This window comes from Nocardioides sp. (genome assembly GCF_035429765.1).
GTDB lineage: Bacteria > Actinomycetota > Actinomycetes > Propionibacteriales > Nocardioidaceae > Nocardioides.
Genome location: NZ_DAOMFK010000007.1, coordinates 1 through 45386, shown reverse-complemented (window position 1 = coordinate 45386; position 45386 = coordinate 1). Strand labels below are relative to the sequence as shown.

Sequence of the window (45386 nt, the reverse complement as noted above, 5' to 3'; positions counted from 1 at the left end):
TGTTCGTCGGCACCAAGAAGCAGGCCCAGGAGGCGATCGCCGAGCAGGCGACCCGCGTCGGCATGCCCTACGTCAACCAGCGCTGGCTCGGTGGCATGCTCACCAACTTCCAGACCGTGCACCAGCGGATCAACCGGCTCAAGGAGCTCGACGAGCTGGACTTCGAGAACGTGGCCGGTTCGGGCCGCACCAAGAAGGAGCTGCTCCACCTCAAGCGCGAGCGGGACAAGCTGGACAAGACCCTGGGCGGAATCCGCGAGATGACCCGCACGCCCGCGGCGGTCTGGGTCGTCGACACCAAGAAGGAGCACCTGGCCGTCGAGGAGGCGCGCAAGCTCCGGATCCCCATCATCGGCATCCTGGACACCAACTGCGACCCCGACGAGGTCGACTTCCCGATCCCGGGCAACGACGACGCCATCCGGGCCGTCGGGCTGCTCACCCGGGTGGTGGCCGACGCCGTGGCGGAGGGTCTGATCGCCCGGTCCGGCGCCCGCGGCGACGGTGCCGGCGCCGTCGAGGAGCCGCTTGCCGAGTGGGAGCGCGAGCTGCTGGAGCAGTCCACCGCGGAGGTCCCCGTTGCGGAGGCTCCGGCCGCGGAGGCCCCGGTCGTCGAGGCTCCGGTCGCGGAGGCTTCGGTCGTCGAGGCTCCGGTCGTCGAGGCCCCGGCCGCGGAGGCTCCGGTCGTCGAGGCCCCGGTCGCGGAGGCCCCGGTCGTCGAGGCCCCGGCCGAGACCGAGCAGGCCGACTGAGCCCTGCCCACGGTCCCCTTCCCACCCCGACTCGAGAGAGATGAACATGGCTGACTTCTCCGCCGCCGACGTCAAGAAGCTCCGGGACATGACCGGCGCCGGCATGATGGACTGCAAGAAGGCGCTCGAGGAGGCCGCCGGCGACTTCGAGGCCGCCGTCGACATCCTGCGCACCAAGGGTGCGGCCAAGGCCGCCAAGCGAGGCGCCGAGCGCGAGGCCACCGCCGGCCTGGTGGCCACCTCCGGCGGCGCCCTGGTCGAGCTCAAGTGCGAGACCGACTTCGTCGCCAAGGGCGAGGACTTCGTGGCCGTCGCCCAGCAGATCGCCGAGGCTGCCGACCAGGCCGGGGCCACCGACGCCGACGCGCTCCGGTCGGTGCCCTTGGGCGAGCGCACCGTCGGCGAGGTCGTCCAGAACCTGGCGATCACCATCGGCGAGAAGATCGAGCTCGGCCGGGTGGCCTACTTCGACGCCCCCGTCGTGGCGTACATGCACAAGCGGGCCCAGGACCTGCCGCCGGCGGTCGGCGTGCTGGTCCAGTACGCCGGCGCGGACGCCGACGCCGCCCGTGGGGTCGCGATGCAGATCGCCGCGATGCGTCCGCAGTACCTCACCCGCGACGACGTCCCGGCGGACCTGGTCGCCCACGAGCGCCAGATCGCCGAGGCCACCGCGCGGGAGGAGGGCAAGCCCGAGCAGGCCATCGCCAAGATCACCGAGGGGCGGCTCAACGGCTTCTTCAAGGAGGTCGTGCTGCTCGACCAGCCGTCGGTCACCGAGCACAAGAAGTCGGTCAAGGCGGTCCTGGGCGAGGCGGGAGTCAGCGTCACGCGGTTCGCCCGGTTCGAGGTCGGCGCCTGATCCCGTAGGGTTCGGTCTCGGACGGAGAACCACCCTCGTCTGCCCGGCCCGCCGAACGAAGGGACCAGCCGTGCCCGGTTACCACCGAGTCCTGCTCAAGCTCTCCGGCGAGGTGTTCGGCGGGGGAAAGGTCGGGGTGGACCCCGACGTGGTCTCGAAGATCGCTCGAGAGATCGCGGCGGTGGCACGGGCCGGGGTGCAGGTCGCCGTGGTGACCGGGGGCGGCAACTTCTTCCGCGGCGCCGAGCTCCAGCAACGGGGCATGGACCGGGCCCGTGCCGACTACATGGGCATGCTCGGCATCGTGATGAACTGCCTGGCCCTCCAGGACTTCCTGGAGAAGCTCGGCGTGGAGACCCGCGTCCAGACCGCGATCGCCATGGGCCAGGTCGCCGAGCCCTACGTGCCGCGACGCGCCATCCGGCACATGGAGAAGGGCCGGGTGGTCATCTTCGGCGCCGGCATGGGGATGCCCTTCTTCTCCACCGACACCGTCGCCGTCCAGCGCGCCCTCGAGTCCAAGTGCGATGCCGTCCTGGTCGCCAAGAGCGGCGTGGACGGCGTCTACACCGCCGACCCGCGTCTGGACCCCACCGCGACGAAGTTCGACACGCTCACCTACGCCGAGGCGATGGCCCGCGGCCTGCGCATCATGGACCAGACGGCGTTCGCCCTGTGCGGGGAGAACAAGCTGCCCATGGTGGTCTTCGGCATGGAGCCGGAGGGGAACATCCTGCGCGTCGTGCAGGGTGAGAAGATTGGCACGCTCGTCAGCGCCGGCTGAACCCGCCGACAGCCTGACCAGCGACGCAGCGACGACGAGGAGCAAGGCGTGATCAACGAGATCCTGAACGAGGCCGACCAGAAGATGGACAAGTCGGTCGAGGCGACGCGCGAGGAGTTCGCCGCCGTGCGTGCGGGCCGGCCGAGCCCGAGCATGTTCAACAAGATCACCGTGGAGTACTACGGCACGCCCACCCCGCTGCAGCAGCTGGCCTCCTTCACCACCCCGGAGGCGCGGATCATCCTGGTGTCGCCGTACGACATGTCGGCGATGGCCGCCATCGAGAAGGCGATCCGCGAGTCCGACCTCGGCGTCAACCCCGCGAACGACGGCAAGCTGCTGCGTTGCGTGTTCCCCGACCTGACCGAGGAGCGGCGCAAGGAGTACATCAAGGTCGTCCGGCACAAGGCGGAGGAGGGCCGGGTCTCGGTGCGCAACATCCGCCGGCACGCCAAGCAGCACCTGGAGCGGCTGGACAAGGACGGAGAGGCCGGCGCCGACGAGGTGGCGGGGGCGGAGAAGCGTCTCGAGGCGATGACCAAGACGCACACCGACACGATCGACGACCTGCTCAAGCACAAGGAAGCCGAGCTGCTCGAGGTCTGAGCCGCCGATGACCACCTCACCCCCCTCGGTCCCGGCCAAGGACTACGGACGCGCCGGGAGGAACCTGCCCGCAGCCGTCGGATCGGCTGTGGTCCTGCTCGCGGTGATCGGCGCGTCGCTGTTCTTGTGGAAGAGCGCCTTCATGCTCATCGTGGCGGTCGCCGTCGTGGTTGCGGTCTGGGAGCTCGCCCAGGCCGTGCGCACCCAGGGCATCGACCTCCCCGAGCAGCCGGTGATCGTCGGCGGCGTGGCCATGGTGCTCCTCGCCTACTTCTGGGGCACCTCCGCGCTGGTGACCGCAACCGGCGTCACCGCGCTGGTGATCATGCTCTGGACCCTGCGACGCGGGGTGGACGGCTACGTCAAGAACGCCACCGCCGGAGTGTTCACCGTGGTCTACGTGCCGTTCCTCGGCTCTTTCGTCGGGCTGCTGCTCGCCGAGGGCGGTGCCTGGGACTTCGAGCCCTGGGACGACGGGGTGCGGGCGATCCTCACCTTCATCCTGGTGACGATCTCCTCCGACATCGGCGGGTACGCCGCCGGCGTCCTGTTCGGCAAGCACCCGATGGCTCCGGTGATCTCGCCGAAGAAGTCGTGGGAGGGCTTCGCCGGGTCCACGCTGGCCTGTGTCCTCGTCGGGTGGGCGCTGACCGTCTACCTGCTCGACGGCGACTGGTGGGTGGGCGTGCTGCTTGGCCTGGTCACCGTGGTGATGGCCACGCTGGGCGACTTGTGCGAGTCGGTGATCAAGCGCGACCTGGGCATCAAGGACATGAGCCACATCATCCCCGGCCACGGGGGCCTGATGGACCGGATCGACTCGCTCCTCGCGACCGCGGCACCGATCTGGATCGTGCTCCACTACCTGGTCTTCTGACCCGGGTCCGTCCGCGGGCGGCCGTCCCGGTACCGGGGATTCGTGGCCGCCACCGGGACGGCACCTACCATGGACGCCATGGGAGCACGTGATGAGTGAGGGGTCTGCGGCGCCGGCCGGCTACGGGAGCACGGGCGACCTCGGGGGCAGCGACGACATCCTGCCCGGGTCCGGTCAGACCGGTACCGCCCGCGAGCTCGACTGGTGGCACCGTGACCACCCCACCTTCACCGCCCTCACCGGGTTCTTCTCCGGCCTGCTGCTGGTGACCCTGCTCCCAGGGATCTTCGTGGCACTCATGAGCGGGATCTTCGACGAGCGCACCGCCGAGGAGGCCTTCCCGTTCGTGCTGCTCGCGTTCGCCGTGCCGCTAGGGCTGCTCGCCTTCCCCCGGACCCGCCGGTTCGGCAAGTACCTGCTGCTGGGGATGGTGGTGACCCTGCTGATCGTCTTCGGGGTCGGGACCATCGTGTTCTGGCTGATGCTCCGCTTCTCGGCATGACCTCGCTGCCGCTGGTCTTCGAGGAGCCGCGTGGCCGGGCGAAGCCTCCGCGCCACCTGGCCGACCTCACGCCCGACGAGCGGCGCGCAGCGGCGGTCGAGCTCGGTATGCCGGCGTTCCGGGCCGACCAGCTCTCGCGCCACTACTTCACCCGGCTCACCGACGACCCTGCCCTCATGACGGACCTGCCCGCGCACCAGCGGGAGGAGATCGTCGCGACCCTGCTGCCGCGCCTGATGACCCCGGTGCGGACGTTGGAGGCGGACCGCGGCACCACCCGTAAGACGCTCTGGCGGCTGGGGGACGGAGCGCTGGTGGAGTCGGTGCTGATGCGGTACCCGGACCGGGTCACGCTCTGCGTGTCCTCCCAGGCCGGGTGCGGGATGGCGTGTCCCTTCTGCGCCACCGGCCAGGCCGGCCTGCAGCGCAACCTGTCGACTGCGGAGATCGTCGAGCAGGTGGTCGCCGCGGCCCGCTCGCTGGCCCGCGACGAGGTTCCCGGCGGTCCCGCACGGGTGTCCAACGTCGTGTTCATGGGCATGGGCGAGCCGTTGGCCAACTACCGGGCCGTCCTGGGCGCGGTACGCCGCCTGACCGACCCGGCTCCGGGCGGGTACGGCATGTCCGCCCGGGGCGTCACCGTCTCCACCGTGGGTCTCGTGCCCCGCATCCGACAGCTGGCCGAGGAGGGGATCCCGGTCACCCTGGCGCTCTCCCTGCACGCGCCCGACGACGACCTCCGCAACGAGCTGGTGCCGATCAACACGCGGTGGAGCGTGGCCGAGGCGGTCGACGCGGCCGCCGGCTACCACGAGCGCACGGGTCGCCGCGTGTCGGTCGAGTACGCCCTGATCCGCGACGTCAACGACCAGGGCTGGAGGGCCGACCTGCTCGGCGACGTCCTCAACCGGCACGGCCGGCGCGGCTGGGTCCACGTGAACCTCATCCCGCTCAACCCCACCCCGGGCTCGAGGTGGACCGCCTCGGACCCCCGGGACGAGCGCGAGTTCGTCCGCCGCCTCGAGGCCAGGGGGATCCCCACCACGGTGCGCGACACGCGGGGACGCGAGATCGACGGGGCCTGCGGCCAGCTCGCCGCGACGGAGTAGCTGCGGGGACCGGGCCTCAGAAGGCGTGCGTGACCACGTCGCCGAACAGCTCGTGCTCGTCGACGTCCAGACCGCGGGACCGGAACCACGTGCACACGTTCTGGCAGTCGCGCATGAGAAAGTCCATCCCGGCCGGGTTCGCCACCAGGTCCACCATCTGGGGGAGGTCGATGACGACCAGCCGCGGTCCGGCGGCGAGCAGGTTGTAGGCGGACAGGTCGCCGTGGACCAGTCCCAGCTGGGCCAGCGTGCCGATCACCTCGCGCAGCTGGTCGAAGTACGACGCCAGCAGGGCGCGGTCCGGACGCGTCTGCGCCAGCCGGGGCGCGGTCTCTCCGTCGATCTGGATCCACTCCATGAGGATCTCGGTGCCGTCGACCTGGACCGGGTAGGGCACGGGAAGGCCCTGCGTCCAGAGCCGGGTGAGCGAGTCCCACTCGGCCGCCGCCCACTGGCCCGCCGCGACCGCGCGACCGTAGGAGCTCTTGCGCTGCACCGCCCGGTTGTCGCGGGTGTTCCGGCCCCGGCGCCCCTCGGTGTAGGACGCCGAGCGGTGGAAGCTGCGGTGGTCCTCGTCGCGGTAGCGTTTGGCGGCCATCACCACGGACGGGCCGGCGGGGACCCCGCGCTCGAGCAGGAACACGTCGGCCTCCTTCCCCGTCTTGAGCACGCCGAGCTCGGTGTCGATCGCAGCCTGTGAGGTCACGACCCAGTCAGGTCGCGGCTGAGGGCCGCGGCACAGCGGCTCGACGCTGAGCCAGGTGGACCAGCGCTGGTCCTCCTCGAGATCGTCGAGCGCGTGGAAGTCGAAGACGAACCGAGGGTCGACGTCGTCGGCCCGGTCGGGTGGGGCGAGCGCCGCCTCGGGCTCAGCGGGGAGGGGACGCGAGCGGGTGGAGAGAGCCGGGAACGGACCGGCGAGGGGATGTGTCATCGGGATGGGTGCTCCAGAAGGTCGAGAGGGTGACGGTGGGCAGGCCACTGACAGGGACGGTCATGTCTGCCTCCTCTCGACCCGGCCCCCTCGACGGGCGCCGCTAGGGCGATCACCGCTTTCCGCGGACATCGGAAGCCATGCTCCCCGGCCGGGGCGGCACCGGGCAACCGGTTTTCCGCCGTATGCTTCATGATGAGTCGTCCGCAAGGGGGTTCCGTGCTCCGCCGCCGTGCCACGGCCACCCTCCTGGTGGCCCTGCTTGCCCTACCTGGATCCGCACAGGCTGGATCCGCGCAGGCAGGAGGCGCCACGCGTGCCGAGGGGCCCGCGCCGGCCGGTGCCGTCCCGCGAGCGGTGGCGGGGCCGGGCGCCGCCGGCATCGGCGACGACTACTTCCCCCTGGACGGCAACGGGGGCTACGACGTGAAGCGGTACGACGTGCACGTCGCCTACGACTTCCGGACCGCTCACCTCTCCGGCTGGACCCGCCTGACGCTGCGCACGACCGAGGACCTGTCCCGGTTCAACCTGGACTTCCTGCTCCCCGTCACCGCGGTCCGGGTGGCCGGTCGGCCGGCCGGCTACACCCGGCCGGTGCGCCACGAGCTCCAGATCACGCCGTCGAGCCCGCTGAGGCGGGGGACCCGGGCCCGGGTGCTGGTGCGCTACGCCGGCTACCCGCGGCGCTACACCTACGCCGGGGAGAGCAACTGGCTCGCCGGTGCCGGGGAGGTGGTCGCGATGAACCAGCCGCACATGGCGCCCTGGTGGTTCCCGGGCAACGACCACCCCCTCGACCGGGCCCGCATGGACGTGCACGTCACCGTCCCCGCCGGGCGGCAGGTGGTCTCCAACGGGGTCCTGGCCGGCTGCCGCCGGCACGGCGACCGCACCACCTGGCACTGGCGGGCGCGCGAGCCGATGGTGCCCTACCTGGCCTTCTTCGCGGCAGGCCGGTTCGAGATCGAGCAGGGCCGGGTCCGGCACGGCCGGCTGCGGGGCCTGCCCTGGCTGGTGGCCGTGTCCCGCGACGTGCCGGCCCCGCTGCGCCCCGGGCTGATGCGGCTGATGCGCCGCTCACCGGCGGTGGTCGGCTGGCTCTCCGCCGAGCTGGGCCGCTACCCGTTCAGCAGCACCGGTGGGCTGGTCACCGGTCTCGACCCGGGCTTCGCGCTCGAGAACCAGACCCGGCCCACCTACCCGGCGGTCGCTCCCGGCTCGGTGGGCCTGGTCGTGCACGAGCTGGCGCACCAGTGGTTCGGCGACGACGTGGCGGTACGCCACTGGAAGGACATCTGGCTCAACGAGGGCTTCGCGACCTACATGGAGCACCGGTACGCCGAGACCCACGGGGGGCGGTCGACGGCCTCCTGGCTCCGCGCGCGTTACGACAGCCTGCCGCCCAGTAACCGCTTCTGGGCGCTGTCGCTGGCCGACCCCGGGCCCGGCCACCTGTTCGACTCACCGGTCTACCTGCGCGGCGCCATGGCGCTGGCGGCCCTGCGCGACCGGATCGGCGAGCCCGACTTCCGGGTCCTGCTGCGTACCTGGGTACGCCGGCACGGGGGGAGGACCGGGTCGACGGACCAGTTCCGCGCGCTGGCGTCCGCGGTCAGCGGCGAGGAGCTTGCCGGGTTCTTCGACGCGTGGCTGGTGGCCAGGGCCAAGCCGGCCGACACCGCCGCGAACGGGCTCGGGTAGGCCCCGGGCCCGTCAGTCGGCCATCGGGTGCCGCAGCCGCACGGACAGGCAGGTGACGCAGCCCTCCAGCTTCTCGAACTCGCTGATGTCCACCGCGACCACCCGCAGCCCGCGGGCCTCGAACATCTCCCGGGTCCGCGGCGCACCGCTCGACATCAGGACCGTGCCGCCGTCGAGGAGCACCACGTGGGAGCCAGGCTCCTCGGGCACAGCGGCGAACGTCGACCAGGTGGCGGGCTCGTCGACCAGCGGCGGGTAGCCCACGACGGTCCCGTCGGGCAGCGCGGTCACGGCCGACTTCAGGTGCAGCACCCGGGTGACCGGGACCGCCGTGACCACGGCGCCGAGCGGAGCCAGCAGCCGGCCGAGCTGGGCGGCCCCCTGCTCGTTGGTGCGTCCGCCGAGCCCCACCCACACCCGGGCCCCGTGCTTGAGCACGTCGCCCCCGTCGAGGGTTCCGGGCGCCTCGATCCGCTCGACGCGGTACCCCATCGCGGTCAGCGTCTGCTCCGTCCCGGCGGTCTCGGGGCGCCGGCTCTCCGCGCCCGGTCGGGCGAGGACCGCCAGGTCGGCGTAGACCACGACGGTGTCCTCCACGAACACCGCGTCCGGGCAGTCGTCGGCAGGCGGCACCTCGACGGTCTCCCAGCCCTCGCGGTGCAGCGCGGCGACGTACCCCTCCCACTGCGCGCGGGCGAGGTCGACGTCCACGGGGACGCGCTCGAGGTGGGTCAGCAGGCCCTCGGCGAGCCGGGGGCCCGGTCGGCGGACCAGGGCGCGTCGCGCGTGCATGGGTGCTCCTCTCGTGTGCGTGGCTCAGCCACCCAGGAGGGGCGACATCAGCCGGGCGGTGAGGCTCTGCCGTCCGGTGCGCCGCTCCTCGGCGTCAGCGAAGGTCATCGCCCGCAGCCCGGCGTTCATCCCCAGCCAGCGCAGCGGTTCGGGCTCCCAGCCGCGGGAGCGGTGCCCGACCCAGGGCAGCCGGGTCAGCTCGGTGTCGCGTCCCAGCACGAGGTCGCGCAGGGTGCGCCCGGCCAGGTTGGTGGTGCTCACTCCGTCCCCGACGTAGCCCCCCGCCCAGCCCAGACCGGTCCTGGGGTCCCAGCCCACCGAGGCCATCCAGTCGCGGGCCACACCGAGGGCTCCTCCCCAGGCGTGGGTGAACCGGGCGTCGCTGAGGACGGGGAACAGGTCGCGCAGCGTGTGGCGAAGCGCGGCGAAGACCCGTTCATCCCGGTCGAACCCCGGGGCGGTCCGCGAGCCGAAGTGGTACGGCGCCCCTCGGCCGCCGAAGACCAGCCGGTCGTCGGCGGTGCGCTGTCCGTAGATGACCAGGTGACGGTGGTCGGCGAAGGTCTCCCGGCGCGCCAGCCCGATCTGCTCCCACACCTCGGGGGGCAGCGGCTCGGTGGCCACGATCAGCGAGTAGACCGGGGCGAGGGCGCGCCGTAGTCCGGCCAGGCTCGCGGTGTAGCCCTCGGTCGCGCGGATCACGGTGCCTGCGCGCGCCGTGCCGTGCTCGGTCACCGCGCGGCCCTGCTCGACGGCCCGGACGGGGGTGTGCTCGTGGATCCGCACCCCTCGGCGCTCGGCCGCCTCGGCCAGTCCACGGACCAGGCGCGCGGGCTGGACGACGGCGCAGTCGGGGGTGTACGTCGCCCCACGGACCCGGGTGGCTGCGAGCACCCCCGTGGCCTCCGTGGCATCCAGGAGGCGGAGGTGGTCGTCACCACGGCCACAGGCGCGGGCCTCGGCCACCTCCTCACGGGCCCGCTGCCACTCGGTCCCGCTACGCGCCAGCACGATCGTGCCGCCCTTGGCGTAGTGGGCGTCGATGCCCTCTGCGGCGGCCACCGCGCCGACCTCGTCCACCGTCGCACACATCGCGCGGTGCTGGGCGAGGGCGCCTTCCCGGCTCGAGCCGGGCAGCCGGGCGAGCCGGTCGGGCGAGGCCGGGAACAGCGCCGAGCACCAGCCCCCGTTGCGGCCGGAGGCCCCGAACCCGGCGACCTCGGCCTCCAGCACCAGGATCCGCAGCCCGGGATCAGCCTCGGCCAGGTAGTAGGCCGTCCACAGGCCGGTGAACCCGGCCCCGACGATCACCACGTCGGCGTCCGCGTCCCCCGGGAGGGCCGGGCGCGGGGTCCAGCTCAGCGCAGGGTCGGCGTGCCAGAGCGACAGCTGCGCGTAGTGGCCGGTCAGCGCACACCCCAGGAGTAGGTCTGCTTCTTCAGCTCCAGGTACATGAACGTCTCGGTGCTCTCAACCCCGGGCACCGTGCGGATCTTCCGGGAGATCAGCTCCAGCAGGTGGTCGTCGCTCTCGCACACCGCCTCGACGAGCAGGTCGAACGTGCCGGCGGTGACCACGACGTAGTCGATCTCCTCGATCTCGGCCAGCCGCTCGGCGGCCTCCTCCAGCGGGCCGCGGACCCGGATCCCGATCATCGCCTGGCGGGCGAAGCCCAGCTCGAGCGGGTTGGTGACCGCGACGACCTGCATCACCCCGGAGTCCGCGAGACGCTGCACCCGCTGGCGCACCGCGGCCTCGGACAGCCCCACCACCTTGCCGATCGCGGCGTACGAGCGCCGCCCGTCCTGCTGGAGCTGCTCGATGATCGCCTTGGACACCTCGTCGAGGTGCGGTCGGCGGCGGTCGGAGTGAGAGTTGCGGGTCACAGGTCGCAGCGTGCCAGCCTTGCGGCGCGGGGTCAAAGGTCTGTGCCGGGGGTGGCGAGTACGCGAAATCGTTGTTTGGTGTCCAGAACGGCACCGATTCCCTTGTGGTCAAGGCCCGGCCGTGCGACGATCCCCCCCACACCGGACGGGATACGTGAGGGAGCAGTGCATGGCCGCGGGATCCAGACCGGGACGTCGTACCGACTCGGCGACGGAGCGTCTCGCCGCAGACCTCCTTCGGGAGCTGGGGTCACCGGCGCGCCACCCGCTCTCCCGGCGTGGCGTGCTGCGCGGCGCCGGACTCGGCGCGGCCGGGCTCTCGACCCTCCCGCTGCTCAGTGCCTGCGGCACCCCCGGCATGAAGCAGGACCCGGCGACCTGTACCGCCCCAGACGTCAGCGACGTCGACCGGAAGCTGGTCTTCTCCAACTGGCCGCTCTACATCGACGAGGACGGCAACCGCCTGCCCACCCTCGAGGCCTTCGAGAAGGCCAACGACATCGCCGTCACCTACCAGACCGACATCAACGACAACAACCAGTTCTTCGCCAAGATCCGGATGCAGCTGGGCAGCTGCGAGCCGATCAACCGCGACATCATCACCCTCACCGACTGGATGGCCGGGCGGCTGGTCGGCCTGGGCTGGACCCAGCCGCTCAACCAGGACACCATCCCCAACGTCCGGGCCAACCTGCTGGAGACGCTGCGCCACCCCCAGTGGGACAAGGACCGCTCGTTCTCGGTCCCCTGGCAGAGCGGGCTGACCGGCGTGGCCTACAACGCCAAGTACACCGGGGAGATCACGAGCTTCGAGGAGCTGGTCACCCGGCCCGACCTCAAGGGCAAGATCAGCCTGCTCCGCGAGATGGGCGACACGATGGGCTTCTTCCTCAAGCTGGTCGACGCCGACCCCAACGACTTCACCGAGGAGGAGTGGAACGCGGCCATCGACCGGCTCCAGCAGGTCGTGGACTCCGGGCAGGTCCGCCAGTTCACCGGCAACAACTACACCGGACCGCTGAACAAGGGCGACATCGTGGCCTGCGAGGCCTGGTCCGGCGACATCATGGTGATGCAGTCGGAGAACCCCGACATCAGGTTCGTGGTGCCGGAGGAGGGCCTGTCGCTGTGGAGCGACAACATGCTGGTGCCCAACAAGGCCACCCACCAGACCAACGCCGAGAAGCTCATGAACTACTACTACGAGCCGGAGGTGGCCGCGACCTTGGCCGCCTGGGTCTGGTACATCTGCCCGGTCCAGGGCGCCGAGGCGGCGATGGAGAAGATCGACCCCAGCCTGGTGGGGAACCCGCTGATCTTCCCCACCGCGGACGACCTGTCCAAGACCTTCGCCTTCATGCTGGTGCCCGACGGCATCCGCGAGGCCTACAACAAGCAGTTCAACCGAGTGATCGGAGCCTGACCCCATGAGCGCAGACGAGATGACCGCCCCGGGCCTGGCCTCCCCGACGGCCGACGCCCCCGGCAGCGACCTGGTCCTCACCGGAGTCACCAAGCGGTTCGCCTCGTTCACGGCGGTCGACAACCTCGACCTCACCGTGCCCCAGGGCGCCTTCTTCGCGCTGCTCGGTCCGTCGGGCTGCGGGAAGACCACGACGTTGCGCATGGTGGCCGGCCTGGAGGAGCCGACGGCGGGCCGGATCCGGCTCGGCGAGCAGGACATCACCCGCCTCAAGCCCTACAAGCGGCCGGTCAACACGGTCTTCCAGAGCTACGCGCTCTTCCCGCACATGACGATCTTCGAGAACGTCGCCTTCGGCCTGCGGCGCCAGGGCAAGTCCGACGTCAAGCAGCAGGTCGAGGAGATGCTGGAGCTGGTCGAGCTCGGCCAGTACTCCGGCCGGCGGCCCACCCAGCTCTCCGGCGGCCAGCAGCAGCGCGTCGCGCTGGCCCGGGCGCTGATCAACCGGCCCCAGGTACTGCTGCTCGACGAGCCGCTGGGAGCCCTGGACCTCAAGCTGCGCCGCCAGATGCAGATCGAGCTCAAGCGGATCCAGACCGAGGTCGGGATCACCTTCGTGCACGTGACGCACGACCAGGAGGAGGCCATGACCATGGCCGACACGGTCGCGGTGATGAACGGCGGTCTCATCGAGCAGATGGGCGCGCCCATGGACCTCTACGAGCACCCGCGCACCACGTTCGTGGCCAACTTCCTGGGCCAGTCCAACCTGATCCGGGGGCGGGTCAAGGGCGTCGACCGGGACACTGTCGTGGTCGACGTGCAGGGCTCGACGCTTCGCGGCCCGCGGGCCCGCGCGGCCAGCGACGGCGGCGAGGTCTGGGTCGGCGTCCGCCCCGAGAAGGTCTTCCTCTCCCACGCCGGGACGGAGGAGGACGACACCAACGCCTTGCGCGGAGGCGTGGTCAGCGACGTCAGCTTCATCGGGGTGAGCACCCAGTACCTCGCCCGGATGCCCTGGGGCCAGGAGATCATGGTCTTCGAGCAGAACACCGGGGCGCGTGAGCGGTTCTCCGTCGGTGACCCGGTGGACCTGCACTGGGTGCCGGAGCACACCTTCCTGCTCGACGCCGACCAGGACGCGCTCGCCGGCGTGGAGCTGGAGGGCGTATGAGCATCGCGCACCTCGGCCCCGGCCCCACCGCGCCGGCCGCCGCCGTCCCCGAGCCGCCCAAGCGGCGGGGCTGGGTCGGCTACGCGCTGCTGCTCCCCGCGGCGCTGTGGCTCCTGGTGTTCTTCGTCATCCCGCTGGTGCAGCTGGTCGCCACGTCGCTCTACGACCCGGCCGGGACGCTCGAGTCCGGCTACGACATGACCTGGCACTGGCAGAACTACCAGACCATCTTCAACGACTACATGAAGCTCGACCCGTGGTACGACGTGACCTCCTCGCCGTTCGGCCGGGCGATGGTCTACTCCGGGATCGCCACCCTGGCCTGCATCCTGCTCGGGTACCCGCTGGCCTACGCCATCGCCTTCAAGGCCGGCCGGTGGAAGAACCTCATGCTCGTGGCGGTCATCGCCCCGTTCTTCACCTCGTTCCTGGTGCGGACCCTGTCCTGGCAGCTGATCCTCTCCGACGAGGGCTTCTTCATGCAGGTGCTCAACACCCTGCACATCACCGACCTGCTGGAGGCGCTCCACATCGCCGGGTCGGAAGGCAACCTGCTGGCCACGCCCTTCGCCGTGGTGACCGGCCTGACCTACAACTTCCTGCCCTTCCTGGTGCTGCCGCTGTACGCGTCGCTGGAGAAGATCGACCCGCGGCTGCTCGAGGCGGGGGCGGACCTGTACGCCTCCCCCTTCACCACCTTCCGCAAGGTCACCCTGCCGCTGTCGATGCCCGGCCTGGTGGCGGGAACGCTGCTGACCTTCATCCCGGCCGCCGGCGACTTCATCAACGCCGAGCTGCTCGGCAACCCGACCACCCAGATGGTCGGCAACGTGATCCAGAACCTGTTCAACGGCGGCTCCTACCCCGACGCCGCGGCGCTGTCAGTCGCGCTGATGGTGATCATCGTGGTGCTGGTGCTCGCCTACATCCGCCGGGCCGGGACCGAGGAGCTGGTGTGATGACGCGCGTGGGCAAGTGGGTCAGCGAGCACCTCATCATGTTCGTGGGACTGCTGGTCCTGCTGTACATGCTGACCCCGGTGTTCGTCGTGGTGCTGATGTCGTTCAACCAGCCGGCCTCCCGCAACAGCTACACCTTCAACACGTTCACCCTGGACAACTGGCTGCACCCCTGCGCCCCCAACGGGATGTGCGAGTCGGTGGCGCTGTCGATCCAGATCGGCCTGCTGGCCACGGTCGGTGCCACCATCCTCGGCACGCTGATGGCCTTCGCCCTGGTGCGGCACCGGTTCCGTGGCCGGGCGCCCGCCAACGTGTTCACCTTCCTGCCCATGGCCTCGCCCGAGATCGTGCTGGGCTCCTCGCTGCTCGCCCTGTTCGTCTCCGCCGGGCTCGCCGGGCAGCTGGGCTTCGGCACGATCCTGATCGCCCACATCCTGTTCTGCCTCAGCTTCGTCGTGGTGACCGTCAAGGCGCGGCTCGCGGGGCTGGACCCGCGGCTGGAGCAGGCGGCGATGGACCTGTACGCCAACGAGTGGCAGACGTTCTGGCGGGTGACCTTCCCGCTGGTCTTCCCCGGCATCCTGGCCGCGGCCCTGCTGGCGTTCTCGCTGTCCTTCGACGACTTCATCATCACCAACCTCAACGCGGGCCAGGAGGTGACGTTCCCGATGTTCGTGTGGGGCGCCGCGCAGCGCGGCATCCCCCCGCAGATCAACGTCATCGGCAGCATCATGTTCTTCACCGCGCTGGCCCTGGTCGTGCTCGGCGACCTCAATGCACGGCGCCGCTCGAAGCGCTGAGCCGATGACCGCCGACCCGGCCGCGGCCCACCCGTCCCTGGCCGACGCCGCCCCGGAGGTGCTCTGGCTGGACGACCCCGACCGGCCGGCGGCGCTCGACCCGCTGCCGGTGGGGCCGACCCGGGCCGAGCTGGTCGTGGTCGGCGGCGGGTACACCGGGCTGTGGACCGCGCTGCGGGCCAAGGAGCGCCGCCCCGAGACCGACGTGCTCCTGCTCGAGGCGGGGGAGTGCGGGTGGCAGGCCTCGGGCCGCAACGGCGGGTTCGCGGCGGCCTCCCTCACCCACGGCTTCCACAACGGCGTCGAGCGCTGGCCCGACGAGCTGGCCGAGCTGGACCGGCTGGGGGCCGAGAACCTCGCCGAGATCGGCCGGACCGTGAGCCGCTACGACATCGACTGCCGCTTCGAGCGCACCGGTGGTCTCGACGTGGCCACCGAGCCGCACCAGGTCCACGAGCTCGCCGAGACGGCCGCGGCGATGCTCGCCGCCGGCCACGACGTCGTGCTGCTCGACCGGGCGGCGGTCCGCGCCGAGGTCGACTCCCCGACGTACCTCGCCGGGCTTCTCGACCCCCACGGCGTCGCGCTGGTCGAGCCCGCGCGGCTGGCCTGGGGCCTGCGCCGGGCCTGCCTGGACCTCGGCGTGCGCATCCACGAGCAGACGCTGGTCACCGGGCTGCTCGACGACGGCCGGACGCTGGAGGTGGACACCGACCGCGGCGCGGTGCGCGCCGACCGGGTGGTGCTGGCCACCAACGCCTTCCCGCCGCTGCTGCGCCGGCTCCGGCTGATGACCGTCCCCGTCTACGACCACGTGCTGGCCACCGAGCCGCTCACCCCGGCCCAGCTCGCCGCGCTCGGCTGGGAGGGCCGCCAGGGCATCGGGGACAGCGCCAACCTGTTCCACTACTACCGGCTGACCCGCGACCACCGGATCGTCTGGGGCGGGTACGACGCCGTCTACCACTACGGGAGCCGGATCGCGCCACCGCTGGAGCAGAACCGGCGCACCCACGCCCTGCTCGCGCGGCACTTCTTCGAGACCTTCCCGCAGCTCGAGGGGCTGCGTTTCACCCACCGCTGGGGCGGGGTGATCGACACCTGCACCCGCTTCGCGGCGTTCTTCGGGACCGCCTTCGACGGGCGGGTCGCCTACGCGATGGGCTACACCGGGCTCGGCGTGGCGGCCACCAGGTTCGGGGCCGACGTCGTGCTCGACCTGCTGGACGGCGCGGAGACCGAGCGCACCCGGCTGCGGATGGTCCGGGAGCGACCGCTGCCGTTCCCGCCCGAGCCGGTCCGCGCCCTGGGCATCACCCTGACCCGCTGGTCGCTGGAGCGGGCCGACCGCAACGCCGGCCGGCGCAACCTGTGGCTGCGCACGCTCGACGGGCTGGGCCTCGGCTTCGACTCCTGAGCCCCCGGTCGGTCGGAGCGGGTCAGAGCAGGGTCCAGGCCTTGTCCAGCACCGCGCGCAGGATCTGCTCCATCTCGTCGAAGTGCTCCTGGTCGCAGATCAGCGGCGGAGCGAGCTGGACCACCGGGTCGCCCCGGTCGTCGGCGCGGCAGTAGAGGCCGGCGTCGTACAGCGCCTTGGACAGGAAGCCGCGCAGCAGCCGCTCGGACTCGTCGTCGCTGAAGGTCTCCTTGGTGGCCTTGTCCTTGACCAGCTCGATGCCGTAGAAGTAGCCGTCCCCCCGCACGTCACCGACGATGGGCAGGTCCTTCAGCTGCTCCAGGGTGGCCCGGAACGCGCCCTCGTTCGCCCGCACGTGCTCGTTGATCTTCTCCTCCTCGAAGATCTCGAGGTTCTTCAGCGCCACGGCGCACGAGACCGGGTGGCCGCCGAAGGTGTAGCCGTGCAGGAAGGAGTTGTGGCCCTCCAGGAACGGCTCCATCAGCCGGTCGCTGGCGATCATCGCGCCCAGCGGCGCGTAGCCGGAGGTCAGTCCCTTGGCGCTGGTGATGATGTCGGGCTGGTAGCCGTAGCGCTCGGCCCCGAACATGTGCCCCAGCCGGCCGTAGGCGCAGATCACCTCGTCGCTGACCAGCAGCACGTCGTACTCGTCGCAGATCTCGCGGACCCGCTGGAAGTACCCGGGGGGCGGCGGGAAGCAGCCGCCGGAGTTCTGCACCGGCTCGAGGAAGATCGCCGCCACGGTCTCGGGACCCTCGAACTCGATGGCCTCGGCGATCCGGTCGGCGGCCCAGCGGCCGAAGGCGGTCAGGTCGTCGCCGTGCTCGGGGGCGCGGTAGAAGTTGGTGTTGGGGACCCGGAACGTCGAGGGGACCAGCGGCTCGAACGGCGCCTTCATGCCGGGGATTCCGGTGATCGACAGCGCGCCCTGGGGGGTGCCGTGGTAGGCGATCGCGCGGCTGATGACCTTGTGCTTGGTGGGCTTGCCGGTGAGCTTGAAGTAGTGCTTGGCCAGCTTCCAGGCCGACTCCACCGCCTCACCGCCGCCGGTGGTGAAGAACACCCGGTTCAAGTCGCCGGGGGCGTGGCCGGCGATGCGCTCGGCGAGCTCGATCGCACCCGGGTGGGCGTAGGACCACAGCGGGTGGAACGCCAGCGTCGAGGCCTGGGCGGCGGCGGCCTCGGCGAGCTCGGTGCGGCCGTGTCCGAGCTGGTTGACGAACAGCCCCGCCAGGCCGTCGAGGTACCGCCGGCCCTGGGCGTCGTAGATGTAGGCGCCCTCGCCCTTGACGATCACCGGCATGTCGCTGCCGTCGTAGACGGAGTGTCGCGAGAAGTGCAGCCACAGGTGGTCCCGGGCCGCCTCCTGCAGCCGCTCGTGCGCGACGGCGTCCAGCACGACGTTCTCAAGCTCAGTGGTCATTCAGGTCTCGCCTCTTCGGTGTTGGGGTGCCACCATCTTGCCGGGCCTGCTCGGTCTCTGCAAGTGAATCCGTTGTCTGCGCGCGGCGGTCTTACGGATTCCGTTGCCTCCTCCGGGTGCTGCCCATCGGCTCCCCGGGCTGGTAGGAATCTCCCATGAGCCGCTACGGAGCCCAGTTCGGTCCCGACGTCACCTTCCTGGGCGTCGACGCGGTCGACCTCGACGATCCCACGTCGTACGCCGATGCCGACGTCGTCGTGCTGGGGGCACCCTTCGACGGGGGCACCTCCCACCGGCCCGGCACCCGCTTCGGGCCGGGGGCGATCCGGCAGACCTGCTACCTGGCCCACGACGGCTCGAGGCCGCACCTGGCGCTCCGGGTGGACGCCCTGCGCGACCTGCGGGTGGTCGACGCCGGCGACGTGGAGATGCCTCCTGGGGAGATCCAGCGGGCCCTGGGCGGGCTGGAGGACGCGGTCTACGCGGTCGCCCGGACCGGAGCGGTGCCGCTGGTGCTCGGCGGCGACCACTCGATCGCCCTGGCCGACGCCACCGGCGTGGCCCGGCACCGGGGCTACGGCCGGGTCTCGATGCTCCACTTCGACGCCCACGCCGACACCGGCGACATCGAGTTCGGCTCGCTGTACGGCCACGGTCAGCCGATGCGGCGCCTGATCGAGTCCGGCGCGCTGCGGGGGGACCGGTTCCTGCAGATCGGTCTGCGCGGCTACTGGCCGGGTCCCGAGACGCTGGACTGGATGGCCGAGCAGCGGATGCGGTCCTTCGAGATGACCGAGATCGGCGCCCGGGGCCTCGACGACTGCCTGGACGAGGCGTTGGAGATCGCCCTGGACGACTGTGACGCGGTCTTCCTCTCCGTCGACATCGACGTGTGCGACCCCGGCCACGCGCCCGGCACGGGCACCCCCGAGCCGGGTGGGCTGTCCTCCCGGCAGCTGCTGGACTCCGTGCGCAGGATCTGCCGCGAGCTCCCGGTCGCCGGCATCGACGTGGTGGAGGTCTCCCCGCCCTACGACCACGCCGAGATCACCGCGTACCTCGCCAACCGGGTCTGCCTCGAGGCGCTCTCCGGGCTGGCCGCGCGGAAGGTGGGGATCACCCACGACCCCGCCGGGCCACTGCTGGAGGGACGCGGATGAGCCGGGTGGTGCTGCGCGGGGGAACGGTCTTCGACGGGTACCGCTACCTCGGTGCGGGCGCGGTGGTCGTCGAGGACGGCCGCATCCGCGGTGTGGAGCGGGCCGAGCCCGACACCGCCGGGGCCCTGGTGGTGGACCTGGCGGGTGGCCTGGTGGCCCCGGGTTTCGTCGACGCCCACGTGCACGCGGTGCAGGGCGGTCTGGAGCGGATCCGCTGCGACCTCTCCGGGCTTCGGACCCGGGAGGACTACCTCGCCGCGATCGCGGCGTACGCCGCGGAGCACCCCGACCTGCCGTGGATCCTCGGCGGCGGCTGGGCGATGGCCGCGTTCCCCGGCGGCGCGCCGCTGGCCGCCGACCTGGACGCCGTCGTCGCGGACCGGCCGGTCTTCCTGCCCAACCGCGACCACCACGGGGCCTGGGTGAACAGCCGCGCCCTGGAGCTGGCGGGCCTCGACGACGCCGCGACCCCCGACCCCTCCGACGGCTATCTCGAGCGCGATCCCGCCGGCCGGCCCAGCGGCACCCTCCACGAGGGGGCGATGGCGCTGGTCGCCCGGCACCTCCCTGCCACCGGTCCGGAGGAGTACTACCGCGCCCTGATGGCCGGCCAGGCCCACCTGCACTCCCTGGGGGTGACCGGCTGGCAGGACGCCATCCTCGGTGACTACGCCGGCATGGACGACCCGTCCCCGACCTACCTGCGTGCGGCCCGTTCCGGCGAGCTGACCGCGTCGGTGGTGGGGGCGCTGTGGTGGGACCGGCGCCGCGGTGAGGAGCAGATCCCGGAGCTCGTCCGGCGCCGCGCCGAGCTGACGCACGGCCGGCTGCGGGCCACCAGCGTGAAGATCATGCAGGACGGTGTCGCGGAGAACGGCACCGCGGCGCTGGGCGCGCCGTACCTCGACCGGTGCGGGCACCCCACCACCAACACCGGCCACTCCTTCGTGGAGGCGGCCGCGTTGCGCAGGTACGTCGCGGCGCTGGCCGCGGAGGGGTTCCAGGTGCACGTGCACGCCATCGGCGACCGCGGCGTCCGGGAGGCCTTGGACGCCTTCGAGCACGCCCGGACGGCGGTGGGCAGCGGGGACCTGCGCCACCACGTGGCCCACCTCCAGCTGGTGCACCCCGACGACGTCGCCCGGTTCGCCGCCCTCGAGGTCACCGCGAACATGCAGGCACTCTGGGCGTGCCTGGACGACCAGATGGTCGAGCTCACCGTGCCGTTCCTCGGCGACGAGCGCGCCGCCTGGCAGTACCCCTTCGGCGACCTGCACCGTGCCGGCGCACGGCTGGCCGCCGGCAGCGACTGGCCCGTGAGCACTCCCGACCCGCTCGCAGCGATCCACGTCGCGGTGAACCGGACGGCCTACGGCGAGGAAGGGCCGGCCGCCCACGTCCCGTTCCTCCCCGAGCAGGCCCTGGACCTGGCGACGGCGTTCGCGGCGTACACCTCGGGCTCGGCCCGGGTCAACCACCGTGACGACGCCGGCGTGCTGGCCCCCGGCGCGGTCGCGGACCTGGTGGTGCTGGACCGCGACCCGTTCGCCGGGCCGGTGGAGGAGATCGGTGCGGCCCGGGTGGTGTCGACCTGGGTCGACGGCCGTCCGGTCCACGGGAGCGAGTGAGAGGCGAGGACATGGTCATCTGCACCTGCACCCGGGAGCACCAGCAGCGGCGGGTGGTGCTCACCGGGGGTCCCGGAGCCGGCAAGACCGCGTTCCTGGAGCTGGTCCGCCAGTCGCTGTGCCAGCACGTCACCGTGCTGCCCGAGTCGGCCAGCCTGCTGTTCAACGGTGGCTTCCCCCGGCACGAGGAGACGCAGTGCCGGCGGGCGGTCCAGCGAGCCATCTACCACGTCCAGCGCGAGCTCGAGGTCGTCGCCGAGACACACCGCCCGGCGCTGGTGATCTGCGACCGCGGCAGCATCGACGGGCTGGCCTACTGGCCCGGACCGACCGAGGACTTCTGGGCGCAGCTGGCGACCACCCGGGAGGCCGAGCTGGCGCGCTACGACGCGATCATCCACCTGCGCACCCCCAGCGCCGAGGGTGGCTACAACCACCGGAACCCCCAGCGCACCGAGTCGGCGGCCGAGGCGGCGGAGATCGACGAGCGGATCCTGGCGGTGTGGGCCGGCCACCCCGGTCTCCACGTCATCGAGCCGTCGCTGTTCTACCTCGAGAAGGCCGCGCACGCCCTGGAGGTGCTGCGCAGCCTGCTTCCCGAGTGCTGCACCGGACACCTGCCCGAGACGGGCCCCACGCTTCAGCTCTGACGTGCAGTTTGCGTGGCGTCCGTGCCTCGATCACGTGGAATCAGTCGGTCAAGCGGGTCTCCTCTACAGAATCCGTGGCCGCACGGCTACGCTCGCCGTTGACGTCCAGGGCATGACCCTGGAGCGGACCGAGCAGGACACAGGAGCTGGTGTGATGGCGGACGAGGTGTTCCGGAACGTGATCAACGGCGACGTCGTCGACGCGCTGTCGGGGGAGACCTACGACGTCATCGACCCGACCACCGGCGAGGTGTACGCCGCAGCCGCGATGTCGCGCGCCGAGGACGTCGACCGCGCCTACCAGGCGGCCTCGAAGGCGTTCGAGTCGTGGGGCGACACCACGCCCTCGGAGCGCCAGCAGGCGCTGCTCAAGATCGCCGACGCGATCGACGCCCGGGCCGACGAGATCGTCCGGGTCGAGTCGAAGGACACCGGGAAGCCGCTCGGGCTCACCGCCTCGGAGGAGCTGCCGCTCAGCTCGGACCACTTCCGGTTCTTCGCGGGGGCGGCCCGGGTGCTGGAGGGCAAGTCGGCCGGGGAGTACCTGCGCGACCACACCTCCTTCATCCGCCGGGAGCCGATCGGCGTGGTCGGTCAGGTGACGCCCTGGAACTACCCGCTGATGATGATGATCTGGAAGATCGCCCCGGCGCTCGCCGCAGGGAACACGGTGGTCCTCAAGCCCAGCGACACCACCCCCGCCTCGTCGGTGCTGCTTGCCGAGCTGTGCCAGGAGTTCCTGCCCCCCGGCGTACTCAACCTGGTCACCGGGGACCGGGAGACGGGGCGCAGCCTGGTCCAGCACAAGACCCCGCAGATGGTCTCGATCACCGGCTCGGTCCGGGCGGGCATGGAGGTGGCCGGCGCCGCGGCTGCCGACCTCAAGCGGGTCCACCTCGAGCTCGGGGGCAAGGCCCCGGTCGTGGTGTTCGACGACGCCGACGTGCCGGCGGCGGCCGAGGCGATCGCGATGGCGGGCTACTTCAACGCCGGCCAGGACTGCACCGCGGCCACGCGGGTGCTGGCCGGACCGGGTGTCCACGACGACTTCGTCGCGGCCCTGGTCGAGCAGGCCCGCAGCACCGTCACCGGGATGCCCGACGACCAGGACGTCGCGTACGGGCCCCTCAACAACGCCAACCAGCTCGCCCACGTCTCCGGGATGGTGGAGCGGCTGCCCGGCCACGCCCGGATCGAGGCCGGCGGCCACCGGGTCGGCCAGAGCGGCTACTTCTTCGAGCCGACCGTGCTCTCCGGCCTGCAGCAGGACGACGAGCAGATCCAGACCGAGATCTTCGGGCCGGTGATCACCGTGCAGCGGTTCACCGACGAGGACGAGGCGGTGCGCTGGGCCAACGCCGTGGAGTACGGTCTGTCCTCCTCGGTGTGGACCAAGGACCATGCCCGGGCGATGCGGATGGCCAAGCGGCTCGACTTCGGGGTGGTCTGGATCAACACCCACATCCCGTTCATCTCCGAGATGCCCCACGGCGGCTTCAAGCACTCCGGGTACGGCAAGGACCTGTCGATGTACGGCCTGGAGGACTACACCCGCATCAAGCACGTGATGTCCTACATCGGCCGGTAGCCCGAGCCGAGGAGTCGGATCCGACGGAGACGAGGAACCATGAGAATCCTGCTGGTCGGCGCCGGCGGCGTCGGCGCCGCGTTCGCCGCGATCGCGGCGCGTCGCGACTTCTACGAGGCGATCGTGATCGCCGACTACGACCTGACCCGCGCCGAGGCGGCGGCCACCGACCCACGCTTCGTGCCCGCCCGGGTGAACGCGTCCTCGGCGGAGTCGGTGGCGGCCCTGTGCCGTGAGCACGCGATCACCCACGTGATGAACGCCGTGGACCCGCGCTTCGTGATGCCGATCTTCGACGGCGCCGCCGCGGCCGGCGCCGACTACCTGGACATGGCGATGTCGCTGTCCCGGCCGCACCCGACGGCGCCGTACGCCGAGGTCGGGGTCAAGCTCGGCGACGAGCAGTTCGCCCGGGCGGGGGAGTGGGAGGCCGCCGGCCGGCTCGCGCTCGTCGGCATCGGCGTCGAACCGGGGCTGTCCGACGTCTTCGCGCGCTACGCCGCCGACCACCTGTTCTCCGAGATCGACGAGCTCGGCACCCGGGACGGGGCCAACCTCACCGTCGAGGGCTACGACTTCGCCCCGTCGTTCTCGATCTGGACGACCATCGAGGAGTGCCTCAACCCCCCGGTGATCTGGGAGCGCGACAAGGGCTGGTTCACCACCGAGCCGTTCTCCGAGCCGGAGGTCTTCGACTTCCCCGAGGGCATCGGGCCGGTCGAGTGCGTGAACGTCGAGCACGAAGAGGTCCTGCTCATGCCGCGGTGGGTGGACTGCCGCCGCGCCACCTTCAAGTACGGCCTGGGCGAGGAGTTCATCGACGTCCTCAAGGCCCTGCACAAGCTCGGTCTGGACCGCACCGACAAGGTCCGGGTCGGGGAGGTCGAGGTCTCTCCCCGGGACGTCGTGGCCGCGTGCCTTCCCAACCCGGCCGAGCTCGGGCCCCGGATGACCGGCAAGACCTGCGCGGGCCTGTGGGTCACCGGCACCGGCAAGGACGGCAGCCCCCGTTCGACGTACCTCTACCACGTGGTGGACAACGAGTGGTCCATGGCCGAGTACGGCCACCAGTGCGTGGTCTGGCAGACCGCCGTCAACCCGGTCGTCGCGCTGGAGCTGATCGCCCGGGGGACCTGGACCGGCGCCGGCGTCCTGGGCCCCGAGGCCTTCGACGCGGTCCCGTTCCTCGACCTGCTCACCGAGTACGGCGCGCCCTGGGGCCTCCACGAAGTGCGCTGACTGACGGGTCAGGCGGTCGCGTCGAAGCCGGCCGCCACCACGTCGAACGCCTCGTGCAGCAGGTCGTCGCTGATCGACAGCGGGGGCAGGAAGCGGAACACGTTGCCCCACGTGCCGCAGGTGAGCGTGACCACGCCCTGCTGGTGGCAGTAGGAGCTGACCGCCGCCGCCCGGGCGGCGTCGGGGGTGACCGTCCCCGGCTGGCAGAGCTCGATCGCCATCATCGCGCCCCGGCCCCGGACGTCGGCGATCACCGGGTGCCGGTCGGCCAGGTCGAGGAGTCTGCTGCGGATCAGCTCGCCGATCGCGGTGGCCCGGCCGGGCAGGTCGTGCCGACGCATCTCCTCGATCGCCCCCAGGGCCGCGGCGCAGGCCACCGGGTTCCCGCCGTAGGTGCCGCCGAGACCGCCGACGTGCACGGAGTCCATCAGCTCGGCCCGGCCGGTGACCGCAGCGAGGGGCATGCCTCCGGCGATGCCCTTGGCCGTGGTGATCAGGTCGGGTACGACGCCCTCGTGGTCGCAGGCGAACCAGGTGCCGGTGCGGCAGAAGCCGGACTGGATCTCGTCGGCGATGAGCACGATGCCATTGGCCCGCGTCCACTCCGCGAGGGCAGGGAGGAAGCCCTCGGCGGGCACGATGAACCCGCCCTCGCCCTGGATCGGCTCGATCGCCACGGCCGCCAGGTTCTCAGCGCCCACCTGCTTGTCCAGGACGTCGATCGCGCGGGCGGCCGCATCCTCGCCGGACATCCCGTCGCGCAGCGGGTAGGACATCGGCGCCCGGTAGACCTCGCCGGCGAAGGGGCCGAACCGGTGTTTGTAGGGCATGTTCTTGGCGGTCATCGCCATCGTCAGGTTGGTGCGCCCGTGGTAGGCGTGGTCGAACACCGCCACCGCGTCCCGGCCGGTCGCGGAGCGCGCGATCTTGACGGCGTTCTCCACGGCCTCGGCGCCGGAGTTGAGCAGCGCCGACTTCTTCGCGTGGTCGCCGGGCGTGAGGTCGGCCAGCGTCTCGCAGACGTCGACGTAGCCGTCGTACGGCGTGACCATGAAGCAGGTGTGGGTGAACGCGGCCACCTGCTCCTGGACACGGCGCACCACCTCGGGGGCGGCGTTGCCGACCGTGGTCACCGCGATCCCCGAGCCCAGGTCGATCAGCGAGTTGCCGTCGACGTCGAGCAGTACCCCGCCACCCGCCGCGGCGACGAAGACCGGCAGTGCGGTACTCACCCCGTCGGCCACGTACGCCTTCTTGCGGGCGAACCGCGCGGCGGACTCCGGCCCGGGGACCGCGGTGACGAGACGACGCTGCTGGGGAAGGCCGGGGCCTCCGCTGACCGGTGAGCTCATGGCGTCACACTATTGCCCGGAGCCGGGGCTGCGCCACGCCGCCAGGCTGGGCTCAGCGGCGCTCGGAGTACTCCTGCCGGAACGCCTCGTAGTGCTGGTAGCGCAGGTCGCTCCCGATGTGCTCCAGGACCAGCTCGAAGTGCGCCGTCGAGGACCGCAGCGGGTGGCGGCCGGGTGCCAGGTGACGGCCCGAGGGGCCGGTCAGCCGCACGCTGTAGCTGGTCAGCCCGGCGAAGGTCACCGGGGTCGAGAGGCACTCGACGGTCAGCTCCAGCCCGACGTCGTCGAGCACCTGCACGGGCTGGCCGACCAGGCCGACGAGATCGGCGTACGACGGCACGCTCAGCGTTGTCTGCATCCGGGTCCCCCTGGTCCACCTGGTGGTCGGCCCCAGCGTGGCAGCGGCGTGGGTGCGGGCGCGGCGGATCGGCGGCAAATGACCCGGACGGGTCATCCGACCTGCCCGGTCGGGCGCTCAGCCGGCGATCACCAGCAGCGGCGTCGGCTCCACGCCGACCGTGACCCGGTCGCCCGGCTGCAGGGTGACCGCGAAGGAGCTGGCCACCTGGGCCATCACCTGCTGGCCGCCGTCGATGACGCAGTACACGCGGGAGATCGGCCCCAGGAAGCTGACCGAGACCACCGACGCGTTCGCGCCGCCGTCCCGGCCGACCGTGACCGACTCCGGCCGCACCAAGGCCTGGCCCGGACCCTGTGCGAGCGAGCCCTCGATGGTGGGCACCTCGGTGCCGAGCACCTCCGCCCGGCCGGAGACCACCACCGCGGGCACCCGGTTGTTGAGCCCGACGAACTCCGCGACGAACCGGGTCGCCGGCTGGGCGTAGAGGTCGGCAGGTGCGGCGAGCTGGTCGAGGTGACCCTCGTTCATCACTCCGACCCGGTCGGCGATGGCGAGCGCCTCCTCCTGGTCGTGGGTGACGAACAGGGTCGTGGTGCCGACCTCGAGCTGGACCCGGCGGATCTCGTCACGCAGCTGGCTGCGGACCTTCGCGTCCAGGGCCGAGAGCGGCTCGTCGAGCAGCAGCACGGACGGCTCGATCGCCAGCGCCCGGGCCAGCGCCACCCGCTGCTGCTGGCCGCCCGAGAGCTGGTGGGCGTACCGCGAGCCCTGCTCGCTGAGCCCGACCAGCTCCAGCACCTCCGAGGCGCGCCGATGACGCGACGCGCGGTCCTGGCCGCGCAGCTTGAGGCCGAACGCGACGTTCTCCAGGACCGTCAGGTGCGGGAACAGGCTGTAGGCCTGGAAGACCATCCCCATGTCGCGCTTGTTCGCCGGGACCCGGGTCAGGTCCCGGCCGCCGACGTCCACCCTGCCCGAGGTGGCCTGGTCGAGTCCGGCCAGGATCCGCAGCGCCGTGGTCTTGCCGCACCCGGAGGGGCCGAGCAGGGCGACCAGCTCCCCGGGGGCGATGTGCAGGTCGAAGCCGTCGAGCGCCCGCACGCTCCCGAAGACGCGGGTGACGCTGTTGAAGTTGACGGCCAGGCCGGAGTCAGAGGCCACGATCACTGTCCTTCCGAGGTACGGCGTTCACGGCTGAAGAGCCCCAGCCCGAGCAGCAGGGCACTGGCCAGGATGAGCGAGGCCAGCGAGGCGGCCACGGAGACGGTGGCCTGGCTCTTGCCGAGCAGGGCGATCTCGGTGGGCAGGGTGTCGTAGTGGAGCAACGAGGCGAAGGTGTACTCGCCCAGCACCAGCGCCACCGAGACGAACGCCGCGGAGAGCACGCCCGGGACGATGTTGGGCAGCACGATCCGCACCATCACCGTGGTCCAGCCGGCCCCCAGCGACCGCGCCGCCTCGGAGAGGGTGGCCACGTCGATCGCGGACAGCGCCGCGTCGATGGCGCGGTAGGAGTAGGGCAGCACGAGGATCACGTAGGCGAAGGTGAGCGCCAGCGGCGTGTCCCCCACGAAGTAGGTGACCCACAGCATCACGTTCTTGATGCCCACGACGATGACCAGCGCCGGGATGGTGAGCGGCAGCAGGCACAGGAACTCGACCAGCCGGGACGCCCCCGGCACCCGCAGCCGGACCCACACCATCGTCGGCACCAGCAGCAGGACCATCAGCACGACCGTGAACAGCGCGAGCAGCAGAGACGCGATGATCGCCTCCCGCAGCGCCGGGTCCTCGACCAGCGCGCGCCAGGCCTCCAGCGTCCGCCCCGGCTGGGTGCCCGGGGCCTGGGTGCTGAAGTCGAGCATGGACCACAGCGGGATGAGGAAGTACGCCGCCAGCAGCAGCAGCACCGTCCACCGGAAGACCCGCCAGGCCAGCGACCCGCTCACTGCAGCCACCGGGCCGTGCGGCGCAGCAGGACGGCGTACAGCGTCATCACCACCGAGACCACCACGATCATCTCCAGGGCCAGTGCGAAGCCGAGGTTCTGCTGACCCAGCAGGATCTCACTGGTCAGCGCGGCCCGGATGAACAGCGGCAGGATGGGGTTGCCCTGGCTGACCAGGGCGGCAGCGGTCGCGTAGGCCGCGAACGCGTTGGCGAACAGCAGCAGCATCGAGCCCAGGAAGGCCGGACGCAGCATCGGGAAGGCCACCTGGAGCCAGTACTGGCGGGTGCTCGCGCCCAGGCTGACCGCCGCCTCCCGGAACTGGGGCCGGACCCCCTGCAGCGCCGGCATGAAGACGATCACCATCAAGGGGATCTGGAAGTAGGAGTACACGACCACGAGACCCGGGAGCCCGAACAGCCACCCGGACCCGAAGATGTCGATGCCGGGCCAGGAACGCAGCGCCTCGGTGACCACGCCGGAGTAGCCCAGGGTCGCGATGAACGCGAACGCCAGGGTCACCCCGCCCATCTGGGCGAGCACCCCGCTCACCGCCATCGTGATGCGGCGCAGCGGGCTGTTCGGCGGACCTACCAGCACCAGGTAGGCCAGCAGCCCCCCGAGGACCGCGCCGATGACCGCAGTGATCCCGGAGAGCAGCACGCTCTTCCACAACGCGGTGAGTGCCGCCTCGCTGCCGAGCGCCCTGACGTTCGCGGTGGTGAGGCCCGCGTCGCTCTGGAAGGCGCCGACCACCACCGTGACCGTCGGGACCACCAGGAAGATGAACAGGTAGGTCAGGAACGGCAGCAGGGCGAGGGACGGGCCGACGGAGATGATCCGCCGGCCCGCCCCGGCTGACGAGGCCTTCGCCATTGTCAGCTGATGACCTTCGACCAGTTGTCAGCGAGGTAGGCCGCGGCCTTCTCGGTCTGCTCGTTGGTCGGCACCACCGGGGTGCCCGCCACCTGCGGCAGGGCGTCCCACAGCGCCTTGTCGATCGTGCCGGCCTGGGCCATGGCCTCGCCACGGATCGGTCGGGCGCCACCCTTGAGCCAGAGGTTCTGGCCCTCGTCGCTGAACAGGAACTCCTGCCACAGCCGCGCGGCGGCCGGGTGCGGGGCGTCGGCGTTGATCGCCTGGAAGTAGTAGCCGGCCACGACGGCCTCCTCCGGGATGATCATCTTCCAGGTGTCGACGTTCTTGGCCTCGGCAGCACCCAGGTAGTCCCAGTCGATGACGACCGGGGTCTGCCCGGACTCGATCGTCGCGGACGTCGGGTCGACCGGAAGGAAGTTGCCCTTCTTGTTGAGCTGGTCGAAGAAGTCCACCCCGGGGGCGATGTCGTCTGCGGAGCCGCCGTTGGCGATCGAGGCCATCATCACGCCGCTGAACGCGGCACCGGCCTGGGTCGGGTCACCGTTGAGGGCGACCTTGCCCTTGAAGTCGGACCCCAGGAGGTCGTTGACCGAGGTCACGTCCGGCACCTTGGAGGAGTCGTACCCGATGGCCATGTAGCCGCCGTAGTCGTTGACCCACAGGCCGCTGGCCTCCTTGAACTGGTCGGGGATGTCCGCCCAGGTCTGCACCTGGTACGGCGCGTACATGTCGGTGTTGGCCAGCGCGACGGCCTGGCCGAGGTCGAACACGTCCGGGGCCCGGTCGGTGCCCTTGAGCTGGTCGGCGGCGTTGATCTCGTCCTGGCTGGCCGCGTCCGGCTGGTCGGAGTTCACCTTGATGTCGTACTTCTTGGCGAAGGTGTCGATGATCTCGCCGTAGTTCGCCCAGTCCGGAGGCAGGGCGATCACGTTGAGCTCGCCCTCCTTCTGGGCGGCCTCGACCAGCTTGTCCATGCCGCCGAAGTCGTCGGCCGACGTGGCCTCGCTCGCCTTGACCCCGGTGTCGGTGGTGGTGTCGCTCTTGTCGTCCGAGGGCGGGGAACAGGCTGCAAGAACAAGCACGGACGCCGCGGCAACCATGCCCAGCGACGTCAGACGCAGATGTTTCATGACGCACCTTTCAGAGGGGGACAGGGTCCCGAACCTGGCAACGGGCTCCGTCGCCTGTTCGCAAGGTAGCGCAGGTTCGCCGCGAGTCGGAGTGGCGAAGGCAACATGTGAAGGACACGGTTCGGTGAACTCTGCCCCCCGGGCGGCCCCGGGCAGGACCACTGGGCGCAGCGGACGCGCCGCTGGCCGACCCTGTGGCCGCCCGTGCTGGACGCTTCGGGGCGGTCACGGCAAGGTGGACCCATGGGTGAGTACCACGAGGCGTACACGCGTTCCATCAGCGACCCGGAGGGCTTCTGGGGCGAGCAGGCCGATCTGGTCGACTGGATCCGGCGGCCCCGGACGGTCCTGGACGCGAGCAGCCCGCCCTTCTACCGGTGGTTCGCCGACGGGACCCTGAACACGTGCTACAACGCGCTGGACCGGCACGTCGCCGGGGGCGCGGCGGACCGCCTCGCGCTGGTCTACGACTCGGCGGTCACCGACACCAGGCGCACACTCACCTACGCCCAGCTGCTGGAGGAGGTGGCCGCGTTCGGGGGCGTGCTGCGGACCCTCGGGGTCGCCAAGGGCGACCGGGTGGTCATCTACATGCCGATGATCCCCGAGGCGGTCGTCGCGATGCTCGCCTGCGCCCGGATCGGGGCGGTGCACTCGGTGGTGTTCGGCGGTTTCGCGCCGCACGAGCTCGCGATCCGGATCGACGACGCCCGGCCGAAGGTCCTGGTCTCGGCCAGCTGCGGGATCGAGCCCAGCCGGGTCGTCGAGTACAAGCCGTTCCTGGACAAGGCGCTCGAGCTGGCCGAGCACCGACCGGCTGCCGTGGTGGTCAAGCAGCGCCCCCAGGTGGAGGCGTCGATGGTCGAGGGCCGGGACGTGGACTGGGACGTCGCGATGCGGGCCGGGCGCGCTGACCCGGCCGAGTGCGTCGAGGTGGCCGCCACCGACCCGCTCTACGTGCTCTACACCTCCGGCACCACGGGCAAGCCCAAGGGCATCGTCCGGGACAACGGTGGCCACGCGGTGGCGATGGCCTGGTCTCTCCCGCACATCTACGGCTGCGGGGCCGGCGACGTCTGGTGGGCAGCCTCGGACGTCGGCTGGGTGGTCGGCCACTCCTACATCGTCTACAGCCCGCTGATCAACGGCGCGACCACCGTCATCTACGAGGGGAAGCCGGTCGGCACCCCCGACGCCGGGGCGTTCTGGCGGGTGATCTCGGAGTACGGCGTGCGCGCGCTGTTCACGGCTCCCACCGCGATCCGGGCGATCAAGAAGGAGGACCCGGACGCGACCTTCCTGGCCGGCTACGACCTCGCCTGCCTCGACACGCTGTTCCTGGCGGGGGAGCGGCTGGACCCCGACACCTACCACTGGGCCAGCGACCACCTGGGCGTGCCGGTGGTGGACAACTGGTGGCAGACCGAGACCGGCTGGCCCATCGCGGCCAACCTCCGAGGACTGGAGCCGATGCCGATCAAGCCGGGCTCGCCGTCCGTGCCGGTGCCCGGGTACGACGTCCAGGTCCTCGACGAGCGCGGGGCCGAGGTCCCACCCGGGACGGAGGGCTCGATCTGCGTCCGGCTGCCGCTCCCGCCGGGCACGCTGCCCACCCTGTGGGGTGACGACGAGCGGTACGTCGCGTCGTACCTCTCCGCCTTCGACGGGTTCTACCTCTCCGGCGACGGGGGATACGTCGACGCCGACGGCTACCTCTACGTGATGGGCCGGACCGACGACGTGATCAACGTGGCCGGCCACCGCCTCTCCACCGGAAGCATGGAGGCCGCGATCGCCCAGCACCCGGCGGTGGCCGAGTGCGCGGTCATCGGCGTGGCCGACAGCCTGAAGGGCCAGCACCCCCGCGGCTTCATCGTGCTCAAGGCGGGGATCGACACCGACCCCGAGCAGATCCGGGCCGAGCTGGTCCGGCTGGTACGCGACGAGATCGGCGCGGTGGCCTCCTTCAAGGACGTGACCATCGTGAACGGGCTGCCCAAGACCCGCTCCGGCAAGATCCTGCGCAAGACCATGCGGGAGATCGCCGACGGCAAGGACGCCGCCGTGCCCTCCACCATCGAGGACGAGTCCGTGCTGGACAGCCTGCGCCCGGTGCTGCGGCCCGGGGACTGACCGGCTGGGAGGATGACGTCGTGCAGCGACGCGACGTGGTCATCCTCGGCTCGACCGGATCCATCGGCACCCAGGCCCTGGACCTGGTCCGCGCGAACCCCGACCGGTTCCGGGTGGTCGGGCTGACGGCGGGCGGGTCCCACCCCGAGCTGTTCGACCGGCAGGTCGCCGAGTTCGGCCCCGCCCACCACGGCCTCGGGGAGGAGGCGTCCGTGGCGGCCGCCGGGCTGGAGTGCGACGTGGTGCTCAACGGGATCACCGGCGCGGTCGGGCTGCGGCCGACGCTGGCGGCGCTCGAGGCCGGCAACACGCTGGCACTCGCCAACAAGGAGTCGCTCATCGTGGGCGGCCCGCTGGTCACCGCGAGGGCCCGGCCGGGGCAGATCGTCCCGGTGGACTCCGAGCACTCGGCGGTGGCGCAGTGCCTGCGTGGCGGCCGACCCGAGGAGGTGCGCCGGCTGGTGCTGACCGCGTCCGGGGGGCCGTTCCGCGGCTGGGCGGCGGACCGGCTGGCCACGGTCACCCCCGAGCAGGCCCTTGCCCACCCCACCTGGTCGATGGGCCGGGTCATCACGGTCAACTCGGCCACGCTGGTGAACAAGGGGCTGGAGGTGATCGAGGCGCACCTGCTCTTCGGGCTCGACCTCGACCGGATCGGCGTGGTCGTTCACCCCACGTCCGTGGTGCACTCCATGGTGGAGTTCACCGACGGGTCGACGATGGTGCAGGCGAGCCCGCCGACCATGCTGATCCCGATCGCGCTCGGCCTCACCTGGCCGGACCGGGTGCCTGACACTGCGGCCCCGGTGGACTGGTCGGTGCCGCAGACCTGGGAGTTCTTCCCGCTCGACGACGCGGCCTTCCCGGCCGTCTCCCTCGCCCGCACCGCCGGGAGGCGCGGCGGCACGGCCCCGGCCGTCTTCAACGCCGCCAACGAGGTCTGCGTGGAGGCGTTCCTCGCCGGCGGTCTCCCCTTCACCGACATCGTGCCGACGATCGCCACCGTCCTCACCGCCCACGACGTACCCTTGTCCGAGCACGACCTCACCGTGGCCGACGTGCTCGCGGCCGACGCCTGGGCCCGCGCCGCGGCCACCCGCCTGATCCGAGGGGAGAGCCCCACCGCATGACCGGCCTGCTTGCCGCCCTCGGCGTGGTCGCGTTCGTGCTGGCCATCCTGGTCTCGATCGGCCTGCACGAGGTGGGCCACATGGTCCCCGCGAAGCGGTTCGGCGGCAAGGTCACGCAGTACTTCATCGGGTTCGGGCGCACGGTGTGGAGCCGGCGGGCCGGCGAGACCGAGTACGGCCTGAAGGCGTTCCCCCTGGGGGGCTACGTCAAGATCGTCGGCATGCTGCCGCCCGGCGGCGAGGGCCTCGGCGAGGTCGAGTACGACGCCGACGGCACCCCGCACGTGAAGGTGCGCAAGACCAACACCGGCATGTTCGCCCAGCTCGTGTCCGACGCACGGGCCGCGGAGTGGGAGCACATCCACGCCGAGGACGTGGACCGGCTGTTCTACAAGATGCCGTGGTGGAAGAAGGCCACCGTGATGGCGGCCGGGCCGACGGTGAACGTGCTCATCGCGTTCGCCATCTTCACCGGCGTGTTCGCGACCTACGGCAACCCGAACGACCATGACGTCGCCCCCGTGGTCAGCGACGTGCTCGACTGCGTCGTGCCGTACGCCGAGGAGGGCCGCGCCTGCACCCCGGACGACCCGGTGACCCCCGCGAAGAAGGCCGGGCTCCAGGTGGGCGACCGCTTCCTCGAGGTCAACGGCGTCCCCGTCACCACCTGGCCCGCGCTCCAGGAGCAGATCCGGGCCAACCAGGACGGGACGGCCGAGATCGTCGTGCTGCGGGACGGCGAGAAGGTCACCGTGCGAACCTCCACCACGGTGACCGCGCTCCCCACGTCGCCCACCGACCAGAAGCTCACCCAGGTCGGCTTCCTGGGTGTGGTGCCCCGTGACGACGGTCCGCACACCGGGGGACCCCTCTACACCCTGGACCAGATGGGCACGATGACGGTCGAGACGGTCAAGGCGCTCGGGTCGCTGCCGGCCAAGGTGTGGGGCGTGGCCCTCGCCATCGCCGGCGTGCAGGAACGCCAGGTCGACAGCCCGGTGAGCATCGTCGGGGGCGGCCGGATCGCCGGCGAGGTGACAGCGGAGGACTCGCTGGCCGGCACCGAGAAGGCGGTGTTCCTGCTCCTCCTGGTGGCGGGCTTCAACCTGTTCATCGGCCTCTTCAACTTCATCCCCCTGCTGCCGCTGGACGGCGGGCACATCGCAGGCGCGCTCTACGAGGCCGTCCGGCGGGGCGTGGCCCGGTTGCGGAACCGGCCGGACCCCGGGTACGTCGACGTCGCCAAGCTGCTGCCCGTGGCCTACGTGGTGGGCGCGGCCATGCTCATCATGGGCGTGGTGCTCATCGTCGGCGACATCGTCGTCCCCGTTCGGCTCACCTAGAAGGGGCCGCACCCCGGGATCGGGCATCATGTCCCGGTGGCATCCGCCACCACCCCGAGCACGCATCCCGAGTGAGGTTCCCGTGAGCACGATCCCGCACTGGATCGGCGGCACCGCGACCACCGGCTCCGCCGACCGCACCGCCCCCGTCTTCAACCCCGCCACCGGTGAGTCCCCGACGGAGGTGGTGCTCGGGTCGGTCGCCGACGTCGAGGCTGCCATCGCCGCCGCCTGGGACGCGTTCCCCGACTGGTCCCAGACGTCGGTCAGCGCCCGGACCAAGGTGATGTTCGCCTTCCGCGAGCTGGTCAACGCCCACGCCGCCCGGATCGCGGAGGCCATCACCGACGAGCACGGCAAGGTCCTCTCCGACGCGCTGGGCGAGGTCCAGCGCGGCCTGGAGGTCGTCGAGTTCGCCTGCGGCATCCCCCACCTGCTCAAGGGCGCCTACTCCGACCAGGTCTCCACCGGCGTGGACAGCTTCTCCTTCCGGGAGCCGCTGGGGGTGGTGGCGGGGATCACCCCGTTCAACTTCCCCGCGATGGTGCCGATGTGGATGTTCCCGGTCGCGATCGCGTGCGGGAACACCTTCGTGCTCAAGCCCAGCGAGCGCGACCCGTCGGCGTCGCTGATCCTGGCCGAGCTCTGGCAGCAGGCCGGCCTGCCCGACGGGGTGTTCAACGTGGTCCACGGTGACAAGGTCGCCGTCGACGCCCTCCTGGACTCCCCGCGGGTCTCCGCGGTGTCGTTCGTGGGCTCCACGCCGATCGCGCGCTACATCCACGAGCGCGGGACGGCGGCCGGCAAGCGGGTCCAGGCGCTGGGTGGGGCGAAGAACCACGCGGTCGTGCTGCCCGACGCCGACCTCGACTTCGCCGCCGACCACCTCGCCGCGGCCGCGTTCGGGTCGGCAGGGGAGCGGTGCATGGCGATCTCGGCGGCGGTCGCCGTCGGTGCCGGGGCCGAGCGCGTGGTCGAGGCCGTCAGCGAGCGGGCCAGGGCGGTCAAGGTCGGGCCCGGGCGTGAGGCCGGGGCCGAGATGGGGCCGGTGGTCACCCGGGCCGCCCAGGAGCGCATCGTCGGGCTGATCGACTCCGGGGAGCAGCAGGGGGCGTCCGTCGCGGTCGACGGCCGGGGGTACGTCGTCCCCGGTCACGAGAACGGGTTCTTCGTGGGCCCCACGGTCATCGACCGGGTCGAGACGGGCATGGAGGTCTACCAGCAGGAGATCTTCGGGCCGGTGCTCTCGGTGGTCCGCGCCGACTCCGTCGACGAGGCGATCGCGCTGATCAACGCCAACCCCTACGGCAACGGCACCGCGCTCTTCACCTCCTCCGGGGAGGCCGCCCGCCGCTTCCAGCGCGGCGTCCACGTGGGCATGATCGGCATCAACGTGCCGGTGCCGGTCCCCATGGCGTTCTACTCCTTCGGCGGCTGGAAGGACTCGCTGTTCGGGGACACGCACGTGCACGGCCCCGAGGGCGTCGGCTTCTACACCCGGGCCAAGGTCGTCACCAGCCGCTGGCCGGCCCCGGCCCATGCCAGCGAGGCCAGCTTCCACTTCCCGACGGCCCGGTGAGCGGAGCCCCGCCAGTAGTCTGAGGACCATGACGTCCGTCGGCCTGGGCATGCCCGCACTGCCACCCCCCGTTCTGGCCACGCGCCGCCCCACACGCCAGATCCGGGTCGGCAAGGTGGGGGTCGGCAGCGAGTCACCGATCTCGGTGCAGTCGATGACGACCACGCTGACGGCCGACGTGAACGCCACCCTCCAGCAGATCGCCGAGCTCACCGCCGCGGGCTGTGACATCGTGCGGGTCGCCTGTCCCAGCCAGGACGACGCCGACGCGCTGCCCGAGATCGCGCGGCACTCCCAGATCCCGGTGATCGCCGACATCCACTTCCAGCCGAAGTACGTCTTCGCCGCCATCGAGGCCGGCTGCGCCGGCGTCCGGGTGAACCCCGGCAACATCCGGGCCTTCGACGACCAGGTCAAGCAGATCGCCGCCGCCGCGAAGGACCACGGCACCTCGATCCGCATCGGGGTGAACGCCGGCAGCCTCGACAAGCGGTTGCTGGCCAAGCACGGAAAGGCGACCCCCGAGGCGCTGGTCGAGTCGGCGGTGTGGGAGGCAAGCCTGTTCGAGGAGCACGACTTCCACGACTTCAAGATCTCGGTCAAGCACAACGACCCCGTGGTGATGGTGCGGGCCTACGAGCTGCTGGCCCGGGCCGGTGACTGGCCGCTGCACCTCGGCGTGACCGAGGCGGGCCCCGCCTTCCAGGGGACCATCAAGTCGTCGGTGGCGTTCGGCGCCTTGCTGTCCCGCGGCATCGGCGACACGATCCGGGTCTCGCTGTCGGCCCCGCCGGTCGAGGAGGTCAAGGTCGGCCTGCAGATCCTCGAGTCCCTCAACCTGCGCCCCCGGCGGCTGGAGATCGTCTCGTGCCCCTCGTGCGGGCGCGCCCAGGTCGACGTCTACAAGCTCGCCGACCAGGTCACCGCGGGCCTGGAGGGGATGGAGGTGCCGCTGCGGGTCGCGGTCATGGGGTGCGTGGTCAACGGGCCCGGAGAGGCCCGTGAGGCCGACCTCGGTGTCGCCTCGGGCAACGGCAAGGGCCAGATCTTCGTCAAGGGCGAGGTCATCAAGACCGTCCCCGAGGCCCAGATCGTCGAGACCCTCATCGAGGAGGCCCTGCGACTCGCCGAGGAGATGGAGCCGGTCGAGGGGGCCGAGGCCCAGGTCACGGTGACCTGACCCGTGGATCCCGGCTACCCCGCGCTGCACATCCGGCCGGCGAGCGGGTGGGTCAACGACCCCAACGGCCTGTGCCGGGTCGACGGGACCTGGCACGTCTTCTTCCAGCACAACCCCGCCGCCGGGGTGCACGGAGACATCTGCTGGGGCCACGTGAGCTCCACCGACCTGCTGCGGTGGCAGGAGCACCCGGTCGCGCTGCGGCCCCGGCCGGGCGGCCCCGACGCGGCCGGCTGCTGGAGCGGGTGCGTCGTCGAGGACGCCGGCACACCGGTCGCGGTCTACACCGCGATGCCCGGCGACCCGGCCGAGGCCACCGTGGCCACGGCCCGCAGCGACCGGACCCTGGTCCGCTGGGGGCGGCGGGCCGCGCCTCTCGGGGCCGCAGCGGCGGGTCCGGGCCAGGTGCGGGACCCGTTCGTGTTCCGCTACGCCGGGCGCCGGTACGCCGTGCAGGGGGCGGGGGACCGTGGCGGGCGCCCGTCCCTGCTGGTGCACGAGTGCACGGACCTGGCCCGCTGGGTGGCCCGCGGCACCCTGCTGGACGACGCCGACCCGTGGGTGGCCACGCTGGCCGCCGCCGAGATCTGGGAGTGCCCCAACCTGGTCCAGGTGGACGGCCGCTGGGTGCTGGTCGTGTCCCTGTGGCGCAGCAGCCCGACCCGCGACGTCCTCGCCGGGTCGCGGTGGTTCCTGGGCGACCTGGAGGAGCACCCGGGCGGGTTGCGGTTCCAGCCCGTCGCCGGTGGTGTGCTCGACTCCGGGCCGGCCTGGTACGCCCCGCAGCTGCTCCCCGACCGGGAGCGCACGCTGGTGTGGGGCTGGGCCATGGAGACCGCCCGCACCGAGGAGGAGTGCCGCCGGTCGGGGTGGGCCGGCGCGTTGACCTTCCCCCGCGAGCTGCGGGTGCGCGAGGATCGCGTGGTGATGGTGCCGGCGGCCGAGCTCACGGGGCTTCGGGCCGGGGCGGTGGCCGACCCGGGCGGCGGACCGCTCGGGCTGCCGGCCTTCGAGGTTGTCGCCACCGGTGCGGTGCGGCTGGAGCTGGACGGTCGCACGGTGGTGGAGGTGCACGGGTCGCCCCAGGACCCCGCCCGGGTCCTCGTGGACGGGGGAGTGGTGGAGGCGTTCGCCGCCGGTGACGCGCACACCACGCGGGCCCGGCCCGGGGCGGACCACGGCTGGACGGTCGGCGCTGCCCCCGGGACGACCACCGTGCACCGCCTCGCGCTGCCCGCCGCCGGGGCGGGACCGTGCTGACCTCGCGGCACGGGGTCCGGGTTCTGGGAGGCGACGACCTCGACCAGTTCCTGGCGCTCGCCGAGCAGGACCCGGTCGTCAACGTGTTCGCCGACTACCGCGCCCGGATGACCCGGCTGGACCCCCGCTGGCTGGGCGGGGAGGTGTGGGGGCGCTACACCGACGGTCTGCTGACCGCCGCGTGCCACGTGGGAGCCAACCTGGTGCCGGTGCAGTGCGGTCCCGAGGACGCGGCGGCGTTCGGCGCGCGGGCGCTGCGCCACGGCTGCGGGGTGGCGACGATCGTCGGTCCCCACGACGCGGTCTCAGCGCTGTGGCAGAGCGTCCGGGCCCGCTGGGGACGGCCACGGGAGATCCGCTGGAACCAGCCGCACCTGGCCATCGACCGGGCTCCGGCGGTGGCGCCGGACCCCTTCGTGCGACCGACCACCCGCGCCGACCTCGACGAGCTCTACCCGGCCTGTGTCGCGATGTACACCGAGGAGGTCGGGATCTCACCGGAGGCGGGCGGTGGCCGCGACCTGTACCGCGCCCGCACCCTGCAGCTGATCGCCCGCGGCTGGTCGTTCGCACGCTTCGACGAGGGACGGCTGGTGTTCAAGGCCGAGGTCGCGTGCGCCACCCCCTACGCCGCCCAGGTGCAGGGGGTCTGGGTGCCTCCGGACCGGCGGGGCGAGGGGCTGGCGACCGCTGGCATGGCGGCGGTGGTGGCGGCGGTGCAGCGCTCCATCGCCCCGGTCGTCTCGCTCTACGTCAACGACTGGAACACCCCTGCGCGAGCGGCGTACGACAGGGTCGGCTTCGTCGAGACGGCCCGGTTCTCGACCATCATGTTCTGACCACCTCCGCCCCCCGACGGGTTCGCTGCCGCAGCATGCGCGCAAGTAGCCTTGCGCGCATGACCCACCCCACGCAACCGCTCGCTGCGCTCACGCTTCCGCGGGGACCCCGATGATCCTTCGCATGTCCACGCTCTTCGTCCGCACCCTGCGCGAGGACCCCGCCGACGCCGAGGTGCCCAGCCACCGGCTGCTGGTCCGCGCCGGCTACATCCGCCGGGTGTCGCCGGGGCTGTACACCTGGTTGCCGCTGGGCTACCGCGTGCTGCGCCGGATCGAGCAGGTCATCCGGGACGAGATGGACGCCATCGGCGCCCAGGAGGTGCACTTCCCGGCGCTGCTGCCGCGTGAGCCCTACGACGCGTCGGGGCGCTGGACCGAGTACGGCGAAGGGATCTTCCGGCTCAAGGACCGCAAGGGCAACGACTACCTGCTCGGCCCCACGCACGAGGAGATGTTCACCCTCGTGGTCAAGGACCTCTACTCCTCCCACAACGACCTCCCCCTCTGGCTGTACCAGATCCAGACCAAGTACCGCGACGAGGCCAGGCCGCGCGCCGGGCTGCTGCGCGGCAGGGAGTTCGTGATGAAGGACTCCTACTCCTTCGACGTCGACGACGCCGGCCTGGACGCGTCGTACCAGGCCCACCGGGACGCCTACGTCCGGATCTTCGACCGGCTCGGGTTCGAGTACGTCATCGTCAAGGCCACCTCCGGCGCGATGGGGGGCTCGAGGTCCGAGGAGTTCCTGGCCCGGGCGGAGGTGGGCGAGGACACCTACGTGCGCTGCACGGCGTGCGACTACGCCGCCAACGTCGAGGCTGTCGAGGTGCGTGCGCCGCTCCCCACGCCGTACGACGGACTGCCGGCCGCCCACGCCGAGGCCACACCGGACACCCCCACGATCCAGACGCTGGTCGACCACCTCAACGAGGAGTACCCCCGCGCCGACCGGGCCTGGACCGCCGGTGACACGCTCAAGAACGTCCTGGTGGTCCTCAAGCACCCCGATGGCACCCGGGAGCCGCTGGCGATCGGGGTGCCCGGGGACCGGGAGGTGGACCAGAAGCGGCTCGAGGGCCAGCTCGAGCCGATCGAGGTCGAGCCGATGGACGAGGCGGAGTTCGCCCGCCACCCCGCGCTGGTCAAGGGCTACATCGGCCCGGGCGCGCTGGGGGAGCAGAACGCCTCGGGGATCCGCTACCTGGTGGACCCCCGGGTGGTCGAGGGGACGCGCTGGGTGACCGGTGCCGACGTCGACGGGTCCCACGCCCTGGACCTGGTCGCCGGGCGCGACTTCACGCCCGACGGCACCATCGAGGCGGCCGAGGTCCGCGACGGCGACCCGTGCCCCCACTGTGCGGACGGCACCCTGCAGTCGGCCCGGGGGATCGAGATGGGCCACATCTTCCAGCTCGGCCGCAAGTACGCCGAGGCGCTCGGGCTGCAGGTGCTCGACGAGCACGGCAAGCTCGTCACGGTGACCATGGGGTCCTACGGGATCGGCCCGTCCCGGGCCGTGGCGGCGATCGCGGAGAACACCCTCGACGAGCTCGGGCTGTGCTGGCCCCGCGAGGTGGCACCCGCCGACGTGCACCTGGTCGCGACCGGCAAGGACCCGGCGGTCTTCGAGACGGCCGCCCGGCTCGCCGCCGACCTGGACGGCCGCGGCGTCCAGGTGCTCTACGACGACCGGCCCAAGGTCTCGCCCGGGGTCAAGTTCAAGGACGCCGAGCTGATCGGCGTGCCGACGATCGTGGTGGTGGGCCGGGGCCTGGCCGACGGCGTGGTCGAGGTCAAGGACCGTGCCACCGGGGAGCGGGAGAACGTGCTGCTGGACGCGGCGGTCGACCACCTGGTGGCCGTCGTCAGGTGACCTCCGGGGTCGCCTGCCCCCGACTGTCCAGCCCTGCGGCCGCGTGGTCTGGACCATTCCGGCGGCGAGCACCGCGCGCCGGCCACCCGCATCGGTCACCGTGCCATCGGGCGGGGCGCGGCAACCGGTGGGGGTGTTGCGGTCGGGGGGAGGGACCGCGGAGTGTCCCGGCGGACGCTCCGGTCGGCCGGCCATGGCCTGCGCCGGGGCCTGGCCCCGATCGGCTCGACCAGTGCGGATCCCGTGGTGGTCGCGCTGTTTCCGCGTCTTTTCGGCGTGTCGCGGCGTGTCGGGGCTAGCGAATCCGTCACCTGACCCTCTAGGGTGTGATCCAGATCTCGCGTGCAGACCCTCACTTCGGGGGCGTCCGGAGCCCTGTGGGACCGCCCCCGATGGAGGCTGCAGACCCTCCCTGTCGGTCCCGGCCCAGGGGCGGCGCCGCGGCCGTCGGACCGAAGGTCACGAAACGGCATAGTTGCAGGAACACGCAACGCAAGTTTGTGCACCCGCCAAAGATGGCGAGGAACCCCTTCCGTGTTGCACCATTTTGCATGACGGTTCACGTCGGGCTCGGGCCGACAAGAACCGGCAAAACGGTTCAAATCGGGCTCGGGCCGATGCGGACCACCGCGGTTCACGCCGGGCTCGGGCCGGCGAGGACCGAGGACCCGGACACGGGTTCTACGCAACGGTCCGCGGACTTGTATTCCGGGGGAGATCTCGGGACTTCCTCGGAAGGCAAGCTCGCGGACCGCTGTAGCTCCGGGCCATCCCCCACGGCCCGAGAGACCGGGCCACCCCCCATGGCCCGCCCGGCCCCGGTGGCCGGGGAGCTCAGCGGCTGCCGAGCTCCCCGGCACCGGGAAAGGCCTCTGGTGCCGCGCCGAAGCCGACCTCCCGCACCGCCGCGTCGGTCAGCCCCTGGACCGCCCACTCCCGCTGACCCCCCGTGGTCGCGGCCACCAGGCTCGCGTAGGCCTCCGCGGTGGCTGCCTCCACCTCCTGGGCCGACCGGCGCACCTGGGCCGTGGTCACCGGCATCGGGGTGACGTCGTACGCCGGCGCCGCCGCCACGGGCTCGCCCCCCTGGTCCCGGACGGCGCGGACGAGCGCGTCGCGCCGAGCCCGGTGGACGCCGTAGGCCGCTGAGACCTGGGCCTGGAGTGGAGTGTTCCCGAGCGCCGAGGCCCGGCCCCCGAGCACGCCGTAGGTGTACACGGCCGCGTGCTCCGCGGCGAGCGTGGCCTGCTGCGCCTCGGTCACCGCAGCGCTCCGCCCGGGTCCGCCAGCTGCTGGGCCACGCCGGCCGACAGCACGGCCAGCAGGCGGGCCAGAGCGCCGTCCTGGGCCGCCACCGACCATCCCGCCAGGTCGAGCTGGAGCCCTTGTTCCCGGGCCCGGACCTGGCGCAGCGCCTGGCCCGACCGGCGGGGCACCGGGACGGGGGACGACGGTGGTGCACTGGCGCCGGTGTCGGTGAGCACCTGCCCGTGGGCCCGGTGCAGGGCCACGAGGGGGTCCAGCCGGGACCTCAGCGCCGGGTGGGCGCTCCGGACGGCGGTGACCAGCGCCAGCGCCTGGTCGGTCGCCGCGAGTGCCGCGTCGGCCAGCTCCAGGTCCGGGGACGGCGCCGGGGAGGCGGTGCCGTCGCTGGAGGACCCGGGCAGGTCGAGGTCGCAGCCGGTCAGCAGGGCGCCCGTGAGCGCACCGAGCACGGCAGCCCGCCGGGTGGCCCTGGGGACGGCGCTCGCTGGCATGGCCTCGACCCTATCCCCGTGCCGACCTAGCCGTTCTGCGCAGGAGGGGACGCCGGACAGGCGGCTATCGTGGTGCTCGACAACAGCACAGGAGGTCGCCACCCGTGAGCTCATCAGACACCCGGGGCAGTGCCGCTGCCGCGCGGGACCGTGTCCAGGCGGAGGTGGCCGGCCCGCTCGCGGAGCTCGGTCTGGACGTGGAGGCGGTCGAGCTGACCCCGGCCGGGCGGCGCCGGGTGCTGCGGGTCGCCGTCGACAAGGACGGCGGGGTGACCCTCGACGACGTGGCGGAGGCCACCCGCGTCGTCTCCGCGGTGCTCGACGCCTCCGACGTTCTCGGAGAGCAGCCCTACACCCTCGAGGTCACCTCCCGCGGTGTGGACCGACCGCTCACGGAGCCGCGGCACTGGCGGCGCAACGCGGGCCGGCTGGTGCGGGTGACCCTTGCCGGGGGGACGACGCTCACCGGCCGGATCGGCCAGGCCACGGACTCCGCGGTGCGGCTCGCGGTGGACGGGACGGAGCATGAGGTGGGCTACGCCGACGTCGTCAAGGCCCAGGTTCAGATCGAGTTCAACCCCCGTCGCACGACAGAGGAGCCGTGATGGACATCGACCTGAGCATCCTGAGGATGCTGGAACGTGAGAAGGAGATCTCCTTCGACGTGCTCGTCGACGCGATCGAGCAGGCGCTCCTCACGGCGTACCACAAGACACCGGGGGCCCGGGAGCAGGCGCGGGTCACGCTGGACCGCAAGACCGGCCACGTCAGCGTGCTGGCCGCCGAGCTCGACGAGGAGGGCAACCAGCTCGGGGAGTACGACGACACGCCCGAGGGGTTCGGCCGGATCGCCGCGACCACCGCCAAGCAGATCATGCTCCAAAGGCTCCGCGACGCGGAGGACGAGATCCGCTACGGCGAGTTCTCGGGCAAGGAGGGCGACATCGTCTCCGGGATCATCCAGCAGGGGCGCAACCCCGACGACGTGATGGTGGACCTGGGGAAGCTGGAGGCGCTGCTCCCGTCCGGGGAGCGGGTGGCGGGGGAGACCTACGACCACGGCACCCGGATCAAGTGCCTGGTGATCTCGGTCCGCAAGGGGATGCGCGGACCCCAGATCACCCTCTCCCGGTCCCACCCGGGGCTGGTGCGGAAGCTGTTCGCGCTGGAGGTGCCCGAGATCGCCGACGGCACCGTGGAGATCGCGGCGATCGCGCGCGAGGCCGGGCACCGCACCAAGATCGCCGTACGCTCCACCGTGCCCGGCGTCAACGCCAAGGGGGCCTGCATCGGCCCGATGGGACAGCGGGTGCGCAACGTGATGGCCGAGCTGCACGGCGAGAAGATCGACATCGTCGACTGGTCCGACGACCCGGCCGAGCTGGTGGCGCACGCCCTGTCCCCGGCGCAGGTCACCCAGGTGGAGGTGGTCTCCCTCGAGGGCCGCTCGGCACGGGTGGTCGTCCCCGACTTCCAGCTGTCGCTGGCCATCGGCAAGGAGGGCCAGAACGCCAGGCTCGCGGCACGGCTCACCGGGTGGCGCATCGACATCCGCTCCGACGAGGCCGAGGAACCGGGCTGAGCCCTCTGGCTCCGCCCGACCGGTCCGTGCGCCCAGGCGCCGCATTCGGCAATCCGCCGCGGCACCCGGTAAGGTAGGGCGAAGTGGCTCGCCCTCCGACTTCCCCTGCCTCCGGTCCGGTACGGACTTGCGTGGGGTGTCGGGAGCGTGCCGCCAAGGGCGAGTTGCTGCGGGTGGTGGCAGGCTCGGACACGCACGGTCGACCGGCCGTGGTGCCCGATCCCGGCGCCACCGCACCAGGTCGTGGGGCGCACCTGCACCCCTCGGTCGCGTGTTACGAGCTCGCGGTGCGACGGCGAGCCTTCGCCCGGGCCCTCAGGGTCGGGACGGGGCTGGCCACCGAGCCGGTGAGCGACTACCTCTCCTCGCCCCCACCCTCACCAGACGTGTGAACCGACCAGGAACTGGAGCAGCAGCTCATGAGCACTCGATGAGTACTGACCGATGAGTTTGCACCACCACTAGCGGTCCGCTGATCCCGCTCCCGCCCGGGGGCTCGGGACTCGGGCCAGAAGGAGCATTGTGGCTAAGACCCGAGTCCACGAACTCGCCAAGGAGTACGGCGTCGAGAGCAAGTTCGTTCTCGAGAAGCTCAAGGAGATGGGTGAGTTCGTCAAGTCCCCGTCCTCGACGGTCGAGCTCCCCGTCGAGATGCGGTTCAAGAAGGAGTACGGCGAGAAGCTGAAGGCGGACGCCGCTGCCAAGGCCGCAGCCGCTGCCGCCAAGGCCCCCGCGCCGGCTGCGGCAGCCGCACCCGCGGCGGCA

The 45386-nt window shown here is 71.8% G+C and carries 43 protein-coding genes; 30 read left to right on the top strand and 13 right to left on the bottom strand.

Features of this window, described 5'->3' with window-relative positions; translation table 11 throughout:
- The 7 genes from rpsB to rlmN all read left to right on the top strand — a co-directional run.
- Window positions 1-752, top strand: a 752-nt coding sequence (rpsB, locus tag PLP61_RS01720) for a 30S ribosomal protein S2 (protein WP_324499757.1), incomplete at its 5' end; no start/stop codon positions are given.
- Between the two features lie 46 nt (window positions 753-798).
- The gene (gene tsf, locus PLP61_RS01715; RefSeq protein WP_324499755.1) at window positions 799-1614 is read left to right on the top strand and encodes a translation elongation factor Ts; all 816 of its coding nucleotides are present in this window, start codon (window positions 799-801) and stop codon (window positions 1612-1614) included.
- 70 nt (window positions 1615-1684) lie between these two features.
- Window positions 1685-2398, top strand: coding sequence for a UMP kinase (gene pyrH / locus PLP61_RS01710; protein WP_324499753.1), 714 nt, complete (start codon window positions 1685-1687; stop codon window positions 2396-2398).
- 51 nt (window positions 2399-2449) lie between these two features.
- Complete coding sequence (frr, locus tag PLP61_RS01705; RefSeq protein ID WP_324499759.1) at window positions 2450-3004, top strand: ribosome recycling factor; 555 nt, start codon at window positions 2450-2452, stop codon at window positions 3002-3004.
- Between the two features lie 7 nt (window positions 3005-3011).
- On the top strand, window positions 3012-3881 hold the full coding sequence (locus PLP61_RS01700; protein ID WP_324499751.1) for a phosphatidate cytidylyltransferase: 870 nt from the start codon (window positions 3012-3014) through the stop codon (window positions 3879-3881).
- Window positions 3882-3972: 91 nt separating this feature from the next.
- The gene (locus tag PLP61_RS01695; protein WP_324499749.1) at window positions 3973-4383 is read left to right on the top strand and encodes a hypothetical protein; all 411 of its coding nucleotides are present in this window, start codon (window positions 3973-3975) and stop codon (window positions 4381-4383) included.
- On the top strand, window positions 4380-5492 hold the full coding sequence (rlmN, locus tag PLP61_RS01690) for a dual-specificity RNA methyltransferase RlmN (protein WP_324499747.1): 1113 nt from the start codon (window positions 4380-4382) through the stop codon (window positions 5490-5492). Before PLP61_RS01695 ends, rlmN begins: the two co-directional genes overlap by 4 nt.
- A 16-nt stretch (window positions 5493-5508) precedes the next feature.
- Here the strand turns inward: rlmN and PLP61_RS01685 are convergent, their stop codons facing one another.
- Window positions 5509-6426: a serine protein kinase RIO gene (locus PLP61_RS01685; RefSeq protein WP_324499745.1), complete on the bottom strand. Its 918-nt coding sequence runs from the start codon at window positions 6424-6426 to the stop codon at window positions 5509-5511.
- A 357-nt stretch (window positions 6427-6783) separates the two neighbouring features.
- On the opposite strand from PLP61_RS01685, the gene PLP61_RS01680 reads away from it, so the two are divergent.
- Complete coding sequence (locus tag PLP61_RS01680; protein WP_324499743.1) at window positions 6784-8130, top strand: M1 family metallopeptidase; 1347 nt, start codon at window positions 6784-6786, stop codon at window positions 8128-8130.
- A gap of 12 nt (window positions 8131-8142) precedes the next feature.
- Here PLP61_RS01680 and ddaH read toward each other — a convergent pair whose 3' ends face one another.
- From ddaH to PLP61_RS01665, 3 genes are all read right to left on the bottom strand, one after another.
- Window positions 8143-8922 carry a dimethylargininase gene (ddaH, locus tag PLP61_RS01675; protein WP_324499741.1) on the bottom strand — a complete coding sequence of 260 codons (780 nt, stop codon included), beginning with the start codon at window positions 8920-8922 and terminating at the stop codon, window positions 8143-8145.
- Window positions 8923-8946: 24 nt separating this feature from the next.
- On the bottom strand, window positions 8947-10236 hold the full coding sequence (locus PLP61_RS01670) for an NAD(P)/FAD-dependent oxidoreductase (RefSeq protein WP_324499739.1): 1290 nt from the start codon (window positions 10234-10236) through the stop codon (window positions 8947-8949).
- A 92-nt stretch (window positions 10237-10328) separates the two neighbouring features.
- Window positions 10329-10808, bottom strand: a complete 480-nt coding sequence (locus tag PLP61_RS01665) for an Lrp/AsnC family transcriptional regulator (protein WP_324499737.1) — start codon at window positions 10806-10808, stop codon at window positions 10329-10331.
- 169 nt (window positions 10809-10977) lie between these two features.
- Here PLP61_RS01665 and PLP61_RS01660 point away from each other — a divergent pair, with 169 nt between their 5' ends.
- The 5 genes from PLP61_RS01660 to PLP61_RS01640 are packed head-to-tail and all read left to right on the top strand — an operon-like array spanning window position 10978 to window position 16584.
- The gene (locus tag PLP61_RS01660; RefSeq protein ID WP_324499735.1) at window positions 10978-12231 is read left to right on the top strand and encodes a polyamine ABC transporter substrate-binding protein; all 1254 of its coding nucleotides are present in this window, start codon (window positions 10978-10980) and stop codon (window positions 12229-12231) included.
- Between the two features lie 4 nt (window positions 12232-12235).
- The gene (locus PLP61_RS01655; RefSeq protein WP_324499732.1) at window positions 12236-13405 is read left to right on the top strand and encodes an ABC transporter ATP-binding protein; all 1170 of its coding nucleotides are present in this window, start codon (window positions 12236-12238) and stop codon (window positions 13403-13405) included.
- Window positions 13402-14364 carry an ABC transporter permease gene (locus PLP61_RS01650; RefSeq protein WP_324499730.1) on the top strand — a complete coding sequence of 321 codons (963 nt, stop codon included), beginning with the start codon at window positions 13402-13404 and terminating at the stop codon, window positions 14362-14364. The genes PLP61_RS01655 and PLP61_RS01650 overlap by 4 nt, the downstream gene beginning before the upstream one ends.
- On the top strand, window positions 14364-15167 hold the full coding sequence (locus PLP61_RS01645; protein WP_324499728.1) for an ABC transporter permease: 804 nt from the start codon (window positions 14364-14366) through the stop codon (window positions 15165-15167). Before PLP61_RS01650 ends, PLP61_RS01645 begins: the two co-directional genes overlap by 1 nt.
- Before the next feature lie 4 nt (window positions 15168-15171).
- Window positions 15172-16584 carry an NAD(P)/FAD-dependent oxidoreductase gene (locus PLP61_RS01640; RefSeq protein ID WP_324499726.1) on the top strand — a complete coding sequence of 471 codons (1413 nt, stop codon included), beginning with the start codon at window positions 15172-15174 and terminating at the stop codon, window positions 16582-16584.
- A 22-nt stretch (window positions 16585-16606) separates the two neighbouring features.
- Here the strand turns inward: PLP61_RS01640 and PLP61_RS01635 are convergent, their stop codons facing one another.
- Window positions 16607-18007, bottom strand: coding sequence for an aspartate aminotransferase family protein (locus PLP61_RS01635; RefSeq protein ID WP_324499724.1), 1401 nt, complete (start codon window positions 18005-18007; stop codon window positions 16607-16609).
- 155 nt (window positions 18008-18162) lie between these two features.
- On the opposite strand from PLP61_RS01635, the gene speB reads away from it, so the two are divergent.
- The 5 genes from speB (at window position 18163) to PLP61_RS01610 (ending at window position 24272) form a co-directional block, all read left to right on the top strand.
- Entirely contained in the window at window positions 18163-19167 is a 1005-nt protein-coding gene (speB, locus tag PLP61_RS01630; RefSeq protein WP_324499722.1) for an agmatinase, read from the top strand.
- Window positions 19164-20795, top strand: coding sequence for an amidohydrolase (locus tag PLP61_RS01625; RefSeq protein ID WP_324499720.1), 1632 nt, complete (start codon window positions 19164-19166; stop codon window positions 20793-20795). The genes speB and PLP61_RS01625 overlap by 4 nt, the downstream gene beginning before the upstream one ends.
- 11 nt (window positions 20796-20806) lie before the next feature.
- Window positions 20807-21445 (top strand): ATP/GTP-binding protein, encoded by a 639-nt coding sequence (locus tag PLP61_RS01620; protein WP_324499718.1) that lies wholly within the window; start codon window positions 20807-20809, stop codon window positions 21443-21445.
- 154 nt (window positions 21446-21599) lie between these two features.
- Window positions 21600-23033: a gamma-aminobutyraldehyde dehydrogenase gene (locus tag PLP61_RS01615; protein ID WP_324499716.1), complete on the top strand. Its 1434-nt coding sequence runs from the start codon at window positions 21600-21602 to the stop codon at window positions 23031-23033.
- Window positions 23034-23072: 39 nt separating this feature from the next.
- Window positions 23073-24272 carry a saccharopine dehydrogenase family protein gene (locus PLP61_RS01610; protein ID WP_324499714.1) on the top strand — a complete coding sequence of 400 codons (1200 nt, stop codon included), beginning with the start codon at window positions 23073-23075 and terminating at the stop codon, window positions 24270-24272.
- An 8-nt stretch (window positions 24273-24280) separates the two neighbouring features.
- On the opposite strand, the gene gabT is transcribed toward PLP61_RS01610, so the two are convergent.
- The 6 genes from gabT to PLP61_RS01580 form a co-directional block, all read right to left on the bottom strand.
- On the bottom strand, window positions 24281-25624 hold the full coding sequence (gene gabT / locus PLP61_RS01605) for a 4-aminobutyrate--2-oxoglutarate transaminase (protein WP_324499712.1): 1344 nt from the start codon (window positions 25622-25624) through the stop codon (window positions 24281-24283).
- 52 nt (window positions 25625-25676) lie between these two features.
- Window positions 25677-25982 (bottom strand): hypothetical protein, encoded by a 306-nt coding sequence (locus PLP61_RS01600; RefSeq protein ID WP_324499710.1) that lies wholly within the window; start codon window positions 25980-25982, stop codon window positions 25677-25679.
- 117 nt (window positions 25983-26099) lie between these two features.
- Entirely contained in the window at window positions 26100-27146 is a 1047-nt protein-coding gene (locus PLP61_RS01595; RefSeq protein ID WP_324499709.1) for an ABC transporter ATP-binding protein, read from the bottom strand.
- Between the two features lie 2 nt (window positions 27147-27148).
- Entirely contained in the window at window positions 27149-27934 is a 786-nt protein-coding gene (locus PLP61_RS01590; RefSeq protein WP_324499707.1) for an ABC transporter permease, read from the bottom strand.
- Window positions 27931-28809, bottom strand: coding sequence for an ABC transporter permease (locus PLP61_RS01585; RefSeq protein ID WP_324499705.1), 879 nt, complete (start codon window positions 28807-28809; stop codon window positions 27931-27933). The genes PLP61_RS01590 and PLP61_RS01585 overlap by 4 nt, the downstream gene beginning before the upstream one ends.
- A gap of 2 nt (window positions 28810-28811) precedes the next feature.
- Window positions 28812-29942, bottom strand: coding sequence for an ABC transporter substrate-binding protein (locus tag PLP61_RS01580; RefSeq protein WP_324499703.1), 1131 nt, complete (start codon window positions 29940-29942; stop codon window positions 28812-28814).
- A 243-nt stretch (window positions 29943-30185) separates the two neighbouring features.
- Between PLP61_RS01580 and PLP61_RS01575 the strand changes: the two genes are divergently transcribed.
- The 8 genes from PLP61_RS01575 to PLP61_RS01540 all read left to right on the top strand — a co-directional run bounded on the left by PLP61_RS01575 (window position 30186) and on the right by PLP61_RS01540 (window position 41282).
- Window positions 30186-32075 (top strand): propionyl-CoA synthetase, encoded by a 1890-nt coding sequence (locus tag PLP61_RS01575; protein WP_324499701.1) that lies wholly within the window; start codon window positions 30186-30188, stop codon window positions 32073-32075.
- Window positions 32076-32095: 20 nt separating this feature from the next.
- On the top strand, window positions 32096-33205 hold the full coding sequence (locus PLP61_RS01570) for a 1-deoxy-D-xylulose-5-phosphate reductoisomerase (RefSeq protein ID WP_324499699.1): 1110 nt from the start codon (window positions 32096-32098) through the stop codon (window positions 33203-33205).
- A complete protein-coding gene (locus PLP61_RS01565) occupies window positions 33202-34548 on the top strand; it encodes a M50 family metallopeptidase (protein WP_324499697.1) in 1347 nt (448 codons plus the stop codon). Before PLP61_RS01570 ends, PLP61_RS01565 begins: the two co-directional genes overlap by 4 nt.
- Window positions 34549-34630: 82 nt before the next feature.
- Window positions 34631-36127 carry a CoA-acylating methylmalonate-semialdehyde dehydrogenase gene (locus PLP61_RS01560; protein ID WP_502888920.1) on the top strand — a complete coding sequence of 499 codons (1497 nt, stop codon included), beginning with the start codon at window positions 34631-34633 and terminating at the stop codon, window positions 36125-36127.
- Between the two features lie 28 nt (window positions 36128-36155).
- Window positions 36156-37307, top strand: coding sequence for a flavodoxin-dependent (E)-4-hydroxy-3-methylbut-2-enyl-diphosphate synthase (gene ispG / locus PLP61_RS01555; RefSeq protein ID WP_324499693.1), 1152 nt, complete (start codon window positions 36156-36158; stop codon window positions 37305-37307).
- Between the two features lie 3 nt (window positions 37308-37310).
- The gene (locus PLP61_RS01550) at window positions 37311-38567 is read left to right on the top strand and encodes a glycoside hydrolase family 32 protein (protein ID WP_324499691.1); all 1257 of its coding nucleotides are present in this window, start codon (window positions 37311-37313) and stop codon (window positions 38565-38567) included.
- Window positions 38561-39406, top strand: a complete 846-nt coding sequence (locus tag PLP61_RS01545; protein WP_324499689.1) for a GNAT family N-acetyltransferase — start codon at window positions 38561-38563, stop codon at window positions 39404-39406. The genes PLP61_RS01550 and PLP61_RS01545 overlap by 7 nt, the downstream gene beginning before the upstream one ends.
- 112 nt (window positions 39407-39518) lie before the next feature.
- Complete coding sequence (locus PLP61_RS01540) at window positions 39519-41282, top strand: proline--tRNA ligase (RefSeq protein WP_324499687.1); 1764 nt, start codon at window positions 39519-39521, stop codon at window positions 41280-41282.
- Window positions 41283-42116: 834 nt separating this feature from the next.
- Here the strand turns inward: PLP61_RS01540 and PLP61_RS01535 are convergent.
- Together PLP61_RS01535 and PLP61_RS01530 are read right to left on the bottom strand one after the other, a co-directional pair.
- Window positions 42117-42545 carry a ferritin-like domain-containing protein gene (locus PLP61_RS01535; protein ID WP_324499685.1) on the bottom strand — a complete coding sequence of 143 codons (429 nt, stop codon included), beginning with the start codon at window positions 42543-42545 and terminating at the stop codon, window positions 42117-42119.
- Window positions 42542-43039 carry a hypothetical protein gene (locus tag PLP61_RS01530; RefSeq protein WP_324499683.1) on the bottom strand — a complete coding sequence of 166 codons (498 nt, stop codon included), beginning with the start codon at window positions 43037-43039 and terminating at the stop codon, window positions 42542-42544. The genes PLP61_RS01535 and PLP61_RS01530 overlap by 4 nt, the downstream gene beginning before the upstream one ends.
- Before the next feature lie 104 nt (window positions 43040-43143).
- Between PLP61_RS01530 and rimP the strand changes: the two genes are divergently transcribed.
- The 4 genes from rimP to PLP61_RS01510 all read left to right on the top strand — a co-directional run.
- Complete coding sequence (gene rimP, locus PLP61_RS01525) at window positions 43144-43644, top strand: ribosome maturation factor RimP (RefSeq protein ID WP_324499681.1); 501 nt, start codon at window positions 43144-43146, stop codon at window positions 43642-43644.
- Complete coding sequence (nusA, locus tag PLP61_RS01520; RefSeq protein WP_324499679.1) at window positions 43644-44621, top strand: transcription termination factor NusA; 978 nt, start codon at window positions 43644-43646, stop codon at window positions 44619-44621. The genes rimP and nusA overlap by 1 nt, the downstream gene beginning before the upstream one ends.
- Window positions 44622-44704: 83 nt before the next feature.
- Window positions 44705-45013, top strand: a complete 309-nt coding sequence (locus tag PLP61_RS01515; RefSeq protein ID WP_324499677.1) for a YlxR family protein — start codon at window positions 44705-44707, stop codon at window positions 45011-45013.
- A 130-nt stretch (window positions 45014-45143) separates the two neighbouring features.
- Window positions 45144-45386 (top strand): translation initiation factor IF-2 N-terminal domain-containing protein (locus tag PLP61_RS01510; RefSeq protein WP_324499675.1); only part of this gene is annotated, 243 nt, incomplete at its 3' end.

Coding starts and splice junctions, on each gene's coding strand:
- tsf (WP_324499755.1), top strand. CDS start 799: ATGGCTGACTTCTCCGCCGCCGACGTCAAGAAGCTCCGGGACATGACC.
- PLP61_RS01700 (WP_324499751.1), top strand. CDS start 3,012: ATGACCACCTCACCCCCCTCGGTCCCGGCCAAGGACTACGGACGCGCC.
- PLP61_RS01695 (WP_324499749.1), top strand. CDS start 3,973: ATGAGTGAGGGGTCTGCGGCGCCGGCCGGCTACGGGAGCACGGGCGAC.
- rlmN (WP_324499747.1), top strand. CDS start 4,380: ATGACCTCGCTGCCGCTGGTCTTCGAGGAGCCGCGTGGCCGGGCGAAG.
- PLP61_RS01685 (WP_324499745.1), bottom strand. CDS start 6,426: ATGACACATCCCCTCGCCGGTCCGTTCCCGGCTCTCTCCACCCGCTCG.
- ddaH (WP_324499741.1), bottom strand. CDS start 8,922: ATGCACGCGCGACGCGCCCTGGTCCGCCGACCGGGCCCCCGGCTCGCC.
- PLP61_RS01660 (WP_324499735.1), top strand. CDS start 10,978: ATGGCCGCGGGATCCAGACCGGGACGTCGTACCGACTCGGCGACGGAG.
- PLP61_RS01655 (WP_324499732.1), top strand. CDS start 12,236: ATGAGCGCAGACGAGATGACCGCCCCGGGCCTGGCCTCCCCGACGGCC.
- PLP61_RS01650 (WP_324499730.1), top strand. CDS start 13,402: ATGAGCATCGCGCACCTCGGCCCCGGCCCCACCGCGCCGGCCGCCGCC.
- PLP61_RS01645 (WP_324499728.1), top strand. CDS start 14,364: ATGACGCGCGTGGGCAAGTGGGTCAGCGAGCACCTCATCATGTTCGTG.
- PLP61_RS01640 (WP_324499726.1), top strand. CDS start 15,172: ATGACCGCCGACCCGGCCGCGGCCCACCCGTCCCTGGCCGACGCCGCC.
- PLP61_RS01635 (WP_324499724.1), bottom strand. CDS start 18,007: ATGACCACTGAGCTTGAGAACGTCGTGCTGGACGCCGTCGCGCACGAG.
- speB (WP_324499722.1), top strand. CDS start 18,163: ATGAGCCGCTACGGAGCCCAGTTCGGTCCCGACGTCACCTTCCTGGGC.
- PLP61_RS01625 (WP_324499720.1), top strand. CDS start 19,164: ATGAGCCGGGTGGTGCTGCGCGGGGGAACGGTCTTCGACGGGTACCGC.
- PLP61_RS01620 (WP_324499718.1), top strand. CDS start 20,807: ATGGTCATCTGCACCTGCACCCGGGAGCACCAGCAGCGGCGGGTGGTG.
- PLP61_RS01615 (WP_324499716.1), top strand. CDS start 21,600: ATGGCGGACGAGGTGTTCCGGAACGTGATCAACGGCGACGTCGTCGAC.
- PLP61_RS01610 (WP_324499714.1), top strand. CDS start 23,073: ATGAGAATCCTGCTGGTCGGCGCCGGCGGCGTCGGCGCCGCGTTCGCC.
- gabT (WP_324499712.1), bottom strand. CDS start 25,624: ATGAGCTCACCGGTCAGCGGAGGCCCCGGCCTTCCCCAGCAGCGTCGT.
- PLP61_RS01600 (WP_324499710.1), bottom strand. CDS start 25,982: ATGCAGACAACGCTGAGCGTGCCGTCGTACGCCGATCTCGTCGGCCTG.
- PLP61_RS01585 (WP_324499705.1), bottom strand. CDS start 28,809: ATGGCGAAGGCCTCGTCAGCCGGGGCGGGCCGGCGGATCATCTCCGTC.
- PLP61_RS01580 (WP_324499703.1), bottom strand. CDS start 29,942: ATGAAACATCTGCGTCTGACGTCGCTGGGCATGGTTGCCGCGGCGTCC.
- PLP61_RS01575 (WP_324499701.1), top strand. CDS start 30,186: ATGGGTGAGTACCACGAGGCGTACACGCGTTCCATCAGCGACCCGGAG.
- PLP61_RS01565 (WP_324499697.1), top strand. CDS start 33,202: ATGACCGGCCTGCTTGCCGCCCTCGGCGTGGTCGCGTTCGTGCTGGCC.
- ispG (WP_324499693.1), top strand. CDS start 36,156: ATGACGTCCGTCGGCCTGGGCATGCCCGCACTGCCACCCCCCGTTCTG.
- PLP61_RS01540 (WP_324499687.1), top strand. CDS start 39,519: ATGATCCTTCGCATGTCCACGCTCTTCGTCCGCACCCTGCGCGAGGAC.
- PLP61_RS01530 (WP_324499683.1), bottom strand. CDS start 43,039: ATGCCAGCGAGCGCCGTCCCCAGGGCCACCCGGCGGGCTGCCGTGCTC.
- nusA (WP_324499679.1), top strand. CDS start 43,644: ATGGACATCGACCTGAGCATCCTGAGGATGCTGGAACGTGAGAAGGAG.